Origin of the sequence: Gemella haemolysans (assembly GCF_901873445.1) — a bacterium.
In the GTDB taxonomy this organism is placed as follows: domain Bacteria; phylum Bacillota; class Bacilli; order Staphylococcales; family Gemellaceae; genus Gemella; species Gemella haemolysans_C.
Window position 1 is genome coordinate 1 of the sequence record NZ_CABFLN010000004.1, and the last position, 54,255, is coordinate 54,255.

Genomic DNA, 54,255 nt, shown 5'->3' on the forward strand with positions numbered 1-54,255 from the left:
TGAATTCACAAAGATTAACAATCATGTTTGGGATTTTCTGGGCATTTGGATATGCGATATATACATTGTTTAACTTTATATGGAGTTTAGTACTAAATCACATGGGATATTCTTCATCAATCATATTCTATTTATTAGGAAGTGTTATCTATATTATTTTTGTTTTTACATTCCCAGAAACAAGACCGAAGAAATAAAAAAGAAATCTTTAGAGGTAAAAAATATCTCTAAAGATTTTTTATTATAGAAATTATGTTAATTAAAATGTAATTATTATGAATTGATTTTGTAATTTCCATGTTAGTTATATTTTAGTTAGAAAAAATATAATGTATAGTAATGCAAAGTAGTAGGGAATATATTAATTATATGGTATATTATCCTTAAAAGTATAAAAAAAAGGAGTAATAATATGAGTAAAATAAAGAAAACAGCTCTAATAGGAGTAGTAGGAGCATCTGCTTTGACTGCAGGATATTATACGTTTGTAAAACCTAATACACAAACCTTAAATACGACTTCTATACCACAAAATACAAATCAAGATATAAAGAAAAAAGAGAATAATAAAACGAGAACTGCAAGTAATACACCAGCGGTACAAAAAGAAGCTGTAACTTATAAAGATGGTACTTATACTGGAGCAGTAACAAAAACAAATAAAGGTGATTTCCAAGTAAGTGTTGTTGTTCAAAATGGGAAAATTTCTAATGTTAATGTACTTCTTCAACCGAATGAAGAGTTTTCACAAAGTATTAATAAAATAGCTTTACCTAAGTATGTTGAAGAAGCGATAGAAGCACAGAGTAGTGATATTGCATTAGTATCAGGAGCGTCTGAAACTTTTGAAGGATTCAAAGGTTCATTACAAGATGCATTAAATAAGGCTAAATAAGATGGTTAAGTATAAAACTTATGTTTTAAAAAGAATGAATATGCCTTTTACAATTGCTTTTGTAAAGAATAATTTTGATGAAACTTTAATAGAGGCATTGAATCAAGTTATCGATGAGATTGATAAATATTTGAAAAAAGTAGAAGAAAAGTTTTCACCATTTCTGCCTGATAGTTTGGTTAGTAGGCATACAGATTTAGGTGAAGTTTTACAAGAAAATTTTTTTGATTTAGAATATCAAGAAGTTTACAGTCGTTCAATTTTAGCTAAAAAAGAGACACGAGGCTTATTTAATCCATTTTTTGAAGGAAAATATAATCCGACAGGATTTGTTAAAGGTTGGGCTATAGAAAATGCTTTTATAAAATATTTAAAGCCCCTTATTGATAATAATATAATAGAAGCAGGCGCAATTAATGGAGCTGGAGATATGCAAGTGGGAACTAATACTGAAAGTGATTTTTATTGGGAAATAGGAATAGAAAATCCTGAAGATAGAGAGAAAATAATAGCTAGATACAGCATAAAAAATGGAGCGTTGGCAACATCGGGGATTAATAAAAAAGGACAGCATATTAAAAGTGAGAATGATATTGAGCATATCCAAGTTACAGTTATTGGAAGATACTTATCAGATGTAGATGTAATGGCAACAGTGGGTATAGTATCTAATAAAAATGTTTGGAGTGAAATTGTAGAAAAAAATAAGTTATCTGGAATTTTATTAACAAAAGAAGGAATTAAAAGAGTTTTTGAGGAAGGAAAAATAATAGATGTTGAGAGAACATAAATTCATATTTAATATGACTTGGTTAATAGTATTATTAACGATACCATTACCATTGATAATAACAGTAGGAAATGCTTTACCTGAAGTATATGGAAGCAGGGTATTAGCGATTAATTTAGGAGTATTTGCATATTCATGGATGCTTTCAGCAATATTCCTGTCAACTCAACCTAAATGGTTAGACAGAATAATAGGTTTACCTGATATGTATATAATTCATGGAGTAACAGCTATTTTTGCTGTGATCTTTATGTATTTACACGATCAACTTTTAAAATCGTCAGGACTTATAAAATTCACTGGTGAATGGTCAATGAACATATTTATCGCAATAGTTGCGTATTCTCTTGTTTTCATGGCTGGGTGGTTAACTTCAAGAATTAGTATTTTGATGACAATAAAGAAAATGTTAGAAAAAATTTTTAAACATGAATTATCTATGTGGATACATAGGCTTAATTTAGTAGCTGCGTTATTAGCTTTCTTACATATTATCTTGATACCATATATTAGAAGTATAGTTCCATTTACTATTTTAGTTATTATATATACTCTTGTAGCATTTGGAGCATATGGGTACTATGCGTATAACAAATACTTAAATATTCAAGTTGGAATTTTAAAAAATGTAAGAAAAGTAGATGCTAATATTACCGAATTAACAATAACTACTAGTAAAGCTATATTGAGAAAAATAGAAGCGGGAGATTTTGCATTTATTTCTTTCCCTAATGTAAAAGGAATGAAAGAACCGCATCCATTTTCTATTTTAAATATCCCAGAACGTGATGGGTATGTTCAAATGTCGATAGAAGGAGTAGGAGATTTCACGAAAAATCTATCTAATATAGAAGTTGGAGAAAAAGTTAATTTAACTAGAGGGTATGGAGTTCTAAGTTCAATGATAGAAAAATCTGATAAGAATGAAAAATTTGTTCTTATTGGAGGAGGAATTGGTGTCGTTCCTTTATTAGGTTTAGCAGATAAGTTTAATAATAAAGATATTACATTTTTATACACTGTAAAAAAAGATAAGAAATTATTATATCAAGAAAAATTTGAATTGTGGAATGAAAGAAGTAATTTTAAATCATATTGTCAAAATGGAAGATTTACATCAGATCAATTAAGTAAATATTTACCAATCGGTGATGAATATAATTATATTATTGCAGGCCCAATGGTGATGAATATTTTATATGAAAAACTATTAAAAGAAAAAGGGATAGGAAAAAATAGAATATTTTATGAAGGATTTAATTTCTAAAGTAGAAGTTCTAAAAGATAGTGGGAGTGACTCAGAAATCGATTTTTGAGTCACTCCCATTCTTTTAACTTTATCGTCTGCGATTATTTTGATTGGTACGAGTTGAGTTACTTATATTTGATCTAGAGTTTGTTTCTGATGAAGAAGAGGTATTAGCAGAAGATTGGCTTGTAGTTCGAGAAGTAGTTGAATTAGTTAATGAATTGAATACTTGAGTTAATGCTGAGCGATTTTCACGTTGTTTTTGAGCTAATGCAGCTTGATAAACAGCATCGCGATCACTGCCAGCATACATGTAATCAGTTTCTTTATTTCTTTCTTTAGTGTATTCAACTCCGTTTTTAGTCTCTATTCCAGCAGGTTTTTCAAATGCAGCGGGAACCTTGTTATCTGAAGCTTTTTTTAGAACATTAGCCATTATAACTTGGGTTGTTTTTGCTTGATTATAGGATAATGCTTTGGCGGCTGAGTCTACTACATCAGCGCCTTGCCAGACTGCAACAGTATAATCGGTTGTATAACCGATCATCCAACTATCTTTAGTTGAATTTACAACATCAATACCGTAGTTATAATAAGCAGAATCATCAAAGGTACTTGAACCAGATTTACCAGCCATCTCAAAGTTAGGGATTTTACCGTCAGGGGAAGTCCCATTATTAGTTAAAACACCTTTTAAGACATTCGTCATAAGATAAGCTGTTTCTTCTGACATTGCTTTCACAGGTTCAGATTTAATGTTTACTAATTCTTTACCATTAGGATTGAATACTTTTACAATAGTTGATGGTTTGTTATAGTAGCCTTTATTACCGAATGAAGCGAAGGCTCCAGCCATTTGTAAAGTTGAAACTCCATCAACATTACCACCGATTGCTGTTGTAGGTTCATCTTTAGTAACTGGAATTCCTAATCTTTCAGCGAAGAGTTTAGCTCGCTCATATCCGACAGATTCGAAGGCTCGTACTGCAGGAATGTTGTAAGACCAAGCTACCGCACGAGTCATAGGTACTGTTCCATGATAAATTCTATCCCAGTTTTGAATATAAAAATCAGTTCCGGCTATTTTATATGGTGTATCAGAAAATGTTGTTTGTGGATCCCATCCATAATATTCTATACCTGGCGCATAATCAATTAGAGGTTTAATCGAAGAACCAGGTTGTACTCTAGCATCAACAGCATAGTTATAGCCACCAGCTTTATAATTTTTCCCTCCACCAATAGCTTCAATAAGTCCAGTCTTAGTATCAAGAACAGAAATAGCAGCTTGAGATGCATGCGGTGTCATTGGATAAGATTGATTGTCTAACATATCTTGGACATACATTTGCAATTCAGGATTTAAGTTAGTATAAACTTTTAATCCCATAGATAGTGGATCTTTAACATTTTCAAAGCTTTTATTTTCTTTTAATTCTTTTGTAATTTGATCTATGTAAGCAGCAAACTTAGGATTATAAGTATGTTGATTAGCTCTTTCTTCTTTTGTCTTACTTACAATACCTTCAGTAATTGGAGTATTAACCGCATTATTATATTCATCTTCTGAAATTTTCCCATTACTTAAAAGTGCATATAACACTGTATCACGGCGTTCTTTAGCTTGTTCAGGATAATCATAAGGATTATATAATATTGGCTGTTGAGGAATCCCCGTTAAAAGAGCGACTTGAGGTAAAGTTAATTGATCTAATTCTTTGTTATAGAAATATTTAGCAGCTGTTTTTACCCCATATTGACCATCAGAGTAGTATATTTTGTTCATATACATTTCCAGTATGTCTTTTTTAGAAAATTTATTCTCTAGTTTTAGAGATAAGTATGCCTCTTGAATTTTACGTTGTAATGATTTATCTGACGTAAGTAATGAATTTTTTACTACTTGCTGTGTTATTGTACTGGCACCTTGTTGAGCAGAATTAGAACGTATGTTAATAAGAACTGCTTTAATAAGACGAATAGGATCAATCCCAAGGTGAGAATAGAATCTTGTATCCTCTGTTGAAAGAACTGCATCAGTTATATTTTTAGGAATATCTTCTAATGATACATATTCTCTTTTTTCAGCTCCAACAGTAGCGATTAAATTAAGATTTTTATCATAAATTTCTGATGATAAAGGATCTTGTAAGTTAGCCTGAGTAATATCAGGAACATCTCTTAATTCACGTGCAAATAGTATCATAACAACAAAGAATAATACTAAGCAGATAGAAAAAAAGATTGAACTTATATATTTAAATAAAGTTTTCATCTGTTATTAAAACTCACTTTCATTATTTTTTATAATATTTAAATAATCTAATCTTATTTTGTAGTTGAACGATAATTCAAATGCCGATTCTTCAAATTCACTAAGTTTTATTGATTTTCTTCCTCCGCTATTAGCTCGATTATGAAAGAATATAAAATTTTTGAAAGGTAAAATAAAGGTTCTATCTATTTTTTTAAAACGAACTATGATAAAAGTTATTCCACCGTGATTTAAAATTTTTTGCATGTGTTTTATCTGATGATCATGGATATTATTTAGAGAAAATGATGTGGCTGAATTAGTTTCTTTAGCCTCAAAATCAATATATTTTCCATTCCAAAGACCGTTGTAATCCGTAGTAGAAGGTGTTTTATAGAATGCTTTGGTAATCATAGCGCTTGATCTACTAGGATAATTAACTTCAACAATTTGAATAGGAATTGGCTTTTTATGAATGACGGCTATGTCATTATTTAAATAATATTTATTCGCGAAATTTATGTCTTCTTCAAGTTCCATACCTCGATTAGAATATTTAGTTTTTTGAATAAAATTACCTTTTTTATTAGGATAATTAAACATATATCCCTCCATAAATAATTATCTTATTTATTATACTATATTATTGAAAAAAATTAAATTACTAACAACTAAAAATATGATATTTTTGAAAAAATCTTGAAAAAGAAATAACATAAGATAAAGATTAAGAAGTGTTGATAAATTAATAATAATGAAAATCGCTATTAGTGTAGTAAAAAAGTTATATAACAGTATTAAATTTATGAGTAAGTATTTAATAAAAAATTACAATAGAAAGCGAAAACAACAATAATTATGGTTTTAAACGCAATATTTTAAAATTAATAACAAAATATTATGGATAAGTAATACAGTAATATATTTATAAAAAAGTGAAATTATTTGAAAAAAATCATAAGTTTTGTGGTATAATATAAGTGATTTTAAAAATGAGAGGTGGTATTGTTATGAGACAATCAAGAACATTTATTCCAACAACAAGAGAAGTACCATCCTCTGCAGAAGCAACAAGTCACAAGTTGCTTATTAGAGCGGGGATGGTGAAGCAGGTATCTGCAGGAGTTTATACTCATCTTCCCTTAGCTACTAAAGTAATTCAAAAAATTGAAAAAGTTATAAGAGAAGAACACGAAAAAATTGGTGCTGTAGAATTATTAATGCCAATTTTACAATCAGATGAATATTGGAAAAAATCTGGTCGATGGAACAAAATGGGAGACGAGTTAATTCGTGTTACAGATAGAAAAAATGCAGGATATGCATTAAGTCCAACTGCTGAAGAAATTATATGTCAAACAGTTAGTAACATGGTAACTTCATATAAACAACTTCCAGTAAACTTATACCAAATTCAAACTAAATTCCGTGATGAAATTCGTCCACGTTTAGGTTTATTACGTTGTAAAGAGTTCATCATGAAAGATGGTTATTCTTTCCACGATACACCAGAATCTTTAAGAGAAACTTATAAAGATTATTATCAAGCCTATAGTAATATTTTTGATAGATTTGAACTTAAATATCGTGCGGTAAAAGCTGACTCTGGAAATATCGGAGGAAGCTATACTCATGAGTTCCAAGCTTTAGCAGAAGTTGGAGAAGATACTATTGTGTATACTGAAGAGAGTGATTACGCAGCAAATATTGAAACTGCAGCCGTAGTTGAACAAAACTACACTATGCCTACAGGTTTTGAGAAAAAAGAGCGTAGTTTATTAGAAACTCCAAATCAACAAACTATCGATGAAATCGCTGCATACTGTGGTGTTGAAGTAAACCGTGCTATGAAAGCATTAGCTTTAAAAGCTGATGGAGAATTCTATTTAGTTCTTATGCGTGGTAACGATCAACTTAATGATATTAAATTCATGAAAGCTACAGGAACTTCTGAAGTAGAAATGGCAACTGAGCAAGAAATTGAAGAAGTTATGGGAAGTGTAGTAGGTTACATGGGACCATTTGGCATTAAAAACTGTAAAGTAATCGGTGATAATGCTATTAAATACATGTACAACCACAGCTGTGGAGCTAACAAAAAAGGATTCCATTACATTAATGTAAATCCAGGGGATTATGAAATCGATGCTCACTACGACCTTCGTATGATTGAAGAAGGAGATTTAGCTGAAGACTTATCAGGACCAGTTAAATTCGCTAAAGGTATCGAAGTAGGACAAGTGTTCGAACTTGGTAAAGGATACTCAGAATCTATGGACATTACTTACCTAGATGCTAATGGTCGTGCAAATCACTTCTATATGGGATGTTATGGAATTGGGGTAACACGTGTTATTTCAGCAATCATTGAACAACATAGTGATGACAAAGGAATTATCTGGCCTAAAGAAGTAGCTCCATATCAAGTTCACTTAGTATGTGTAGATGTTAAGAAAGAAGAACAAGTAAAACTTAGTGAAGAATTATACGCTAAGTTAACGGCTGCTGGATATGAAGTACTTTATGATGATAGAGCAGAACGTGCTGGAGTTAAATTTAACGATGCGGATTTAATCGGTATTCCATTACAAGTAGTTGTAGGTAAAAAAGCTGGAGAAGGAATCGTGGAAGTTAAAGAAAGAAAAACTTTAGAAAAAGTTGATACAGAAGTTGCTGATGTATTAGCTAAAGTAGAATCATTCTACAAATAATAAGAAAAAGTTAAAATAGTAAATACCAATTAAAAATAAATAGTTAATAGAAAATAACCATTTGTTTTTAGTTGGTATTTTTAGTATAATTTAAATAAGTGTAAAATTATATTGTATTGATAATTTATAATAATTTATTATTGAAAAGCTAATTCATTTTGTTAAATTAGAAATAAAATGAATGGATTTTTTTCGTTTAGTCGATAATTATTATAATAATTTGTCGATTTAGTAAACTATAGGAGGAAGCATGAGTAATAAACATTTTTCTTTATTGGTTAAAACATTAGAATTAGAAGAAAGATTAGCCGGCTCAGAACTTATTAATTTTTCTTTAGATAATATAGAAAAAGATAATAAAAATAAGACATGGACATTTAATTTCAGTGGTGAAACTTTGCCATTAGTAGATGAATTAACATTACTTATACAAAAACTACGAGAAAGTTTTATGGGTGATTACATAGTTAATTATCGGTTAAAAACAACTAATGTTGCAACTGATGAACAAATAAAAGAATTTTGGAAATATATAATATTAGAAAATTTCTCGGAAATATCTCAAGTTCTATTAGAGAGTATTTTATTTAGTGAAATAGATGTAAACAACAATGTTTTAACTATGAAGATAATGGCTCCATCTATTTGGAATAATTTTATTAATGAGAGAAAACAACAGATAATAAGTAGTTATTCTAACATTGGTATTTTAATTAAAGATATAATTCCTAATTTTTCTAAAACTGATGTAGAAGCGGTGTTAGAAAGTCAGGAAGAGAAAATTTCCCAGGAAATCGTAAAACTAGAAGAAATTGATAAGAAAAATGCGGAAAGAAAACCAAAAGAACCTGAGAAAAAATTTGTTGCTTTTGGTGGAGGCGGTGGAACTCGTTATGGACAAGAAATTCGTGATGAAGATATTGTGGAGATTAAGGACGTTATTGGTTATGCTGGCGATGTAACAATAATGGCTCAAGTTTTTGGAACTGAAGAAATTGTTCATAGAAATGGTTCAAGCCAATACCGCTTAAAACTTACTGACTACAGTGATTCTATTATATTAAGACTATTTGGTAATAATCCTAATTCTAAGTTTCAAAATAAAAGAAGAAATGAACTTACCGATTTAGTAAAAGGAATAAAAAAAGGGCAATGGCTTAAGATTCATGGAAGTGTTAGTAATGATCCATATTTAAGAGATACAATTATAGAACCGAAGTCCATTGAAGTTGCTCACAAAGATGAAAAAAAAGATAATTATAGTGGTAAAAAGAGAATAGAGTTAAATACCCATACAAAAATGAGTCAACTAGAAGGTATTTCTTCTGCGAAAGAATATATAGCTAGGGCTATGGATTGGGGACACGAAGCTATTGCTTTCACTGATACATATGGAGTTCAAGCATATCCAGAAATTTGTCTAAGTTCAAAAGGGAAAGATATTAAACCTATTTATGGTCTTAATGCTTTTATTATGGATGATAGCATTACTGCTACAACTAACCCAAAGAACCTTAAATTAAAAGATGCTACTTATGTTGTATTTGACGTTGAGACTACAGGTCTTTCTGCTGAACGTGATAGATTAATAGAGATTGCTGCTGTTAAGGTGAAAAATGGAGCTGAAATAGATAGCTTTGAAAGTTACATTAATCCTCAAAGACCTATTTCAGAATTAATTACAAGATTAACTAGTATTACTAATGATGATGTTAGAGATGCTCCATTAGAAAAAGAAGTCATGACTAACTTTTATAATTGGTTAGATAAAGATGACATATTAGTAGCCCACAATGCGAAGTTTGATCTAGGCTTCTTAGATACATGTTTTGAGCGACTAGGATTAGAGAATAGAAATAATGCTAGTATAGATACGTTATTTGTCTCTCGTGCTGAAAATAAAGAAGCGAAAAGACATGGTCTTAGTAATTTAGCTAAACTATACAAAGTACGTTTAGTGCAACACCACAGAGCGATTTATGATACTAAAGCTACTGCAGAGATTTTTGTGAAAATGTTAGATCAATTGTATGAACTTGGCATTGAATATCATGATGAGATTGACGAAAAGATTGATTTAGAACTTGCACATAAACGCTCTAGAACTTTTCCATGTTCAATTTTAGTTAAGAATGCAAAAGGATTGAAAGATTTATTTAGATTAGTGTCTTATAGTTGTACTAAATATTTAAATTCAGCTAAGCCTACAATTCCACGTAGTTTATTAGAACAATATCGTGAAGATTTATTAATCGGTAGTGGTAATGGTGATAATGAAGTATTTGAAGAATTATTAAACTCAAAAGAAGCTAAGGTGGAGAATATAATTGATTTTTATGATTATATTGAGATTCAACCTAAGCATCATTATGCTAATTTCATAAGAAATGAAAGGATATCAGATAATGCAGAATTAGAAGAAATCCTGAAAAAATTAATAAAATTAGCTGATAAAAAAGAAAAAATTGTCGTAGCAACAGGGGATTGTTATTATTTAGATGAATATCAACATGTTTATCGCCAAATATTAAGGCTTACGGTGAAAAGTAATCCTGGAGCACGGGATTTAAAACCCATGGCAACATTTTTAACAACTGAAGAGATGTTAAAAGAATTTTCTTATCTTGATGAACAATTAAGAGAAGAAATAGTTATAGAAAATACTCATAAAATTAACGATATGATTGAGTTAGTAGTTCCGTTAAAAGATAAGTTATATACACCAAATATTGAAGGGGCAGCAGATGAAGTTCGTAATCTAAGTTATGATATGGCTCATAAAATATATGGGGAACAGTTGCCAGAAATAGTAGAGAAAAGATTAGAAAAAGAACTTGCATCTATTATTGGTAATGGATTCAGTGTAGTATATTTAATTTCACATAAGCTAGTTAAGAAATCACTTGATGATGGATATCTTGTAGGATCAAGGGGGTCTGTTGGTTCATCATTAGTTGCGACAATGATGGAGATTACAGAGGTTAACCCATTAGCTCCGCATTATGTTTGTCCAAAATGTAAACAAAGTGAATTTTTCCTAAATGCAGAATATGCTTCAGGATTTGACCTTCCGAATAAAAATTGTCCTCACTGTGATGTGAAGATGATTAAAGATGGTCAGGATATTCCGTTTGAGACTTTCCTAGGATTTAATGGGGATAAAGTACCCGACATAGATTTAAACTTCTCTGGAGAATATCAAGCTACGGCACATAACTTTACGAAAGAAATTTTTGGTGAGGATTACGTATATCGTGCGGGAACGATTTCGACAGTTGCTGAAAAGACGGCTTATTCATTTACTAGAGATTATTATGAGAAAAATGAAATAGAGAAGAGAAGTATAGATATAGAACGTATTGCAGCAGGATGTGAAGGCTCTAAGAGAACGACAGGTCAACACCCTGGAGGGATACTAGTTGTTCCAAATGATATGGACATTTTTGACTTTACACCGTACCAATTCCCGGCGGATGATGAAACGAGTCCATGGCGAACTACTCACTTCGATTTCCATTCTATCCATGATAATATCTTAAAATTCGATATACTTGGACACGATGATCCGACTATGATAAGAAAACTTCAAGATTTATCAGGAATAGACCCTAAGACAATTGACGTATCTGATCCTGAAGTAATGGGTATTTTTTCAACAGTTGAGGCACTAGGTGTAACTAGAGATCAAGTGGATTCAGCAAGTGGAACTTTTGGAATACCTGAATTTGGAACAAACTTTGTTATTCAAATGTTAGATGATACGAAGCCGACCACATATTCGGAGTTAGTTCAGATATCTGGATTATCTCATGGTACCGATGTTTGGTTAGGCAATGCACAAGAATTAATCAAAAATGGTACATGTGAACTTAAAGATGTAATTGGATGTCGTGATGACATCATGGTATACTTAATACATGCTGGACTAGAAGAAGGTTTATCTTTCAAAATAATGGAAAGTGTTAGGAAAGGTAAAGGTCTTACTGAAGATTTTGAAAAAGAAATGATCAATAATAATGTACCAGAATGGTATATCGATTCATGTAAAAAAATCAAATATATGTTCCCTAAGGCCCACGCCTGTGCGTACGTGTTAATGGCCTTAAGAATTGCATGGTTTAAAGTACATCAACCACTTACATACTATTGTGCTTATTACTCAGTTAGAGCAAGTGATTTCGATATTATAACGGTTGTTAAGGGAGCAGAAACATTAAAAGCAAAAATTAAAGAAATAAAAACTACAGATAAGAATGAATTATCGAATAAAGATAAAGATGCTTTAGTAAGTTATGAGATAGCTAATGAAATGATGGAACGTGGTTTTACATTCTCAAAAGTTGATTTAGAAAAATCAGCAAGCCATGATTATATCATTGAAGGAAATACTTTAATTCCACCATTTTCAATAGTGCCTGGGCTTGGAGATAACGTAGCGAATAAAATAGTTCAAGCGAGAGAAGAAAAATCGTTCCTTTCAATTGAAGACTTTTCGAAACGAGGAAGTGTTTCATCTACAGTAGTAGAGTATTTAAGAGAGATGGGAACATTAAAAGGCCTGCCTGAAAAAGCTCAATTATCTTTCTTTGATGAGTTATAATTGATAGTTTTATTCATTAGTAATGTAGTAAGGTAAATAAAGAAGTGTTATTCTACAGAATTATAAAATCATAAAAAGTATTTTTTATGAAATTATCCTTTTTTGTAGAATAACTTTTTTAGAATTAGATTTTTAAATGATAGAAGATAATAATTATTCATTTATGTAACTTAAATTAGTTTTTCATTATTTGATAATACAAACTATATTTTTTAATAAAATAAATATTAAAATAATTATTCAAACTTTATTTATTTATTAATTTGTGGTAGTATTATATGTGATATAAAATGTAAATATAGAGATGGAGGAAACAACTTGGAAAAAATAGTTGTTAAAGGTGGAACACCTTTAATAGGAGAAGTACAAGTTTCTGGTGCGAAGAATGCTGCTTTACCAATATTAGCAGCTGGATTATTAGCAACAGAGGGTACAAGTAAATTTTATAACGTTCCTAAGTTATCAGATATTAAAACAATCGGATTGTTATTTGAGAGTCTAGGAGTGAAAATAGATTATAGACCTGATGAAAATACATTGGAAATGGATGCTAGAAATCCATTATTAACAGAGGCTTCTTTTGAATTTGTTAGTAAGATGCGTGCATCATTTTTAGTTTTAGGTCCAATGTTAGCACGTGAAGGAAGTGCTAAAGTAGCAATGCCAGGAGGATGTTCAATTGGAAGTAGACCGATTGATCAACATTTAAAAGGATTTGAAGCACTAGGTGCAACAATTATTCAAGATGCAGGTTTTGTAGAAGCTCGTGCAGAAAAAGAATTAGAAGGAACAACTATCTTTTTTGATTTCCCAAGTGTAGGAGGAACTCAAAACGTAATTATGGCTAGTTGTTTAGCAAAAGGAAAAACTACAATTGTTAATGCTGCACAAGAACCAGAAATCGAAGATATGATTAACTTCTTAATTAAAATGGGAGCTAAAATCGAAGGGAAAGGAACTTCTGTTTTAGTTGTAGAAGGTGTTAATAAATTAGTAGGTACAGAATACTCAGTGATGCCAGACCGTGTAGAAGCGGCAACATACATGATTGCAGCTGCAGCAACTAAAGGAGATGTTCTTATTAAAGGAGCTCCATACAAAGATAATGTTGCTTTAGTGAGCAAAATGAGAGAAATGGGAGTTAACATTGAAATAGTAGATGAAAACTCTATGCGTGTAAGTAATAAATTAGATAGTTTAAAACCGGTAGATGTTAAAACTCTACCACATCCAGGTTTCTTAACTGATATGCAATCTATTATGTGTGTTCTAACACTTTTAGCAGATGGTACTAGTACAATTACAGAAACAGTTTTTGAAAATAGATTCATGCACGTAGAAGAACTACGTAGAATGAATGCTAAAATCAGAATAGAAGGTAGAAGTTCACTAATTGAAGGATTACCTCATTTAGAAGGAACAACTGTAAGAGCAACAGATTTACGTTCTGGAGCAGCATTAGTTATTGCGGGATTAATGGCAACAGGAACTACTAAAGTTATTGACATTTATCATATTGATAGAGGATATGTTGACATCGAAGAAAAAATGAGAAAATTAGGTGCAGATATTCAAAGAGTAGACGAGTAGGATTTCATTATGAAACTAAATGATAAGTTAAAAAGATACTTGCGTAATATAGCCTTAATGATAATTATATTTTATATTGGATTATTACTAGGCTACACAATTTTAGGTAAGGGAAGTTTATTTGACGCTTTAAGCTTAAAGCCGATAAGACATATTAAAGATATTATATACAATTAGGAGGAAATGAAGATGGCAAATGATTTATTTGTAGAACTTCAACAAAAATTAGAAGGGAAAAAAGTACGTATCGTACTTCCAGAAGCATACGATGAGCGTGTATTAGAAGCGGCTGTTAAATTAGGCGCTACTAGTTATGTTCAACCTGTGTTAGTTGGAAAAAAAGAAAAAGTAGAAGAGATTGCTAAAGGATTATCTTTAGATGTTTCTAATTTGGAAGTTATTGATCACGAAAACTACGAAAAATTAGAAGAATTAGTTGCTAAGTTTGTAGAGCGTCGTGCAGGAAAAGTAACTGAAGAAAAAGCTCGTGAATTATTAAAAGATGTTAACTACTTTGGAACTATGTTAGTATATACAGGTGAAGTTGAAGGATTAGTATCTGGAGCAATTCACTCTACTGGAGATACTGTTCGTCCAGCGTTACAAATAATAAAAACTAAACCAGGTACAAAACGTACAAGTGGTGCATTCATTATGAGTAAAGAAGACAAACGTTATGTATTTGCTGATTGTGCGATAAACCCAACATTAGATGCAGAAGGTTTAGCTGAAATCGCAATTGAAAGTGCAAGAACAGCTAAAAGCTTTAACGTTGATCCAAAAGTAGCAATGTTAAGTTTCTCTACTTTAGGTTCAGCTGTTACTGAAGATACTACGAAAGTGGCAGAAGCTACTAAATTAGTTAAACAAAATGCACCTGAATTGGCGGTAGAGGGTGAATTACAATTTGATGCTGCAGTTGTACCTTCAGTTGCTAAATTAAAAGCTCCTAATTCAAAAGTACAAGGAGATGCTAATGTATTTGTGTTCCCAAGCCTAGAAGCTGGTAATATTGGATACAAAATTGCACAACGTTTAGGTGGGTTTGAAGCTGTAGGACCAATCTTACAAGGGTTAAACGCTCCTGTGAATGACCTATCTCGTGGATGTAATGCGGAAGATGTATATAAACTTTCATTAATTACAGCTGTTCAAGCTTTAGAAAAATAAGATTTTAATAAAGAGGTTGACTTTGGTTAACCTCTTTTTCTTTATAGCATAATTTGATATTGTTTTTTTTATTTGATATAATTAAGTAAAGGATATTGGCTACATTTATTGAGATAAATACTGTTCATATGTACAAAAATAAAAGGGGAAATTAATAAAAAATAGGTTATTAAAATTTAAAAGGAGAGGTTTTAGTAGTAATTCATTTTTTAATTGTGTTAGGAATAGTATTGTGATAAAGTGGTGAAAAAGGAGATGTGAATTATGGATTTTGTAGATTTTTTTAGTAAGGCAATTTCTAGTCCGATTGCAAGTGCTATTGGCTTTGTTCTATTTTTATGTATAGTCTATGTTTCTGTAGACTTTATACGAAAAGGATTAAAAAAATAGAACAAATAATTTTAATAGATGTTAGAAATAGTAAATTCGATAAGAGTTAGAGTTTTCTATTATTCAGATGTATTTAGTTGATTTTTTGAATATATAAAAGATATGTGGGAGTAACTTTGTATTAGTGATTTTTATAGAATCATAAAATATAGGGTTACTTCCTTTTTAGTCTTTATAATTGCATTTATACCAACTTATATGGTATTATATAATGATGTATAAATATGGAGGTAAACATGGTTGCGATAGAATCAAAAGATGACTTATACGTTATAGATTTGTTAGAAGACTTTGATGAATTTTACTTAGAATTAGAAAAATTCGCTGAAGAAAATAGAGTTCCAATAATTGATAAAATAGGAATAAGATTTTTAATTCAAATGTTAAAAATAAAAAAGGCAAAGAATCTATTGGAAATTGGTACAGCAATTGGATATACATCTATTAAACTTGCTGAAACAATAGGATGTAATGTTACTACTATTGAACGTGATGATAAGATGTATAATATTGCTAAAAGTAATGTAGAAAAACGAAATCTTACTGATAAAATAACACTTCTTCATGCGGATGCCTTAGAACTACAAGATGAAGTAGTAAAAAATGCACCGTATGACATTGTTTTTATTGATGGTGCTAAAAGTCAAAGTAGAAAGTTTTTTGAACTGTATGAACCATATTTTGCTGAAGATGTTGTAGTCTTAACTGATAATGTTCTATTTAAAGGAATGGTAGCAGATCCTAGTATTATTAGACATAGTAGAGATTTAAAACAACTTTCAAGAAAGATAAATAACTATAATGAGTGGTTGTTAAACCATGAAAATTATGAGAGTGTCATTTTACCATTTGGAGATGGAATAGCAATAACAACTAGAAAATAAAGGAGTATATGTTAATGAAAAAATTTAATATTTTTATAATTGGATACTTTATCTTCTTATTTTTATTATTTATTATAAATGCTATATTAGAAGCTAGTACGGATTATGCGTTAATAATTGTATATTATCCATACTTAGACTATATAGCCGTATTATTAATTATTATAAAAGGCTGGGAAATGCTCATTAGGAGAATGAACACTTTTGGTAGTAATTCTTTAGCTTCATTATTTGGTAAATTTATTATTATAGGTATAGGTTTATTTGCTACTCTTTGGATTTTTGTAATGGTTTTATTTTTCGGAGGTTATGCTTCATCTAAAAAATATGAGGATTTAAACTTGCTAGCATATGATTCACCTAATAAGTTAAATAAGACTGAGTATATAGTAATAGAAAGAGGCGCTTTTGCAGCAACAATAAATTATTATCATGAAAGACATAATTTATTTTTAATGAAGAAAAAAGAGAGTTATTCTCATAAAATTTAATTAACGAGAGGATTTAAAATGACTGTAGAGTTAGTAGTAACACCGAAAAGTATTGATCATATTTATGAACTGATAAATGTAGGAGCTGATAGTTTCGTTATTGGTGAAGAAAAATATGGATTACGTCTTGCTGGTGAATTTAAAAGAGACGAATTAAAAAAAGCTATCGAGATTATTCACCAAGCAGGGAAAAAGGCATATGTTAGTGTAAATGCAATATTCCATAATGAGCATATAGATGACCTAGTTGATTATTTACATTATTTATCAACACTAAATGTAGATGCTCTAATATATGGAGAACCAACAATTATAACAATTTTAAGAGAAGAAAATCTTGATTTTAAACTTCAATGGGATCCACATACGCTAGCGACAAATTCATTCTCTTGTAATTACTGGGGGAAACGTGGAGCGTATAGAACTTGTCTATCAAAAGAATTAACTATTGATGAAATTCTTGAAATTACAGGAAAAAGTGAATATGAGATTGAAGTACAAGTTCAGGGGATGCTTTGTATGTTCCAATCTGTAAGAAAATTGGTGGATAACTATTTTATGTATAGTGGTAAAGAGAAGTATATTGAAGAATATAGTAATTCTAAGAAACTATTCCTATACAGTCAAGATAGAAATGAACGCTATCCAATTTTTGAGGATTCGAATGGGACGCACATCATGAGTGCAAATGATATCTGTGCTATTGAAGAATTAGATCGTCTAATCGAAGCAGGGGTAACTGCATTTAAGATTGAAGGTGTTTTAAAAGATGAAGATTACATCACAGAGGTTGTAACTATTTATCGTGATGCTATTGATCTTTATTATGAAGATAAAGAGGCATACGAAGATGAAAAACAAGATTTCTATAACGATATAGAAAGAATTAAACCAAAATATAGAGAAGTAGACTTAGGATTCTTCTATAAGAAAACTATGTACTAGTATATTCTTGAATTTTATAAAAGGATAAGGTTTCCTATGTAAAACCTAATAAAAAAGACAAGGAGGATGGGTCATACTTGAATGTGACCTAAACTTATGGCAATACCAAATATTTCAGAAATTAGAGACGGCAAGAGAGTAATAACAAAAAAACCAGAATTACTGCTTCCTGCAGGAAACTTAGAAAAATTAAAAATAGCTATTCACTACGGAGCAGATGCTGTGTTCTTAGGTGGACAGGAGTTTGGACTTCGTAGTAACGCAGATAACTTTACAATCGAAGAGATAAAAGAAGGTTGTGAATTTGCTGCAAAATATGGAGCAGATATTTATGTAACAGCGAATATTATCGCGCACGATGAAAACTTTGAAGGATTAGATGAATTTTTAATGGCACTTCAAGATGCAGGTGTTCGAGGAATAATCGTAGCGGATCCATACATTATCGAAAGATGTAAAGCTGTCGCTCCGAATGTAGAAGTCCATATCAGTACTCAACAATCTATCTCAAACTATAAAGAAGTTAGATATTGGGAAAGTGAAGGAGTACACCGTGTTGTATTAGCACGTGAAACAGGATATGAGGAAATAAAAGAAATCCGTGAAAAAACAGATGTTGAGATTGAAATGTTTGTACACGGAGCAATGTGTATAGCATATTCAGGACGTTGTACTTTAAGTAACTATATGACAGCTCGTGACAGTAACCGTGGAGGTTGTTGTCAATCATGTCGTTGGAATTATGACCTTTATGAAGAAGGAACTGATGAAGATACTAGGTTATTCGATGAAGGTGCAAATCCATATGCAATGAGCCCTAAAGATTTAACTTTAATTGAAGCAGTACCAGAAATTATTGAGTTAGGTATAGATTCATTAAAAGTTGAAGGGCGAATGAAATCTATTCACTATGTTGCGACAGTTGCAAGTGTGTATAGAAAACTAATTGACGATTATTGTGCAGATCCAGATAACTTTGAGATGACACCGGAATATAAATTAGAATTATATAAATGTGCTAACCGTGATACAGCGATGTCATTCTTCTATGAAATACCTAAGTATTCTGAACAAATGTTTGGGAATGAGGGTGGTAAGAAAACAAATTATGATTTCGTTGGACAAGTTCTTCATTATGATGAAGAAACTCAAATCGCAACAATTCAACAACGTAACTTCTTTAAAACAGGTCAAGAAGTTGAATTCTTTGGACCAGAGATTGATACGTTTAGACAAGTTATCGGTGAAATTTATGATGAAGATGGTGAATTGTTAGATGCAGCAAGACATCCACTTCAAATTATTAGAACAAAATTAGACTCTAGAGTATTTAAAAGCAATATGATGCGAAAGGAAATGGGACGATAATGACTACAAAACGACCAAAAATTATCGGTATTGTTGGAGGAAGCGGTAGTGGTAAAACTACTGTTACTAAAAGAATTATAGACGAGTTAACTCAAGATAAAGTTGCTTTAATTGAGCAAGATTATTATTATAAAGACCAAAGTCACATGACAATGGATGAGAGAGTTAAGACAAATTATGATCATCCTAGCGCTTTTGATAATGAATTACTTTATAATCATTTATTAGAATTAATTGAGGGGAAAGCAGTTGAACTTCCTGTATATGATTATGTAAATCATACTCGTAGTAAAGAACAAAAACACCAAGAACCTAAAGATGTAATTATTATTGAAGGGATGTTTGGTCTATATTCAGAAAAACTACGTGAGTTAATGGATATTAAAATTTTCGTTGACACGCCAAGTGATCTGCGTATTCTAAGACGATTATTACGTGATATTAATGAACGTGGAAGAACTGTAGAATCAGTAATTAATCAATATTTAGTGTCTGTTAGACCAATGCATGAAAAATATATTAAACCAACTAAACAATATGCAGATATTATTGTTCCTGATGGTGGATATAACGATATAGCGATTGATATTTTAATAACAAAAATTAAATCGCTACTAGCAAAATAAGAAAAAAAAAGATATAATATAGAGTAGACTAAAAAAAGGAGTACCACTATGGCTTTAGAAGAAAAATTAGAATATCAAATGACCCAAGAAGGTTATGACAAACTTGTTGAAGAATTAGAACATTATAAAAAAGTAAAACGTCCAGAAGTAATTGAAAAAATTAAAATTGCACGTAGTTTCGGGGACTTATCTGAGAACTCTGAGTACGATGCAGCAAAAGATGAACAAGGATTTATCGAACAAAGAATTCTAGAAATGGAACAAATGATTCGTTATGCTGTTATTATCGAATTAGATGAAAAATCAAGTGCAATTCGTCTTGGTAACACAGTAACTTATCAAGAATTACCAGATGGTTTAACAGAAACTTATAAAATCGTAGGTAGTGCGGAAGCTAATCCATTCGAATACAAAATTTCAAATGAATCTCCAGTAGCACAAGCTTTATTAGGAAAAGAAGTCGGAGATGTAGCAAAAGTTTCATTACCAACAGGTCCAGAAGATTCAATGGATATCAAAATTTTAGCGGTAGAATAGTACTATGATAGCATTAATCGGTGCAATGCCAGAAGAAGTGGCTATAATAAAAGAAAAGATAGAAGATTTACAAGAAAAGAAAATAGCACATGTAACATTTTATGAAGGTAAATATGAAGGGCGAAATATTGTTCTTATGTTAAGTTTACCAGGTAAGGTGAATGCTGCTATTGCTACAACTCTATTACTAGATCACTATAAACCAAAGTATGTGATTAATATAGGTACATGTGGTGCACTGCAAGGTGATATGGAAATTGGGGACATGATTGTTGCTACAGAAGTAAGACATTTTGATGTTGACGCAACAGAGTTTGGCTATGAAATTGGTCAAGTGCCACAGATGCCGGCAGCATATAAGAGCGATGAAGAGTTACAAAAACTAGCTTCAGAGATAAGCTTACCAGATCATAATATTCATTTTGGTTTAGTGGGTACATCAGATTCATTTATTTCTAATAAAGAGTTGAAAAAAGGAATATTGAAAAACTTTCCTAATATGCAAGTAGTTGAGATGGAAGCAGCAGCAATTGCTCAAACTTGTCACCAATTTGGAACAAAATTTATAGTTTGTCGTAGTGTAAGTGATAAAGCAGAAGAAGGAACAAGAGTTACTTTTGATGAATTCTTACAAATAGCTGCAGTAAATTCATCTATATTAACTACAGAACTAATAAAAAAACTTTAAAATCAATTATTAATCAGCAAAGGAGGGCAAAAAGCTTTTCTTTGCTGTAATATTTATGTGAAGTAGGAGGGAAAGTATGATAACTATATTATCGAAATTATTTTTAATATTAACATCTGAAAAACTTCCGAGTTATACTTTGAAATCAATAAAAAGTGGAGGATATACAAAAGAAGAATTAGATATAATCTGTAAAATTGTGAAAGATGATTATACAAGATATAAAAAAGGTTTTAAAGTAGCAGTAGTAATGGTATTTTTTACAACTACACTCATATTATTCCTCGGATTATATCAAAGAGCCCCTGGAGCGTTTTTAATTGAGATGTTGATTTTGTATATTGTGATATTTACATTGATGTTTATGTTGATTTATGTACAAAAAGTCAATAAAATTCGAAAAACATTTTTAAAAGCTGTGAAAAAAGGTTATCCAGAATTATATAATGAATATGAAGATAAGTTATATGAATATGTAGATTAGTGCAATACGTAGAGTATATATTTGACTTTTAAGCATTAATTGTATTGAAAAAAATGCTATAAAATGTTAATATAAAGTAGATAAATATTATTTAAGGAAAATAAAAATGAAAAATATTACAGAAAAAAAATCATTTAATTATTTGAAGAATATAATTCAAATAGTTTTAGGATTATTGATATTTTATTTAATTTTTTCCTATTTTAAAAAAGAGATTATTAGTTTAGATTTTAAAAAAATACATCATCTTACCTTGACTATAGGAGAGGTGAAATTTTTAGTAGTTTTATTATTCGGTTTATTCGGTATAAGTATTTTGTGTCTTTACGATTATTTTGTCCTTAAAGCCATCAATTTAACGAAAAATATGTCTTCATTCCGTATTTTTAAAATCAGCTTTATGACTAACACACTGAATATGGTTTTAGGTTTTGGTGGCTTTATTGGTGCTGGACTTAGATATTATATGTATAAACCTTATACAAAGAGTGGGAAAACATTAGTTACTGCAATAGGAATGATATTAATTTCTATGCTATCAGGTATTAGCTTGTTATCAATTTTTGTGGTTCTTAATGTATTTCCAGGTCAGGCATTATATGCTGATAATAAAATTTTTTATTATTCTTTAATTCTGATGTCGTTATTTCTACCTTTGTATCTATTTTTTAATTTGAGAAAACCAAGAATTAGAACGGATAGATATTTAAGTGTAAAATTGACAGTGATTTCTTTTTTAGAATGGGTGTTTGCGGCCCTTATTATACTAATAATTTTATATTTTTATACAGGTGATTTAGTTGCTGATAAGGAATTGCAAATAATGGGAGTTATAATAGTAGCATCTATAGTGGGATTACTAACTATGATTCCAGGAGGATTAGGTACATTTGATACATTGGTCCTAATTGGTCTTAAAAATTTAGGAATAAATCCTGAAATAATAGGAGCTACTATTGTAATATATAGATTAGCATATTATGTGGTTCCGTTTTCTATAGGATGCCTAATGTTTCTAAATGAGGGGATAAGAATGATAAAAATTAAATTTATGAGAGGAGAGAAGTTATGATTACAATGATAATTTACGCTATTATTGCATACCTTATAGGAAATATAATGGGTGGCAAGTTATTAGAAAAAATAAATAAAGAAGAATTTACTAATAAAGGATCAGGGAATGTTGGTGCAAGAAATGCAGGACGAGTTTTAGGTCCAAGATCGTTTTTATTTGTTTTAGCGGTAGATTTTTTTAAAGGGTTTTTTGTAGTTATTCTATTAAAAATATTAGATGTAGATCTTAAGATAATATATGTGTGTATAGTTTTAGTATTACTAGGACATATAAAACCTATTATCTTTAAGTTTAAAGGTGGAAAAGGAGTAGCTACTTTCTTTGGTTGTTTAGCAGCTCTGTCAATTAATTTATTCTTAATTATGATACTTTGTACATTAGTTATTGCAATTATTGTAAAAAGTTTAACAATCGGATTTTATTCAAGTCTTCCATTTGTGACATATATTAATTACGTAGAAAATCCATCATTTATAATTTTAGGAATATTTATGTTAGCAGTTTTATTAATAAGTGTTGTAGCTGTTAAAGATATAGAAAATTCATTTGATAAATATTTTAGTGTAAGAAAAATAAAGAAATCAGTTCGATAGTGAGCTGATTTCTTTTTTTAATTATTTAGTATTGTTATTTCGTAGTTCTTTTCTTATAAGCAGAGTACGTTTGATATTAATTACTGCATATAATAGGAGTAAGATTGCAGAAATTGAATATGCAATATATAAATATTCTACTTTTTGAATTTTCTTGATATAACTAAACATTATTGTCAAATATAATATTAGCATTGCCGTAGTATAAATAATACTTTCTAATTTTAAAAGATTCAAGATTTTATTTGTTTTTATTAATAATTTATCTTTTTCTTGATAATATTTTATAAAACTAACATAGATAAATACAGGAATAATTAAGTAGAGATAGAAAATATTTTTTGTATAAAATAATGTTGTTACTAGTATTGTTAGAATCGGAATAGAAATGATTAAGTATTTATTATATTTCATATAATAACCTCCCTTTTTTATATGAAAAGTACTTTATAAAGAATAATGGAAATAGAATTAATTAAGTTTTAAGTTTTTTATTTCAACTTCATTATAACATAGTAAACATAAGTAGGAGAATATTATCTTTCGTATTTTTGTATAATTTTCTTTTATATAATTTAGAGAAAACATATTGTGTGATTTAAATGTTAACTAAACTATAATTAAATTTCATTTTTAACTATAGTTTAAATTAGGTTTAAGTGAGTTTTAGTTTGTATCCATATAATATTATTTATCAATTATAAATTTGATATTTGATGAAAACTTTGGTTATAGATACTACTAACTATTGTAGGATATGAATAACTGGAGTAAAGTACTTGGAAATAGCTAAATAAAAATATTTAGGCAAGTAGACAAAATAAATTTGGAGGCAATGCAAATGAAGACTAAAAAATTACTTATTGGAACAAGTTTAATAACAATGTTAACAACTGGAGCAGTTGGAGCGGTAACACCGATACAAAATGCTTCAGCTCATGATATATCTGCTAATCAGTTTTCTACTCAATATACTGCGACTGATACAACTCAAACAAATAATGAAGGAGAGGTATCTACTACAGTAACTCAATTGAATGCACAAGAAACTACAAATAGTCAGGTATCTTCTTCAAGCAAAGGAGCTGCTATTTATCAAGCAGCATTAAGTCAAGTAGGTGCAATTCAAGATTGTACAATGCTAGTTACAAATGCATTAAAATCTGTAGGAATAAACTATCATGATTGGCCGGTAGGTTATATGAGTTTAGGTACAATAGTATCGGCATCTGAAGCTAAACCCGGTGATTTAATTTACTACGCCAATGGAGGTACAGGTTATGCGCATATTGCAGTCTATGCTGGTAATGGAAAAGCTGTTCATGGAGGTTGGTTAGGTAATCAAACAGTTGTTAATACAGCTAATGTGGGAAGTGAGGCTGTTTATATACGAGTTAAATAATACAATAAAACGCGTCTTGAAGTAATTCGAGGCGTATTTTTGTATTTAAATTTTAATTCTTAACATTGCATATCGAAATTAAATCTAGATATTGAATTCAACTTAAACTTTTTTGTTAACTTAAATATAATTAAATTTGAATTTTAATTATAATTTAAAGTTGATTTAATTAGTTTTAAAGTAGATAGTATATAATATATTTATCAAATAAATAATTTGAAATAAAAAGTAGGAGATGATTTATATGTCGATTAAGAAAATAGCAAAATTACTAGCGGATAAGAAAGTTAGAAAAATAGCACGGGTGATAATAAGTCATCCCAAATTCAAGAAAATATTGAAGAGTATATAGAAATAAATAATAAAGAATAAACATAGCAATCTTGGAGGTAATTAGAATGAAGAATAAAACATTACTTATATCAACAGCTTTAATTACATTATTAACAACAGGAACTTTTGGGACATTATCGTCAACTCAGAATGTATTTGCTAGCGATAATAGTTCTGCTCAAATAGTTGGTAAAGATAAACCAGGGAAACAACCACCAGCGAAACCAGGTTCAGGAGGTTTTGGAGGAAGTGGTAAAATTAATCAAGGAACTTCAGCGAATACAATAGATTCAGATGAAAATAAAAAAGATGAAACTTATACATCGACAGGTGATGATGAAAATGCATTACGTGTAAAAGGTGCAAAAGTAAGTTTAGAGGATATTGAAATAAATAAGACAGGTGGCTCTACATCAAACACAGAAGATGGTGATTTCTATGGAATGAATGCAGGATTATTGGCTACAGATAAAGCAACTGTGAATATAAAAAATGCGAAAGTGAAGACAACAGCACAAAATGGTAACGGAGTATTCAGTTATGGTGAAGGAACGATTGTAAATATTAGTGACTCTGAAATTTACACAACAAATGATAATTCTGGAGGAATTCAAACTACAGGTGGAGCAACAATGAATGCTAATAACCTAAATGTGAAAACCGAAGGAAATTCATCGGCTGCCATACGTTCAGATAGAGGTGGCGGTACAGTAAATGTTGACGGTGGAGAATATGTTTCAAAAGGTTATAATTCTCCAGCGGTATACTCGACAGCAGATATAACTGTTAAAAATGGAAATCTTAAAGCGGAAAATTCAGAGGCATTGGTAATAGAAGGGCAAAATTCTATTACATTAGAGAATACGAAAGTAGAAGGTAATATGAGTGATGATAAAGGTAGCAGCTCTGATACTAATGTGCATAATGTGATGATATATCAATCAATGTCGGGGGATGCTGAAGTAGGTAAATCGGTGTTTAATATGAAAGAAGGAACTTTGACTAATAATAATGGTGATTTAATCTATGTTACTAATACAACAAGTGAAATAACATTAGAGAATGTTAAAATAGAAAATAATGATCAAGATGGTAGATTGTTAGCAGTATTGGGAAATGATGCTTCTCATGGATGGGGGACAGCAGGTTCTAATGGAGGAAATGTAACTCTTAAAGCGAAAGACCAAAAATTAGATGGAAAAATTGAAGTAGATACTATTTCTACATTAAATTTAACATTATCGGGATCAACGGAATTTAATGGAACTGTTAATATAGTGGATAATTTAGAAAATGGTGAATCAGTTGAAAATAATGCTGAAGTTACCATTGAAGAAGATGCAGTATGGAATTTAACAGGAGATGTGAAAATTTCAAAATTAAACAACAAAGGAAAAATTAATTTCAATGGTTATAAAATTACATTAGCTGATGGAACAGTTATTAGTGAATAATTTATAAAATAATATAGGTAGATGTCTACATTAAAGTAGTATTTCTACCTATATTTAATTCCAATTCAAAATCGACCTCATTACGATTTAATGATGTGTAAATCGTAATAGTTACTTAAGACGAGATTCTATTGACTTGTTATATAAAACATAATAAAATTTAAGTATAGAATAAAATAACGGAGGCGATTAAGATGACTAAATGTGAGTGTGAACACCACTGCCACTGTCATGATGCAGTAGAAGATTGCAAATGTGGGAACTGTGTAGAAGGAACTTGTGATTGCAAAGAAGGTTGTGATTGTGGTTGCCATAACGCAAAAGAAGATTGTGAATGTGGAAACTGTAAGACAGGCGATTGTCACTGTGATAAGCACGTCGCTTAATAAAGAAAGAGATCTGAAAAACTGTCAGATCTCTTTTTTGATAGTTGGTATGATATATTTACTATTTTGAATTAGTAGTGTTTATAATATATAGTACGTCAATTTTCGGAGTAGTTTAATTTCAAGAGAAAATTTTAATAATATATGTACGTTAGTGTAATTTATATGGTACTTCATATAAATTTAAAGTTTACATATTTATTGAAAAATAATTAATTAAGTTCAATTTTTAAGCGTTTATAATTATATAAATTTTAAAGAAAACGCTTTATATTAACTTTATCTTCTGTAGTTTGATTCTTAATAAACTACATAATTTTTCAAAAAAAGTATTTGAAACATCTTTAATTTTGATATTTTCATTCTGTATCTATAGAAATTGAAAAAAAGTTTATATAAAGTATCTTACAAGAAGAAGTATAATGTATAGAAATGAATGAAACCTGTGTTACTCTGTTCACTTATATATCACTATTGTAATAATACAGAGGGGAGAAATATTACTGAGATAAATATTGTTATTTTATTGAGTTTATTAATTTGACTTTTTTTCGGAAACATTGTATATTAATAAAGTAATATATGATTAAAACATAATTTATACACATTTAATAAATATATACACAAACTTTGGAGGTTATTATGGTAAAAACATCAAAAGATTTAACTAAACAAGAGCATTTAGAAATGTATGAATTAATGCACCTTATTAGAGATTTTGATATGGAGTTAAGTAAACTATACTCTCGTGGTCTAGTTCACGGTATGACTCACTATTCAGTAGGAGAGGAAGCAGCTAACGTTGGAGCTATTTATCCATTAAGAAAAGAAGACTTAATGTACTCTAACCACCGTGGTCACGGGCAAACAATTGCTAAAGGTATTGAAATTGACCGTATGATGGCTGAAATCCTTGGTAAAGAAACAGGTCAATGTAAAGGACGTGGAGGAAGTATGCACGTTTATGACCTTGAACAAGGAAACATGGGATGTAATGGTATCGTTGGTGGAGGACACGGTTTAAGTACTGGAGCCGCTCTAGCTCAAAAAATGAAAAAAACAGGTAATGTTGTTATTTGTTGTATGGGTGACGGAGCTACTAACGAAGGAAGTTTCCACGAATGCTTAAATATGGCATCTAACTGGGATTTACCACTTATTTTTTACGTAATTAACAATAAATATGGTATCTCAATGGCTCAAGAAAGATGTATGCGTGTAGAAAAAATTACTGAGCGTGCTGCTTCATATAGAATTAAAGGAATTCATGTTGAAGACGGAAACGATGTATTAGCTGTATACGATGCAATGCAAGAAGCTATCGACCACGCTAGAAGTGGAAAAGGTCCTGTTTTAGTAGAAGCAGTATCTTACAGATGGTTTGGACACTCAGCTTCAGATGCTGGTAAATACCGTAGTCGTGAAGAAGTAGCAGAATGGAAACTTAAAGATCCTAACGTAAAATATAAAAACTACTTATTAGAAAATGGAATTGCTACAGAAGAAGAATTAAAAGAAATCGAAGATAGATCAAAAGCAACTATCGATGATGCTGTAGAATTTGCTAAAGAATCACCATTTGCTGATGGTTCAATTGCATTCCAAGATAACTACGCTGACTAATATTTTAGGTTAAAATAATTTAAATAATATTTTATATAATAGGAGATTAATAGTTATGACTAAAGAAACAAAAATTATGACAGTTCGTGAAGCCATAAAAGAAGCTATGACTCACGAAATGCGTGAAGATGAAAATGTATTTTTAATGGGTGAAGATGTTGGTATCTTCGGAGGTGACTTCGGTACTACAGTAGGAATGTTAGAAGAGTTCGGTTCTGAACGTGTTATCGATACACCTATCAGTGAAGCTGCGATCTGTGGAGCTGCTGCAGGGGCTGCTTCAGTTGGTATGCGTCCAATTATCGATGTAACATTTATGGACTTCGTAACAATTGGTATGGATGCTATTGTTAACCAAGCAGCACCAATGCGTTATATGTTAGGTGGAGAAGTACAAGTACCAGTTACATATCGTTGTGCATCTGGTGCAGGTACAGGAGCTGCTGCACAGCACTGTAAGGCTCTAGAAGCATGGTTCTGTCACATTCCTGGTCTTAAAGTAGTAGCACCAGGTACAGCAGGAGATGTTTACTCAATTTTAAGAGCTGCAATCAGAGATAACAACCCTGTTATCTACATCGAACCAAAAGCGTTATTTGGACGTAAAGGTGAAGTTGAAGTAGGTAAAGTTGGTGTAATCGGAAAAGGTGACATCAAAGTAGAAGGTACTGATGTAACATTAGTATCATGGGGAAGAATGTTAGAGCGTAGCTTAAAAGCTGCTGAAGAGTTAAAAGAAGAAGGAATTTCAGTAGAAGTAGTTGACCCAATTACATTAGTACCATTAGATACAGATTTAATCGTTAAATCTGTACAAAAAACAGGAAAATTAGTAGTTTGTCACGACTCATTCAAAACAGGTGGATTTGGTGGAGAAATCGTTGCTCGTATCGCAGAAAGTGATGCATTTGATTTCTTAGATAGCCCAATTTACCGTGTTGCAGGAGCTGACACTAACATTCCATCAGCTAAAAACTTAGAAAAATTAGTTGTACCTGATGTAGAAGACATCAAAGAAACAATTAAAAAAGCTGTAAATAAAAAATAAAAATTTAGTTAGCGAAGGATGTGAATAAAACATGGCAGTAGAGGTTATTATGCCAAAAGCCGGTAGTGAAATGGAAGAGGGCGAAATCGTACAATGGTTCAAAAATGAAGGTGACCATGTCGAAGCAGGTGAAGTCCTATTAGAAATCGTAACAGATAAAGTAAATATGGAAGTTGAAGCTGATGCAAGCGGAACTTTGTTAAAAATATTAGCACAAGCAGGGGATGTTGTACCAGTTGTTCAAACAATCGCATGGATTGGTGAAGCAGGTGAAGCAATTCCAGGTGCAAGCTCTACAGGAGAAGTAGCTCCTGCAGAAACTGTTGTTGAGAAAAAAGTTGATCATACACCAGTAAAAGAAATTGAAGTAATAGATTATTCAGGTCTTCGTGCTACACCAGCAGCAAGAGCATATGCTCGTGAAAAAGGAATCGACTTATCTAAAGTTAAAGGAACTGGTGCGAAAGGTCGTATTCACAAAGAAGACGTAATTGATTACAAACTTAACTCTAGAGTTAAAATTTCCCCACTTGCTGCACGTATTGCGCAAATTGAAGGAATTAATACAGAAAGTATCGCTGGAACAGGTCCAAATGGTAAGATTATGAAAGCTGACGTTCTTGCAGTGCTTAACGGTACTCCAAAACCAGAACCAGCTAAAAAAGAAGAAATTGCTCAACCAGGTAAAAAATCTGTTAAAGCGCCAAATGAAAATCAATGGGGAATCGTTGAAACTGTACCAATGTCACCAATGCGTAAAGTTATTTCTAAACGTATGAGTGAATCTTACTTCAGTGCGCCAACATTCGTAGTTAATGTTGAAGTTGATATGACTGAATTATTAGCATTACGTAAAAAAGTTGTTGATGCAATTATCGAAGAAACTGGTAAAAAAGCAACAGTTACAGACTTTATTTCATTAGCGGTAATTAAATCATTAATGAAACACCCATATGTAAATGCTTCATTATCAAGTGATGAAAAAGAAATGTATTTACACCACTATGTAAACTTATCAATCGCTGTTGGTATGGATAGCGGATTAGTAGTACCAGTAATTAAAGGTGCAGATAAGATGAGTCTTAAAGAGCTTGTAGTAGCTTCTAAAGAAATTACAACTAAAGCTCTTGCTGGTAAATTAAAACCAGATGAAATGGCAGATTCAACATTTACAATCAGTAACTTAGGTATGTATGGAGTTAAAAGCTTCGTGCCAATCATTAACCAACCAAATACAGCTATTTTAGGTGTAAGTGCTACTGTTCAAAAACCTGTAGTATTAAATGGTGAAGTTACTGTAAGACCAATTATGACATTAACATTAACAGCGGACCACCGTGTTGTTGACGGATTAGAAGGAGCTAAATTCATGAAGACTCTGAAAGAAGCTATCGAAAATCCACTATCATTACTAATTTAATAATGATATAATATATAGAAGAAAATAAGAGAAAAGTGTATTAAGGAGTGATTATAACATGGCAGTAGAAGTTATTATGCCAAAAGCCGGAAGTGAAATGGAAGAAGGCGAAATCGTACAATGGTTTAAGCAAGAAGGTGACGAAGTAAAAGAAGGTGAAGTCCTACTTGAAATCGTAACTGACAAAGTTAATATGGAAGTTGAAGCTGAAGCAAGTGGAACATTATTAAAAATTCTTCACCCAGCTGGATCAACTGTACCAGTAGTTCAAACAATCGCTTGGATTGGACAACCTGGTGAAGCAGTACCAGGAGCTGATGGTGCAACTGCAGCAGCTCAAGAAGTTGTTAAAGAAGTAGCAGCTGATGTTAAAGTACCTGAAACTAAAGCAGAAGAAGTATTACCAAAACGTGAACGTCGTGGAGAATATGATGTAGCAGTTATCGGTGGAGGTCCTGCTGGATACGTAGCAGCTATTAAAGCGGCTCAATTAGGAGGAAAAGTAGCATTAGTAGAAAACCGTGAACTTGGTGGAACATGTCTAAACCGTGGATGTATTCCAACAAAAACATTCTTACACAATGCAGAAATCATTAACTACATCCGTTCTGCAAAAGATCGTGGTGTCAAACTTGTAAATGATGCATTTACAGTTGATATGGAACAAACTGTAGCTGTTAAAAACAAAGTATCTAAAACTTTATCTGGTGGAGTAGCTGGATTACTTAAATCTTACGGTGTTAAAGTATTTAACGGAGTAGGAAGTCTAACAGCTGATAAGAAAATTGTTGTTGACGAAAAAGAAACTATCGATGCTGATAATGTAATTTTAGCTGGTGGTTCTAAAGTAAGTAGAATTAACATTCCAGGAATGGATAGTGATAAAGTTCTTACAAGTGATGAGTTCTTAGATATCACTGAAGTACCATCTCGTTTAGCAGTAATCGGTGGTGGAGTAATTGGTTCTGAGTTAGGGCAAGCATTCTCTACATTCGGTTCTAAAGTAACTATCGTTGAGATGGCTGATCGTCTAATCGCAAACATGGACAAAGATGCTTCTGTAGCATTAGAAAAACAATTCAGAAAACAAGGTATCAATGTTCTTACATCTACTAAACTATTAGAAATCGTTGATAAAGGTCACGAAGTAGTAGTTAAAGTAGAAGGAAAAGAAGATATCGCAGTTGACAAAGTATTATTATCTATTGGACGTGTTCCAGATAACACATGTCTTGGAGAATTAGCTGATAAATTCGAAATGGAACGTGGACGTGTTAAAGTTGACGAATACATGGAAACTTCTATTAAAGGAATTTATGCTCCTGGAGATATTAACGGAGTTAAAATGTTAGCTCACGCAGCATTTAAGATGGGAGAAATCGCAGCTGAAAATGCAATGGGTCACCACAAAAAAGTTGATCTTAAAGCTACTCCAGCGGCAATCTACACTCACCCAGAAATCGCGATGGTTGGATTAACTGAAGATCAAGCTCGTGAACAATATGATGTTAAAGTTGGTAGATTCAACTTTGGAGCTAACGGACGTTCATTAGCATCTAACCACGGTGAAGGATTCGTTAAAGTAATTATGGATACTAAGTACAGAGAAATCTTAGGTATCCACATTGTAGGACCAGTTGCAGCTGAAATTATCAATGAAGGTTCAACATTAATCCAAACAGAAATGACAATTGATGATGTTATGGATATTATTCATGGTCACCCAACATACTCAGAAGCCTTATATGAAGCAATGGCTGACTGTATCGATATGTGTATCCATGCACCTAAGAAAAAATCAAAATAATTTCAATAATGAAGAAAGCAACTAGATTACTAGTTGCTTTTTTTGTAGTGTCCAACTATAAAAATATCTCCAAGCAAAATTTGCTTGGAGATAAGTTTTAACGAGAACTTTCAGCCTCATGAACTTCTTTATGTAATGTTTTTAAATTAATATTTACATTTTTATATTCTTCACTTTTAGGTAATTCTAGTGTGAAATTTAATGGTTTAGATACTTCAATTGTAGCATCTTTAATATCGAAGTTAAAGATATGACCACCTTGAGTACGATCATCACTAATATAATGAAGATGGAATCCTCCTACACCAACTCCTTGAGTATATTTAGGAGAAAAGAAGCCAACTATTGTACCTCTACTATCTTCGTAGCTAAATATACTTTGTGTTTCTAATATTTCTAGAAGAGGAGGATAAGGTTTTTCATGTTTTTTAGGTGAGCGAGTATCAATTTTATCGAATACTCCAGTTATTTTTATAGCATAAAAATAATTCGGATTTAGATATTCACTAATATCATTGTTTAAATTTTCAAAACTTGTTGTAGTTACTTTTTTAAAGTTTGTAGAAAACTTAGTAATGTTTGAAAAAGGTGAAGTTGCTTCTTTAGGCTGTAAAGTAGAGAATCCATTACTATCAGTTTTATAAACTTCTCCATTTAGTATAATCATTTCTCCATCGACACCCTCAAAAGTACCAATACCAAAATCACCATGTTTTAGTAATTTTTCTACAGTTGTAGTTCCACTAAATGCTCCACCCATTAGTGCAGCCATAGTGCTATATTGATATAACATAATAATTCTCCTTTTATATTTTATATTTTAGAAACAAGAGAAAACTTGAATCATGTTTAATAGAAACTAGTAGCTCTTTAAAACTAGTTTAAGTAGCTATCTTGAAGAGTTTCACCAAGTTTGATGTTGTCGCTGTAATCAACAGGAACATCAATAACAACTGGGCCTTCAATTTTGAAAGCTTCTTCTAAGCATTCTGCAAATTCTTCTTTTGTAGTTGCACGCATTCCCACAGCTCCATAAGATTCTGCATGTTTTTTAATATCTACTTGACCAAGATGAACTGCAGAATCACGACCGTATTTCATTTCCTGCTGGAAGGCAACCATATTATAAGATGAGTCGTTCCATACTACGTGAACAATAGGAGATTTTAATCTAACGGCAGTTTCAAGTTCCATTGCTGAGAATAAGAATCCTCCATCACCAGAAATTGATAAAGTTTTCTTATTAGGATAAAGTAATCCAGAAGCAATCGCCCATGGTAGAGCTACTCCCAAAGTTTGCATACCGTTAGAGAATAGTAGGTGACGAGGTTCATAAGAGCGGAAGTGTCTAGCTAACCAAATTCCATGAGATCCAATATCACAAGTTACTATAGTATCGTCAGATACTGCATTTTGAGTTTGTTGAATAATTTCTAGTGGGTGAAGACGTCCTTCTATTTTTGATTTAGGGGGTTCATCACGTTTTACTATTTCTTCTTGAAGTTCTTTTAAGTATGATAGATTTTCTTCAGATATTCTTACTTTAGGATTTCCGTTATAAATACATTTTAATGTTTCAGAAATATCACCGATAAGTTCAATGTCAGGTTGATAGTCACGGTCAATAACAGCAATTGTATCATCAATGTGAACTAGAGTAGCATTTTTATTTGTATTCCAATATACCGGATCATATTCAATTGGATCATATCCGATGGAGATTATTAAATCTGCTTTATGTAATAATCTATCTCCAGGTTGATTTCTAAATAATCCAACACGACCATAGAAATGTTGAACTAAACCACGAGAAATTACTCCAGCAGCTTGGAACATTTCGACAACAGGAATACCTGTTTTAGCGACTAATAAACGAATAGCTTCTGTAGCTTCTTTAGTTGATGCATTCATTCCTAGTAAAAGAACTGGAAGCTCAGCATTTTCTATTTTTTCAACTAAGTCGCTAACGTGTTTTGGATCTGCTATCCCTAAAATTGGTTCTCTAAGTCGTTTGATAGCTTTCACAGAAGTTTTTTCATTTATAACGTCTGCAGGTAGCGATACGAATGTAGCTCCTTTTTTAGGTTCTTTAGCTTTTCTAAATGCATTAGTAATGGCTTCAGAAATACTATCTTGATGACCAACTTCAACAGCTGATTTAGTTACCGGACGAAGAAGGCTAACATTATCCATACTTTGGTGTGTTTGTTTTAATAAATCAGAACGCTTAACTTGACCTCCGATTGCGACAACAGGGTCACCTTCAGAGTTTGCAGTAATAAGTCCAGTAGCAAGGTTGCTGACACCAGGTCCTGAAGTAACTAGAGCAACGCCAGGTTTTCCAGTTAAACGCCCAACAGCTTGAGCCATAAAAGCAGCATTTTGTTCATGACGTACAACTACAAGCTCAGGTCCACGATCGACAAGTGCATCGAATACAGCATCTATCTTTGCACCTGGTATAGCAAAAACGTGTTTAACTCCTTCGTTTATTAATGTATCTACAACTAATTCCGCCCCACGGCGAGAATGTTGTTCTAAATGTTCACTCATTATTATTCCTCCTAAATCATGAGACTAAAAAATATATAATAATATTCTAACTCTATATTATAATTTTTTCAAGAATAGAATACTAATATGATTGCTATTGAAATTCAATTTTATATGTATTCTATGTAAATATTGCAAAGAATGGGGCTGACCCAAAAGTCATAAAATTTAACAAAGTGTATATGAGAACTCATAGACGCAGTGGTTTATTGATATCTAAATACGCTTTATAAAAGCTTTTTAGATATCTAATAAACTTTGCGGGGGTGACTCTACAAAATCGATTTCTTTGAAATCACGATTTTTGAGTCACTCCCATATTACCTATTATGAGGTGGTAAAAAATTGTTGTTAAAATATTCTTCTCGCAATATTCCGTATTTTACAGAATCATAGTAAACACCGTTGAAATATCTAACCTGTCTAATTCTAGCTTCACATATAAGACCAAGTTTTTCAGCTAATCTCATCATTCGAGGATTACCACTCCAAGTAGTAAGTCCAATGTGTTGGATATCAGGGAATTTATTAAAACAGATTTTAATCCACTCATTTAATGATGTATAGCCTATTCCTTTTGACCATGTGTGCTGCTCATAAATTACTATTCCAATCTCTAGCCACCGAGTAGCAAAACATTCCCAATAGTAAGTAACAATTCCTATAGGTTTATTGTTTAAAAATATTCCTAGTACACGGTCACTTAAATAATATTCATGATGATTTTTAAGTAGGAAGGTATCTAAATCAATTAACTTAAAATCATTAAAGTAGGGGGCGTTGTACTTACTCCATTCTGGAGTTTCTGATGAGTATATTACATTGTATAAATCAGTTAAATGTTTTTCTTCTATCTTTTTCAGTATAATCATAAAAATCTCCTTTTTTATATTATAACATAAGAGATATCGAAAAAAATATATATGGATTAGTTTAAGCAGTCTTATTCCTATATTAAAGGGGATTATGATATAATATATTTTATAGAAAAATTAAAGAGGTGAATGATGGAAAAATTTAGTAAGATAATATCTGATATTTTTCTTTGGATTATGAATATCGGATTATTGATTATAGGGATATTATTGTCATTTGGTTTGATAATGGAAGCTAAAGAAATATTCCACGAAGGATCAAAATTCCTTGTCGAACAGGGAAATTATCAACACTTTGTAGAAGGAATATTAGTATTTTTCTTATATTTTGAGTTTGTTGCTTTAATAGTTAAATACTTTAAAAATAATTATCATTTCCCACTTAGGTATTTTATCTATATTGGAATCACAGCAATTATAAGATTGATTATTGTTCAACATGATGATCCTAAAAGTGTTTTAATCTGGGCAGCTGCGATTTTACTATTAGTAATTAGTTTAGCTATTGCTGAAAAATTTATAAAAAAAGATTAAAAAAGACTTCGAGAAAATTTGTTCGAAGTCTTAGTTTTATTTATTTTACTGTGTATTTTCCTGTTTTGTAGTCGATAGTTACACCTTTTTGGAAGTTTGGTAAAAATACATTATATTTAACACTTTTACCGTTATCTTCAACAGACATTGCTTCCATAATTACTCCCTGTGCTACAAGGTCATCACCCTTGAATACTGGAGTTACACGGTAACGAACATGTTTTTTAGTCTTTTTAACGTAGTCAGCAACTTCATTTTCAAAAGGAATCATATTAAGGTTCATAAATCTTGTTCCTGTCATAAGGTTCTTATCATTATCATTTTCACCGGCAAGTTGGAAGGCAATAAGGTGTGATCTATCATAAACATGGGTACCACGATTACTTTGCCAACCACTTGGACGAACGTGTGCGATTTCTTCACGTTTATCAGTAGGCATCAAATCAGTGCCGATAATCCCATTAGCTTGTCCAACACGACCAAGTTTATCTAACGGACTGTAATTTTCAAAAGAACTAGTAGATAAATCTTCTTTAGCAAAATATGGATTATTGTTGTTTAATATCCTATATTTATTATTATCTGTAGCTTCACTTTCTTTTGGTGCAGTTAAAGAGTTTATTACATCATCAGGAATTTTTGAGACACTTGTAAAAGTTGTAGTATTTGTATTTTTATTTGATGATTTATTAGTATAGTAAGTAATAGTGAACGCAGTTAGAACAACTATAGCTATAGAGATGATTGAAAATAACGAAAATTGTTGTTTTTTTCTTTTTGCCATAAGACCTCCTTATTTTTATAGTAAGTTAAATAACTAAGAGGAAGAGTTAAGCTCTTCCCCAAAAAATTAATTTTATTTTTTGAAATAATTAATGCCCATTGCATCTTTTACTTCATCTAAAGTAGCAGCTGCAACTCTTTCAGCTTTTTCACTTCCAGCTTTAAGCATTCTATAAACTTCTGCTTTATCTTTTGCAAACTCTTCACGACGTTCTCTGATAGGACGTAGGTAATCTTGCATTACATCATTTAAACGACGTTTCAGTTTCATATCACCAAGACCTCCACGAGAGTAGTGTTCTTTCAGCTCCGCAACTTCATCTGTACGAGAATCGAAAATATCAAGGTACGTGAATACTACATTTCCTTCTACTTGACCAGGGTCTTCAATTTTAATGTGATTTGGATCAGTATACATTTTCATGATTTTAGCTTTAATGTTTTCTTCACTATCACCTAAGTAAATACCGTTATTTAAACTCTTACTCATCTTACCTTGTCCATCAATACCAACAAGACGAGCATGATTTTTTGGTGGTAGTACAATCTCTGGTAATACTAGAACTTCTTTATTATATGTTCTATTGAAGTCGCGAACGATTTCACGAGTTTGTTCAAGCATTGGTTTTTGATCTTCTCCTACAGGAACGTGTGTTGCTTTGAAAGCAGTAATATCAGCAGCTTGGCTTACAGGATATGTGAAGAATCCTGCAGGAATACTTTCACCGAATTTTTTGTCATTAATTTCTTGTTTAACAGTAGGGTTACGGTGTAATCTAGAAACTGATACTAAATTCATGTAGTACATGTATAATTCAGCAAGTTGTGGGATTTGTGATTGAATAAAAATAGTAGTCTTGCTAGGATCAATTCCAACAGCAAGATAATCAAGTGCAACTTCTGTAATGTTTTCAATGACTTTTCCAGGATTATCAGCATTATCAGTCAGTGCCTGTTGATCGGCAATCATAATAAATATTTCAGTATCATCTTCATTTTGTAAAGCAATACGATTTTTTAAAGAACCAACATAGTGTCCTAAGTGCAGTTTACCAGTTGGTCTATCTCCAGTTAAAATAATTTTTGTCATAAAAGGGTAACTCCTTTATAATAATTTTAATAATTCTTTATAATTATACCATAATATATGAAAAGTTTGTTTGAATTAGTATAAAAAATATCATTTCGGATAAAAATTTAGTGTTTTACTTAGCAAAAAGTGTTATAATAAGAGATAAAGAAATAGTTAATTATTAAGGAGATTAATATGATATACATAGAATCAAAAAGTAATGATCCACGCTACAATACAGCATTAGAGCTATATGCTTTTAATGAACTTGCAGAAAAAGATGATGTGTTTATGCTATGGATAAACTCACCATGTATCGTTGTTGGTAAAAACCAAAACACAACAGAAGAAGTAAACCAAAAATTCTGTGACGATAATGATATTAAAATCGTTCGCCGTGTTAGTGGTGGTGGTGCCGTTTATCACGATTTAAATAACTTAAACTATACAATTATTTCAAACGGAAGAAGCGGTGAAGAATTCGACTTCAAATCTTTCTCACAACCAGTACTGGATGCATTAGATTCATTAGGAGTTAAAGCGGAATTCACAGGCCGTAATGACCTTGAAATCGATGGTCAAAAATTCTGTGGTAACGCACAATATGTACGCAATGGGCGTATTATGCACCACGGATGCTTAATGTTTGATGTTGATACATCAGTTTTAGCGGATGCTTTAAAAGTATCTAAAGATAAAATTGAATCAAAAGGTATCAAATCAGTACGTTCACGTGTAACAAATATTAAAGATCACCTTCCAAACCAGGACATGACAGTTCAAGATTTCGTAGCTGCACTGAAAAAATATATGAGTGAAAAATACGAAATGACTGATTTTGTTGCAACTGAAGAAGATGAAGCTGCAATCTTAGCAATCCAAGAAGAAAAAAATAACTCATGGGATTGGGTATATGGTAAAAATCCTGACTTCAATATTAAACGTAATAGAAGACTTAAAACAGGTAAAATTGAAGCTAATATCATGGTAGAACAAGGTACAATAACTAGCATCAAGTTCTTTGGTGACTTCTTCGGAGTAATGGATGTAGAAGATATTGCTAAAAAATTAGTAGGTGTAAAATACCAAAAAGAAGATGTTCAAAAAGTATTAGAACAAATTGACATTAATTCATACTTCTTAGGAGCAACATTAGAAGAAGTAGTAGATATCTTAGTAGATTAATAAATAATTTTGGAGGGATGTATTATGATAATCACAACAACTAATACTGTTCCAGGAATGGAAATAGTAGAATATAAAGGATTTGCTACAGGTGAAGTAGTAGCTGGGATTAATTTCATTAAAGATATAGGAGCAGGGCTTCGAAATTTCTTTGGGGGAAGAAGCCAAGGTTATGAAGATGAAATTATTCAAGCAAGAGCGGAAGCTTTAAAAGAATTAGAAGCTCGTGCAGAAGCGATGGGTGCTAATGCGGTTATTGGAGTTAGAATTGATTTCGATGGACTTGGAAGTAACGGTAATAATATGCTTTTAGTAACAGCTACAGGAACAGCTGTAGTAGTAAGATAAAATATATAAATATTAAAAATAAAATTAATAGCAATATTTTATAAGATATTGTATAATGTTAAACAGTAATTAAAATCTAAATAGTGAGGAAAAATGTAGTGAAAAAAATATTTAATTTCAAAAAGATTTTCTCTGTTTTACTTTTAACAATCGCTCTAGTGGCATCAGCTGTATTTGTAGCTGGATGTAGTAGTGATAAAAGTTCGAGTTCTAGTTCATCGGAATCAACTTATAAAGTAAGCCAAGAAGAGAAAGATTATTTATCAAAACGTTTTTCAGATTTAACTAGGACGAATAATGAGACTGTAGGATATATTTATGTACCAGGTACAGATTTAGATGAACCTGTAGTACAAACTAATGACAATGAAACATACTTAGATAAAACTTTTGAAGGTGGATATGTTCCTTACCTTGGTACTGTATTTATGGATATGGACAATAAGAAAGACTTTCATGATAGATTAACTTGGTTATTCGGACATGCTCGTGGAAGTAAAGTAGGAGATCACCGTATGTTTAATGATGTTAACTATTATGACAAACAAGAATATATGGACAATCATAAATATGTAGTAATTGAAACTCCAGAGAGAAAATATTACTATGAAGTAGCATTCCTAACAATCGTACCAGAAACAACTTCATTCTATCGTTTAGATTTTGAAAGTGATGAAGATTTCTTGAGCCAATTAACTAATGTTAAAAAAGACGCAACAACTAAGAATGATAGTGTTCAACTTAAAGCAACAGACAAATATTTAGTATTATCTACTTGCCGTGAAGAAGATGAGACAATCAGATCTAATCTATACCTACGTCAAATCCCAGACAGTGAAATGAACGATTTCTTAGCTAAACATAAAGATGAATTAAAATATGTAGCTAAAAGATAATAAATAATAAAAAGCAATCCAGTGATTTTAATCACTAGATTGCTTTTTTCTATGTAGTAACATTATGTTTAGGCATCATTTTAAATTCTCTAATCAAAAAGAATAGTGAAACTGAAATTGCACAAAGGTCTGTTACTGGAGTGGCATAGATTATTCCATCAATTCCAAAGAAATGAGAAAGAACAAATAACATTGGTATTAGCACTATAAGTTGTTTAGTTAGAGCTATAGCAACACCAATTTTTGGTTTTCCTATTGCAGAGAAGAATGTTGAACTTGAAATGTGTACACCATTTATAAATGTAAATAGCAAGAAGAATCTCATATATTTAACTGCAAATTCAAAGTAAAGTGCATCACCATTTCCAAATAGACTAACAATTTGTTTAGGGAAAATCTCAAAGATTAAGAAGAATGTTATCGAAATAATCATCGCGTATTTCATAGTATATCTCATTGTAGTACGAACACGTTCATATTTTTGTGCACCGTAATTGTACCCAAAAATAGGTTGAGCCCCTTGAATTAGCCCGATAATTATTGCAATAAATATGATATTAATTTTTGCTACAATACCAGCAACTGCAATGGGAATATCGTTGCCGTATACAGAATTAGTACCGTGAATATTTAATAGGTTGTTTGTTACGATTTGTGCAATCATATTAGATCCTTGGAAAACAAACGAAGGCATACCAAATCCAGCTGCAACTTTTAATAAAGGTAGCTTAGGTATGAAATCTTGTTTATTAAATTTAACACTTTTAAATCTCGGGAAATAAAATACAAGAATCATCGCGGATAAGAATTGACTTATTACTGTAGCCCAAGCTGAACCAGCAATTCCCCAACCGAATCCAAAAATAAAGATTGGATTAAGAATAGTGTTAAGAACAGCACCAAAAATAATAGCCAACATCGAATATTTTGGACTATTATCTGAACGAACAATTGGATTAGTACTAATAGAAATTAGTAAGAATGGAATACCTAAAGAAGTAATTCCAGCGAATGTCATCGCATATTCTAAAATTTCATCAGTAGATCCAAATGCATACATAAGTGGCTTTAAGAAAATATGTACTAAAATTGTAATAATAATACCTATAATAAATAATGACGATACTGCAGTACCAACTACAGATTTCGCTTTTTCAGGATTACCACGACCTAGTTCCAGATTAAAGTTAGAAGCGGCACCGATTCCTATCATTAAACCTATAGCTAAGCAAATAGTTGTAAGAGGAAAGGCGACATTTGTTGCTGCATTACCTAAGTAACCAACACCTTGCCCAATAAAAATTTGGTCGATTACACTATACATTGCATTAATAATATTAGCTGTAATAGCGGGCCATGCAAATGATATAAGTAGTCTTTTTATAGGTTTTGTACCTAGTGGATTTTCTATATAATTTTGTGTTTTTTCCATATAAGTTCCTCCTTAAGTTATTTTATTCAATAGTATGAAGAAAGTAGAAATTTCTTCTTCAGTCAAGTTTTTAAGAACTTCTTTTTCAGCTGTGTTTAGTAGATTAGAGTAAGTTGATAAAACCTCTTTACCTATTTCAGTTAAATGTAGTGTAAAAGAACGTCTATCTTTCACCCCGCGCTTTCTAATAACATAATTTTGTTTTTCTAGTGCATCAATATTACGTCCAACAATATTTCTATCTTTTCTATGTATCTCAGCAAGTTGCGCTTGAGTAACACCTTCATTTTCCGAAACGTAAATAAGAGTAATGAAATGTCCGTGTGTAATACCAATCTCAGATAAAGGTTGTTTGGTATAACTTCTCATATTCTCTAATAGCGTAATAAGCTTATAACCCAATGCATCTTTTAACATAAATTCACCACCTAAAATAATATAGCTTATATATTATATACTTAGTATACTATTTTGTCAATATAAAAAAGAAAACACTGAAAATAATATGTTTCATACTCTCTTTTCAGTGTTTTCTTGTTATTATTGAAAATTAAATTCTGTTTGAGCTACTATAAATACATAGAGATAATTAATGCTCTAAACCACCTGTTACTTTTGTATCTTCTTTATCAAAGTAATTTACAGCAGTTTTTATTATTAATTCTAAAGCAATAATAATATCCTCTTTTTTCATAAAAGGCATATTAGGTTTATCTTTAACTTGTTCTTCAATATAAGGGATATGAATAAATCCAGCTTTAATATTTGGATATTTTTTTGAAGTTAGGTATAAAGATTCATACATAATATGATTGCAAACAAAAGTACCAGCAGTATTAGAAATAGCAGAAGGGATATTATTTTTATTTAATTCATCAACAATTGCTTTTATTGGCAGTGTAGAAAAATATGCATTTTCACCATCTTTTCTTATGGTTTCATCAATAGGGCTATTTCCAATATTATCTGGGATTCTAGCATCATCAATATTAATAGCGATACGTTCTGGTGTAATCTTACTTCTTCCACCAGCTTGACCGACACATATAACGATGTTGGGAGAAAATGATTTTATATTTTCTTCTAAGACATGTGAGCTGTCATTGAAGACTGTTGGTAAAGTGATTTTCTTAATTTCTATATTATCAATATTGTCTGGTAAGCTATTAACACATAAACTAGAAGGATTAATACTCTCGCCACCAAATTTATCAAAACCAGTTATTAATACTCTCATAATGCACCTCGTAATATTTATAAAAAATATATTGTAATAATTAACTTAATAATATTCCATGGTAATTATCACATCTCAATTAATTAAATTTTTAAATTATAATAATTATAAAACAGTTTGGATAATTTTAAAATAGTATTCTTATAATTTTAGGAGATAAATTGTAATTGATTATTAAAAGTGATATTATTAAAACATAAGGGGTGAGAATTTTGTCTAGAGAAGAGAAATTAAGAACAATTATTAGTACGATAGATAATTCTGAATATAGTGCTACTAAGAAAAATGTTACTAATAAGTGTATGATGAGAACATTTAAAGAAGCTAACGACACTTGGTTAGCAGAAGCTTATTCTAAGAAAAAATATGCTGATTATAAACCATTTCAATTCGTTGATGGAGAGGGAGTAAGGTGTTCAATATATTTAAGTGGTTGCTTATTTGCTTGTAAAGAATGTTTTAACGAAAGTATTCAAAACTTTAATGCTGGACAATTATACACAAAAGAAGTAGAAGATCAAATAATACAAGATTTAAGTAATTCATATGTACAAGGACTAACAATTTTAGGAGGAGAGCCGTTCCTTAATACTCAGGTAGCTAGAACGTTAGCTAAAAGAGTTAGAGATGAGTTCGGTACAACAAAAGATATCTGGGTATACAGTGGTTATACATATGAACAACTCTTAAATGCTAGTGAGGATAAAAAAGAATTATTAAATCTATGTGATGTATTGGTAGATGGACCGTTCATGATTTATTTGAAAGATCTAAGTTTAAGATTTAGAGGGAGTAGTAACCAAAGAATTATAGATTTAAAAAATTCGAGTAAGGATAATGTAGTGTTATATTTAGAATAGTAATACTAGAAATGAAATTACTTTTAATAGAAAGTTTTTCATGATATAATATTTAAGTTAATAATTAGGGATATATAATATCTCTAATTATTTTTGTTAATTAATTTATAGAGAGGAGATTAAAAGTTGAAAAATATTATTGAAATTTTTCGAAAGGATATAAAAGAAGTATTTAGAAAAACTAATACGTGGATAATTATAGTAGGATTAATATTTTTACCATCGATGTATGCATGGCCGAATATACTATCATCATGGGATCCTTATGGACATACTAACAATATAAAGGTTGCTGTTACATCTGAAGATAATGGTGCTACTGTCGATGGTAAAGAGTTAAACTTAGGTAATAGTTTAGTTGAGGGATTAAAAAGTAATAAGAGCTTAGATTGGCAGTTTGTATCTAATAAACAAGAAGCTGAGGACGGAGTAAGAATAGGTGATTATTATGCTAGTATAGTAGTTCCGAAAAACTTTAGTAAAGATATGACTTCTGTTAGTAGAACAGAACCTCAAAGGGCGACAATTGAGTATACGGTAAATGAGAAGATTAATGCTATTAGTCCTAAAATAACTAATAGTGGAGCTTCAGCAATTGCAAATAATATTAGTAAGAGTTTCGTTGAAACGGCAAATGGAGTAATTTTTGAAAAACTGCATGAAGCCGGTATTAAATTTGAAGAAAATTTACCATCAATAGAAAAAGCTAAACAAGAAATTTTCAAATTGAATGAAAACTTTTCTACGTATGAAGCGAGTTTAAGTGAATTAATAGGAAAAGTAGAACATGGTTATAATATATTAAATACAGTTCAAAATACTTTACCTGAAATAGATAGAGCAGCGACTAATAGTATTATGCTAGCTGATAAAGCAGGTGTAACAATTAACAATATTCAAGGATTTAATGATAGAATGTTACCTATTATTAGCAATCATTTGAGTGTAGTTGAAGAAGTCTCTAAAGAAGCACATATTATAGCAAAAGAAATTCAACAAAAACCAGATAGAACAGAAGAAATTAAAGCTAGACAAAAAGCTTTAGATAGCAGACTTCAAGCTAGTGGAGAAAGACTCCAGCTTGTAAAGAATATTTTCGAATATTTTAATAACCTATCTAATGAAAAATTATTTAATAATCAATTATCAAAAGTGACAACTCTAGAAAATGATATTAATAAAGTAAAAGAGATTAATATTAATATTTATAATAAGATGAATCACTATGATGAAATTACAGATACTTTGAAAGAAGAGTTTGTAAATAAATCAGCTAGAATAAACGAACTTTCAACAGATATGAATACTAAGTTAAATGATGAAGTTTCTCCATTAATATCACAGGTTCTTAGTAGGGCAGATGTTAATATTGGTAAAGTGAGTGGAATAATAGCCCAAGCTCAAGGAGAACTTCCAGCCGTAGAAAGAAAATTATCAGAAACTGAAGCGAAAATAAGTAATGCACATGGTAAATTATTAACATTACAAGCTCATATGCCATCAGCAAAAAGTAAAATTCAAAAACTAACAGATGAAATAAAAAAAGCTGATGGAGAAGTAGATAAAAACCAACTGTTTAATTTATTAAAAGTCGATTATAAGAAACAAGCTGAATTTTTCGCAAATCCAGTAAAACTTCAAGAGAATAAACTTTATCATATAGAAAACTACGGATCAGCGATGACTCCATTTTATACAGTTTTATCTATTTGGGTTGGATCATTATTAATGTCTTCGTTATTAACTACTAAGGTAGAAGATGAAGAAAATAAATATAAACCATATCAAAAATACTTTGGAAGAGGATTATTGTTTGTAATAATTTCTTTATTCCAGACATTAATTATAACTTTAGGTGATATGTATGTTCTAGGTACTCAGGCGACATCACCATTTAGATTTGTTATATTTGCATTATTAATATCTTTACTATTTTCATCAATTATTTATACAATAGTATGTATTCTAGGAAATGTAGGGAAAGCAGTTTGTATTATATTATTAGTACTGCAATTAGGAAGCTCAGGTGGAACATTCCCGATTCAGATGACTTCAAAATTCTTCCAAACATTATATCCAAAAGTACCATTCACTTATTCAATAGGATTACTACGTGAAGCGGTAGGTGGTGTATATGCTCCAGCTGTGCACCGTGATATAAAAATATTATTTATATATCTAATTATCGTTCTTGTAGGTGGAGCGATTCTAGTTAGTCTAAAAGCACGCTCTGCTAAATTAAGTAGAGAAAGAGAACGTTCTAAGTTATTCTTATAAGATTTATATTTTTTAAATTTTAATAAAGTGATTCAAAGGGATTGATTAATGCAGTCAAAACTTTTGAGTCACTTCTTTTGTTTGTTTTCTCATACTAAATGAAAAAACTTAGTATTTATGATATAATTAAAAGATAAAACCTTAAAATATAGAGGATAGATTATGGTTAGAACATTAGATAGAACAAAAGATATCTTTTTAGATACAATGCTTTTGGGAAATGAAATTTTAATAAAAAAAATAAAAACAACGAATAAAACGAAAATTACTGTAGTTATAGCAGCATATAGAAGTGTGAAAAGATTACAGGAAATAATTAATGATTTATTTAATCAAAGCTTCCAAGATTTTGAAGTGATAGTAGTTGATGATCTTTCTAGTTCAGAAATAGAAGAAGCGGTTGCTGCAGTCGACAGTAGTAAAATAAATTATATAAAAAAACAACTAGGATCTAATTCGTCAGCGAAAAATTGTGCATTAGATTTTGCTAAAGGAGAATATGTTGTTTTTGTAGAAGAAAATTCAAAATTAAAACAAAATTACTTAGAGATTTTATATAATGAGATTTCTAAAAATAATCTTGATATTGTAATGTTAACTAGAGATGGATATCCTAGTATATTAGATGAAAAGATTTCATCTGGTCAAGAGTATTTAGTAGAAGAAATTAAAAGATTGAAAAGTGATTTAAACTATAACATTACTTCATGCATGTTTAAAAGAAAATTTTTAGATATCTATAATTTAAGATTTCAAGAAGACATGCTTGCTTTAGAGAACTTATATTTTAAATTAAAAACTTTTGATATAGCAGGAAAGGTTAGTCAAATTGGAAAAGTTGGATATAAAGACTTATTAGAAAAAAAATCAGTGAGAAACAATGCAATGATAGATGCTTCAACTAGAAGAATAATGATTGCAGTAAATAAAATAGAAGAGTTTAAACAAAACAAAAAATATGAAGAAAGTTTAAATCTTCTATGCGGATACTTACTTTTTGATGTGTTGAGAATGCATGAAAATATGTCCGAGGAAATAGAAATTTTAGAATTGATAAAATCAAGAAAAAATTATTTTGAAAGTGATACATTTGTTAACAAAACAATGATAGCAATGTCTCCGATAATGTTTGCTAATCATCTTAACAGAAAGGATAGGAGATAAATATGAGGCGAATACTTCATAATGTATTTTCATATGCGTTTATAGCGCTTTTCACAGTTGCTTTAACTTGGGCTTATGTAGCACCGTTTGTATATGAACGAATATTGAATCCACTTGCGTTACTTTTAGGAGTTCCTGTTGTATTCATATTATTTATTTATGCAGTAAAGAAAATTTTAGCAACTGATGAAGTAGGATTAAAAAAATATAATAGAATTATAATATTAGTATACTTAGTATTTCAGGCAATAATATTATCGATGGATACCTTAAACTTTTCAGATGGTGCAGAGATAGAAAATGAAGCACACTATATGTTAAACTATGGGAAATTTTCAGGTGAGAGATACTTTTTAGTTTATCCTAATAATATTACACCTACTATTATCCTTTATTGGATATATCGTATAGCAGCATTTCTACATGTTTCTGAAGTTTGGATGTTGCATATATTCTGTTTCTTAGTAACAACGGCAACAATATTCTTAACGTATAAAACTGCTGGAAAATTACTAACAAAACAAAAACAAACAATAATTCTTGGTTTAATGATCTTATACATACCATTTCAAATGTACAGTTTATTCTACTATTCTGATACTTTGATGGTAATCATGGTAGCTTTAATAATATATGTACTTATCCCGTCGGATGGGAGTTTTATCTTTAGAACCAAGCATATTGTAGCTGTGGCAATATTAGTAGCATTTGCTTGGAATCTTAGATCAAATATTATTATTATTTTACCAGCATTAATTGTGTACTTACTATTTTTTAAATGGTACAAAAATTTGGTATTATTACTAGTAACCTTCGGAATTGCATTTATCTTCTTTGGCAAAGGATTCGATATGCTTTGGGCACACTATGGATTCTGGAAAGATGATGGTTATAGATTTCCTATGTTACACTGGGTAATGATGGGAATGAGTATTCAAGGTGGAAGTTATAACTGGCAAGATTTCCAATTTACATATCTTAGTCAAAATAAAATGACTGATGACCTCGGCTTATTCTTTAATAGGGTGACTCATAGACCATTTTTCCTTAATTTACTTATGATAGTTCTTAAAATAAGAGGTAATTGGAGTGACGGTACTATAAACTACACGAATGGTACTCGTGCATTAAGAGATGGAGATGGATTCTTATGGCAACTGTTCTATGGAAGTGACAATAGCTTCTTTATCTATATTTCTCAAATGATGTATGTAGTAATCTTATTTGGAATGGTTTATTACATTTATAAACGTAGAAAAGAGTATATAACATCTTGTTTCTTATTCCAAATTATTATTTTTGGAGTATTTATGTTCCATTTAATTTGGGAAGCAAAACCTAGATATGTTTATGCATGGATGCCAATAATTTTTATTTTAGGAGCAAAAGGTTTAATTTTATTTGCTGAAAGATATGAGGCTATAATATTTGATAAATACAAGAAAAAACTTTATATTGCTTTTGGAATAGTTTTTGCACTTCAGGTAGGAAGTGATAGTTTTTTAAGACCATCGTATTCAATGAACTTAGACTATGATTCACGTGTAATTAATGGTATTAGTATATATGCAACAGATAATTATCTGCGTGATGGAATAGTTAGAGTTAATAAAGATACTGAAGTAGAACAAACGTTTAAAGCGAATCGAAGTTTTAATTATGTTCGTGGATATATTTCATCTTATGATGAGAAGAATAATTCGAAATACAAAGTAGAAATTATTGATAAAAAAGATAATAAAGTTGTAAGGGAACATGAATTTGTATATCGTGAATTGTATTGGGAAATTCCTCTGCAAACATATACATTACGTTGGTACTTTGATGATCTTCCAGCCGGAGATTACAGTGTGAAATTCTCACAAATAGAAAGTGATAATAATGGTAGCATAGTAATTTCAAGTGTACCAAATGAAATGGTAGATATGTATGAAGCAGGAAAACTATATATTAATGGAGCAGATCAAAATAAAAAAGATCTATCATTACAAATTGGACATAGATACAAAAAACTTTGGTGGTATTAGGGATATAGAATTTAAAATAAGTATAATAAGGTTAACTAAAAAGATTTTTAAAAAAAGTTTATATGATAACTCATATACTTAGTGGTTTGTTGATATCTAAATTCGCTGTATAATAGCTTTTTGATATCTAATAAACTTTGCGGGGGTGACTCTACAAAATCTTGTTTCTTAAGAAATCATGATTTTTGAGTCACTCCCTTTTTATATAATGAAAGGTGCTGACTTAAAAAATCTAAATTTTAACAAAGTGTATGCAGTAGTTAGTTTTATATTCAATAGTGTGCATTATTATTTATAATTTTATTTATTTATCAAAAATGAATTTATGATACAAATATAATAATATTGCGACTTTGAACAAAGAAAATATTTATTGTAAATTCTTGACAAATAAATATTAAAACTCTAAAATAGAACTTGAAGGAAATAGACTATTTAACTGTAAAAAGAATATATACTAGTTAATAAAAGGATTATATATTTTTGTTGTTAGTATTTTTATTGATTTTAAGTTTTTTAGTAGAAGTTTAATAGGAAAATAATTATTAAGGCAATGACTTTTAAGGTTAGATATTTTTAAAATAAGGATACTTAACGGGTTTTATCATAATTTAGAAATAATAAGATTTATAATGTGAAATATTTTATGAAATTTATAAGCTTATTTTAGAAAATTTCACTTTAATGTTTAGTGAAAAATTTTTCATATATACATTTAAAATTTTTTGTATCTTTTAGGTAGTTGTAAAATAATGAGATTATAGATTAGATTTTGTATGCTTATCTTTCAATTTTGTGTAACATTTAATATATAGTAAGGAGTTCCAATGGAAAATAGAGATAAAAATAAGGTGTTGAAATATTCAATAAAAAAATTCAGTGTAGGAACATTTTCAGTATTAGTAGGAGCTTTTATATTTTTAGCAACACCAGCTTTAGCAAGCGAAACCAACTCTGAAAATATACATAAAGAAAATAGCACTATTATAGAAAAGGAAAAACCTAAAGAAAATTATAAAAATGAAGTAAATATAGCAAATGAAACAAGTAATGTGGAAAAAAATGTTTCAAATAATGCTAAAGAAAATAATTCGCCAGAAAAGCAAAGTAATCTAATAGAAGAAAAAAATTCTATAGATGCAGCTGGATTAGAAAGTGGAGAAAAAAATTATTCAACAGAAAAGAACGCTGACTCAATAGATGAAAAGAGTTCTATGGACAAGACTGTTGCTGGAAAACCGAAATCTCGTGGGAAAAGATCTATAGATTCAGAAAGAGAATCTGCAAAACGATTTGCAACTGATGATGATTTCGAGAAAATTTCAAAAGGTTTGATAACAACAGAAGATGGTAAAATTGATAATTTACTTTTTGGAAAAACACCATTAAAAGCAAATGAAGATAAGGATGGAGATACTGCAAAGAATGGTAGAGAGATTTATATTTATGAAAAAGATGGAAAAACTTACTATGGTTACTATGGGCATCCATTTTTAAAAGATACGGATGGTGATGGATTGATAGACCATGATCAAAGTGATTTAAGTAAATCAGGGGATGATGATAATTTCAAGTGGTATGTGACCGATCGTGATATGGCTATGTTTATGAAATTGGCATATCGTGATGATGAGTATATTAAAAAAGTTTTAAATAAAGACTATAAGTGGACTGCTGCCGATAATAATGTAAAAGATGATGAAAAAGCTAAAAATGTGTATGAGCTTATGCATAATGAGCTTGCTGGTTATTGGGAAATTGATAAAACTTATCATAATGCTAGCGGACTCGATGCAGTATTATTTAAGACAAAAAGTGTATTGCCAATTTTACCAGACGGTTTAGTTCATGTTCTTGCAATAAGAGGAACAAAAGGTGGTGCGGATGTTACTAATGATGGGGTTATTGCAGCAGGGCAAGATCCGAAGCAAGGTAAAGAAATTGAAGAAATAATAAAAGAGATAGGTATAAGAGAAGACATAAAGAATTTTTATATTACGGGACATTCTTTAGGAGGATATCTGACTCAACGCGCTGTAGTTAAGTTAAATAGGTTGGCTAATGAGGAAAATGGGTATTGGATTGATTCTGCGGCTAAAAAATATAGAAACTTTTACAATAATGTTTTTAAAAAGGCTACAACGTTTAATGCTCCGAAAATCAATGCTTCGAGAACAAATGGTGATTTATATAAGAAAAGTATTTTAAGTAAGGAATTAGCAAAACAAGGGAAAATTAAACACTATGGAATGAGGGGAGATAGCTTCGTAGGATTATTATATAATGATAAAGATGTTATGACCTACATAGAGGGAGGAGAGCATAGTTCTAATGCCTATTTCTCAGCAATGTTGAATGATGATGATAATTTTAATATAGGTGAAAGAACTGGAGTTAGCGGTAAAGGGAAAGAAAATCTAATACTGAAAAACTTAAAAATAGTAGAACCAACGGATGAAGAAGTAAGAAAAATAGTAAATGAGAATATAAAAATTTCATTGAAAGATCAAAATCCAGTAGAAATATTAGCGTTAAATAAAATATCAAGAGAAGAAGTATTAAAAAAATTAAATTTAGATAATTTACCTAATACAGCAACATTGAATATAAATATTCCTAATGAAATTCAACCAACAGCGGTAAATTATGTTTTACCAGTAACAATAAGTTATCTAGGAAAAACGGTAAATCCTAATATAAATGTAGTAGTAAAAGTGTTACCAAATTTTGAGGAGTTGAAAGTTGTTAAACAGAAAGCATCTGATGAAAAAGAGAAGAAAGTAGACACAGAGCATAAAACTACGGAAACAAAAAATCGTTACGATGCAAAAAAAGTAGAATTAGACACTAAACTACAAAAAGTAGAAGAATTGTTAAAAAATAGTACTGCCAAACAATCAGATATAAAAGCTTTAACTCAAGAATTAGAAAGATTGTTAGAAGAATATAAGACTTCGGTTAGTGATTTAAAACTTGATAAAACTTTATTGACAGATGAGATAGCAAGAGTAACTAATAGTTTGGAAACATTCGAAAATACTAATACTACATTAAAACCGTCAGAAGTAGTAACTGAGTTTAATAGTCAAAAAAATGAATTGTTAAATAAGTATAATAGTCTTTTAAAAGAAGTTAAGGGGAATTTAGACGGAATAGAAACTTACGATAAATTAGTGGAAGAAAAAAATAAATTTGCTAATTTGGAAAAAGAAATAAGTAAAGCTTCATCTATTTTAAATAAAACCCAAAAAGATTATTATGAACCAACTAAGAAATCTTATGAGCTATATGAAGGAGACGAAGCTAACGCGGAATTATCTATTGAGAAAAATAATCTACCTATAAAAAATATTATATGGGAAACTGAACCAAATACTTCAAGTTCTGGAAATAAAGAGGGAAGAGCAAAAGTAGTATATAATGATGATAGTTTTGATTTAATAGATGTAAATGTGAATGTTAAAGCATTGTATGGAGAAATAGTAACGACAACTGAAGAAGAAAAACTACCATTAAAAGTAACTTACACTGGTGATGATACAAAAGATTATGGTTATATTAGTGAAACTACAGGAAAAGATGGTAAAGTTGTTACAACTATAAAATCAAGATTAAATAAAAAGACGAATACTGTAGAAGAAATAAATAGAATTTCAGCAAGAACAGAAGCTGTAAATACAGTTATAACAAAAGGGATTAAGACAAAAATAAAAGAAACTACAATTCCAAGGGAAGTTGTTTATGAAGAAGATGCTTCAGTAGAAAAAGGAAAAGATGTTGTAAAACGAGAAGGAGAAGATGGTAAAAATATTACGACAACGACGTATATTTTAAATAGTAAAACGGGAGAAATTACAGAAAAAGTAACTGTAGAGAAGAAAGAGAAAACAGATAAAATTATAGCAAGAGGGACAAAAGAAGTAGCTAGTGAGCCGGAAATTATAGAGGTGCCGGCAGATCCTAAGATTAATCCTAATGAGGATAGTACTTCGGTGGAGCCAGAGGAAACAGGAAATCAAGGTAATTCAACAAAACCTGTAGAGGAAAAACCAAAAGAAGAAACACCGGCAGATTCAGAAAAACCAGAGCGACCAGTGAAGCCAGTTCAACCAGGAGAATCAGGAAATCAAGGTAATTCAACAAAACCTGTAGAGGAAAAACCAAAAGAAGAAACACCGGCAGATTCAGAAAAACCAGAG

General features: G+C 30.6%; 46 protein-coding genes and 1 pseudogene. 36 read left to right on the plus strand and 11 right to left on the minus strand.

The annotated features are described in order from the left end of the window. From JX287_RS00585 to JX287_RS00600, 4 genes and pseudogenes are all read left to right on the plus strand, one after another. Positions 1-197: pseudogene (locus tag JX287_RS00585) on the plus strand (MFS transporter); the annotation flags it as partial. Between the two features lie 215 nt (positions 198-412). Then, positions 413-895, plus strand: a complete 483-nt coding sequence (locus tag JX287_RS00590) for an FMN-binding protein (RefSeq protein WP_204641301.1) — start codon at positions 413-415, stop codon at positions 893-895. 1 nt (position 896) lies between these two features. Next, positions 897-1,685, plus strand: a complete 789-nt coding sequence (locus JX287_RS00595) for an FAD:protein FMN transferase (RefSeq protein ID WP_204641302.1) — start codon at positions 897-899, stop codon at positions 1,683-1,685. 13 nt (positions 1,686-1,698) lie between these two features. Then, positions 1,699-2,952, plus strand: a complete 1,254-nt coding sequence (locus JX287_RS00600) for an iron reductase (protein WP_239650294.1) — start codon at positions 1,699-1,701, stop codon at positions 2,950-2,952. A 70-nt stretch (positions 2,953-3,022) separates the two neighbouring features. Here JX287_RS00600 and JX287_RS00605 read toward each other — a convergent pair whose 3' ends face one another. Both JX287_RS00605 and recU read right to left on the minus strand, forming a co-directional pair. Next, on the minus strand, positions 3,023-5,209 hold the full coding sequence (locus JX287_RS00605; protein WP_204641304.1) for a transglycosylase domain-containing protein: 2,187 nt from the start codon (positions 5,207-5,209) through the stop codon (positions 3,023-3,025). 6 nt (positions 5,210-5,215) lie between these two features. Beyond that, on the minus strand, positions 5,216-5,791 hold the full coding sequence (gene recU / locus JX287_RS00610; protein ID WP_204641305.1) for a Holliday junction resolvase RecU: 576 nt from the start codon (positions 5,789-5,791) through the stop codon (positions 5,216-5,218). Positions 5,792-6,198: 407 nt separating this feature from the next. Between recU and JX287_RS00615 the strand changes: the two genes are divergently transcribed. The 16 genes from JX287_RS00615 (at position 6,199) to JX287_RS00685 (ending at position 23,340) form a co-directional block, all read left to right on the plus strand. After that, positions 6,199-7,899: a proline--tRNA ligase gene (locus tag JX287_RS00615; RefSeq protein WP_204641306.1), complete on the plus strand. Its 1,701-nt coding sequence runs from the start codon at positions 6,199-6,201 to the stop codon at positions 7,897-7,899. 250 nt (positions 7,900-8,149) lie between these two features. After that, positions 8,150-12,499, plus strand: a complete 4,350-nt coding sequence (locus JX287_RS00620) for a PolC-type DNA polymerase III (protein ID WP_204641307.1) — start codon at positions 8,150-8,152, stop codon at positions 12,497-12,499. A gap of 318 nt (positions 12,500-12,817) precedes the next feature. Continuing rightward, complete coding sequence (gene murA, locus JX287_RS00625) at positions 12,818-14,089, plus strand: UDP-N-acetylglucosamine 1-carboxyvinyltransferase (protein ID WP_204641308.1); 1,272 nt, start codon at positions 12,818-12,820, stop codon at positions 14,087-14,089. Positions 14,090-14,146: 57 nt separating this feature from the next. Continuing rightward, positions 14,147-14,266 (plus strand): DNA-directed RNA polymerase subunit beta, encoded by a 120-nt coding sequence (locus tag JX287_RS00630; RefSeq protein WP_224207478.1) that lies wholly within the window; start codon positions 14,147-14,149, stop codon positions 14,264-14,266. 12 nt (positions 14,267-14,278) lie between these two features. After that, a complete protein-coding gene (pta, locus tag JX287_RS00635) occupies positions 14,279-15,259 on the plus strand; it encodes a phosphate acetyltransferase (protein WP_204641310.1) in 981 nt (326 codons plus the stop codon). Positions 15,260-15,523: 264 nt separating this feature from the next. Then, the gene (locus JX287_RS09015; RefSeq protein WP_275576614.1) at positions 15,524-15,649 is read left to right on the plus strand and encodes a hypothetical protein; all 126 of its coding nucleotides are present in this window, start codon (positions 15,524-15,526) and stop codon (positions 15,647-15,649) included. 236 nt (positions 15,650-15,885) lie between these two features. Further along, complete coding sequence (locus tag JX287_RS00640) at positions 15,886-16,533, plus strand: O-methyltransferase (protein ID WP_204641311.1); 648 nt, start codon at positions 15,886-15,888, stop codon at positions 16,531-16,533. Positions 16,534-16,547: 14 nt separating this feature from the next. Beyond that, a complete protein-coding gene (locus JX287_RS00645) occupies positions 16,548-17,024 on the plus strand; it encodes a hypothetical protein (protein ID WP_204641312.1) in 477 nt (158 codons plus the stop codon). 18 nt (positions 17,025-17,042) lie between these two features. Next, positions 17,043-17,969: a peptidase U32 family protein gene (locus JX287_RS00650; RefSeq protein ID WP_204641313.1), complete on the plus strand. Its 927-nt coding sequence runs from the start codon at positions 17,043-17,045 to the stop codon at positions 17,967-17,969. A gap of 96 nt (positions 17,970-18,065) precedes the next feature. Then, on the plus strand, positions 18,066-19,337 hold the full coding sequence (locus tag JX287_RS00655) for a peptidase U32 family protein (RefSeq protein ID WP_204641314.1): 1,272 nt from the start codon (positions 18,066-18,068) through the stop codon (positions 19,335-19,337). After that, the gene (gene udk, locus JX287_RS00660) at positions 19,337-19,963 is read left to right on the plus strand and encodes a uridine kinase (RefSeq protein ID WP_003146783.1); all 627 of its coding nucleotides are present in this window, start codon (positions 19,337-19,339) and stop codon (positions 19,961-19,963) included. Before JX287_RS00655 ends, udk begins: the two co-directional genes overlap by 1 nt. Before the next feature lie 48 nt (positions 19,964-20,011). Then, the gene (gene greA / locus JX287_RS00665) at positions 20,012-20,500 is read left to right on the plus strand and encodes a transcription elongation factor GreA (protein WP_048802056.1); all 489 of its coding nucleotides are present in this window, start codon (positions 20,012-20,014) and stop codon (positions 20,498-20,500) included. A 4-nt stretch (positions 20,501-20,504) separates the two neighbouring features. Beyond that, the gene (gene mtnN / locus JX287_RS00670; protein WP_204641315.1) at positions 20,505-21,188 is read left to right on the plus strand and encodes a 5'-methylthioadenosine/S-adenosylhomocysteine nucleosidase; all 684 of its coding nucleotides are present in this window, start codon (positions 20,505-20,507) and stop codon (positions 21,186-21,188) included. Positions 21,189-21,264: 76 nt separating this feature from the next. Then, on the plus strand, positions 21,265-21,672 hold the full coding sequence (locus JX287_RS00675) for a hypothetical protein (protein WP_204641316.1): 408 nt from the start codon (positions 21,265-21,267) through the stop codon (positions 21,670-21,672). Positions 21,673-21,778: 106 nt separating this feature from the next. Continuing rightward, positions 21,779-22,744, plus strand: coding sequence for a lysylphosphatidylglycerol synthase domain-containing protein (locus JX287_RS00680; protein WP_204641317.1), 966 nt, complete (start codon positions 21,779-21,781; stop codon positions 22,742-22,744). Continuing rightward, positions 22,741-23,340 carry a glycerol-3-phosphate acyltransferase gene (locus JX287_RS00685; RefSeq protein WP_204641318.1) on the plus strand — a complete coding sequence of 200 codons (600 nt, stop codon included), beginning with the start codon at positions 22,741-22,743 and terminating at the stop codon, positions 23,338-23,340. The genes JX287_RS00680 and JX287_RS00685 overlap by 4 nt, the downstream gene beginning before the upstream one ends. Positions 23,341-23,361: 21 nt before the next feature. Here the strand turns inward: JX287_RS00685 and JX287_RS00690 are convergent, their stop codons facing one another. Further along, positions 23,362-23,754 (minus strand): hypothetical protein, encoded by a 393-nt coding sequence (locus JX287_RS00690; protein ID WP_204641319.1) that lies wholly within the window; start codon positions 23,752-23,754, stop codon positions 23,362-23,364. 427 nt (positions 23,755-24,181) lie between these two features. On the opposite strand from JX287_RS00690, the gene JX287_RS00695 reads away from it, so the two are divergent. From JX287_RS00695 to lpdA, 7 genes are all read left to right on the plus strand, one after another. After that, on the plus strand, positions 24,182-24,742 hold the full coding sequence (locus JX287_RS00695; RefSeq protein ID WP_204641320.1) for an NlpC/P60 family protein: 561 nt from the start codon (positions 24,182-24,184) through the stop codon (positions 24,740-24,742). Positions 24,743-25,140: 398 nt separating this feature from the next. Then, on the plus strand, positions 25,141-26,529 hold the full coding sequence (locus tag JX287_RS00700) for a hypothetical protein (RefSeq protein ID WP_204641321.1): 1,389 nt from the start codon (positions 25,141-25,143) through the stop codon (positions 26,527-26,529). Between the two features lie 194 nt (positions 26,530-26,723). After that, positions 26,724-26,915 (plus strand): hypothetical protein, encoded by a 192-nt coding sequence (locus JX287_RS00705; protein ID WP_204641322.1) that lies wholly within the window; start codon positions 26,724-26,726, stop codon positions 26,913-26,915. A gap of 642 nt (positions 26,916-27,557) precedes the next feature. Further along, positions 27,558-28,538, plus strand: a complete 981-nt coding sequence (locus JX287_RS00710; RefSeq protein ID WP_204641323.1) for a thiamine pyrophosphate-dependent dehydrogenase E1 component subunit alpha — start codon at positions 27,558-27,560, stop codon at positions 28,536-28,538. 55 nt (positions 28,539-28,593) lie between these two features. Continuing rightward, on the plus strand, positions 28,594-29,586 hold the full coding sequence (locus JX287_RS00715) for an alpha-ketoacid dehydrogenase subunit beta (RefSeq protein WP_204641324.1): 993 nt from the start codon (positions 28,594-28,596) through the stop codon (positions 29,584-29,586). Between the two features lie 31 nt (positions 29,587-29,617). Continuing rightward, positions 29,618-31,006: a dihydrolipoamide acetyltransferase gene (locus tag JX287_RS00720; RefSeq protein ID WP_204641325.1), complete on the plus strand. Its 1,389-nt coding sequence runs from the start codon at positions 29,618-29,620 to the stop codon at positions 31,004-31,006. 58 nt (positions 31,007-31,064) lie between these two features. Continuing rightward, positions 31,065-32,813 (plus strand): dihydrolipoyl dehydrogenase, encoded by a 1,749-nt coding sequence (gene lpdA / locus JX287_RS00725; RefSeq protein ID WP_204641326.1) that lies wholly within the window; start codon positions 31,065-31,067, stop codon positions 32,811-32,813. Positions 32,814-32,910: 97 nt separating this feature from the next. Here lpdA and budA read toward each other — a convergent pair whose 3' ends face one another. The 3 genes from budA to JX287_RS00740 all read right to left on the minus strand — a co-directional run bounded on the left by budA (position 32,911) and on the right by JX287_RS00740 (position 36,238). Further along, positions 32,911-33,606, minus strand: a complete 696-nt coding sequence (budA, locus tag JX287_RS00730) for an acetolactate decarboxylase (protein WP_204641327.1) — start codon at positions 33,604-33,606, stop codon at positions 32,911-32,913. Between the two features lie 83 nt (positions 33,607-33,689). Further along, on the minus strand, positions 33,690-35,366 hold the full coding sequence (gene alsS / locus JX287_RS00735) for an acetolactate synthase AlsS (RefSeq protein WP_204641328.1): 1,677 nt from the start codon (positions 35,364-35,366) through the stop codon (positions 33,690-33,692). Between the two features lie 320 nt (positions 35,367-35,686). Next, positions 35,687-36,238, minus strand: a complete 552-nt coding sequence (locus tag JX287_RS00740; protein ID WP_204641329.1) for a GNAT family N-acetyltransferase — start codon at positions 36,236-36,238, stop codon at positions 35,687-35,689. Between the two features lie 135 nt (positions 36,239-36,373). Here JX287_RS00740 and psiE point away from each other — a divergent pair, with 135 nt between their 5' ends. After that, a complete protein-coding gene (gene psiE / locus JX287_RS00745) occupies positions 36,374-36,775 on the plus strand; it encodes a phosphate-starvation-inducible protein PsiE (protein ID WP_204641330.1) in 402 nt (133 codons plus the stop codon). Positions 36,776-36,815: 40 nt separating this feature from the next. Here the strand turns inward: psiE and JX287_RS00750 are convergent, their stop codons facing one another. Together JX287_RS00750 and trpS are read right to left on the minus strand one after the other, a co-directional pair. Then, entirely contained in the window at positions 36,816-37,559 is a 744-nt protein-coding gene (locus tag JX287_RS00750; RefSeq protein WP_204641331.1) for a DNA/RNA non-specific endonuclease, read from the minus strand. Positions 37,560-37,631: 72 nt separating this feature from the next. Next, positions 37,632-38,648 carry a tryptophan--tRNA ligase gene (gene trpS / locus JX287_RS00755; protein WP_204641332.1) on the minus strand — a complete coding sequence of 339 codons (1,017 nt, stop codon included), beginning with the start codon at positions 38,646-38,648 and terminating at the stop codon, positions 37,632-37,634. A gap of 177 nt (positions 38,649-38,825) precedes the next feature. On the opposite strand from trpS, the gene JX287_RS00760 reads away from it, so the two are divergent. From JX287_RS00760 to srtB, 3 genes are all read left to right on the plus strand, one after another. Next, positions 38,826-39,815, plus strand: coding sequence for a lipoate--protein ligase (locus JX287_RS00760; RefSeq protein WP_204641333.1), 990 nt, complete (start codon positions 38,826-38,828; stop codon positions 39,813-39,815). 24 nt (positions 39,816-39,839) lie between these two features. Further along, positions 39,840-40,163: a heavy metal-binding domain-containing protein gene (locus JX287_RS00765; RefSeq protein WP_204641334.1), complete on the plus strand. Its 324-nt coding sequence runs from the start codon at positions 39,840-39,842 to the stop codon at positions 40,161-40,163. A 98-nt stretch (positions 40,164-40,261) separates the two neighbouring features. Then, positions 40,262-41,059, plus strand: a complete 798-nt coding sequence (gene srtB / locus JX287_RS00770) for a class B sortase, LPKTxAVK-specific (protein ID WP_204641335.1) — start codon at positions 40,262-40,264, stop codon at positions 41,057-41,059. 49 nt (positions 41,060-41,108) lie between these two features. Here the strand turns inward: srtB and JX287_RS00775 are convergent, their stop codons facing one another. The 3 genes from JX287_RS00775 to pcp all read right to left on the minus strand — a co-directional run bounded on the left by JX287_RS00775 (position 41,109) and on the right by pcp (position 43,728). Beyond that, entirely contained in the window at positions 41,109-42,491 is a 1,383-nt protein-coding gene (locus JX287_RS00775; RefSeq protein ID WP_204641336.1) for an MATE family efflux transporter, read from the minus strand. A 12-nt stretch (positions 42,492-42,503) separates the two neighbouring features. Next, the gene (locus JX287_RS00780; RefSeq protein WP_204641337.1) at positions 42,504-42,908 is read right to left on the minus strand and encodes a MarR family winged helix-turn-helix transcriptional regulator; all 405 of its coding nucleotides are present in this window, start codon (positions 42,906-42,908) and stop codon (positions 42,504-42,506) included. A gap of 172 nt (positions 42,909-43,080) precedes the next feature. Beyond that, positions 43,081-43,728: a pyroglutamyl-peptidase I gene (gene pcp, locus JX287_RS00785; RefSeq protein WP_204641338.1), complete on the minus strand. Its 648-nt coding sequence runs from the start codon at positions 43,726-43,728 to the stop codon at positions 43,081-43,083. 212 nt (positions 43,729-43,940) lie between these two features. On the opposite strand from pcp, the gene nrdG reads away from it, so the two are divergent. The 5 genes from nrdG to JX287_RS00810 form a co-directional block, all read left to right on the plus strand. Next, positions 43,941-44,588 (plus strand): anaerobic ribonucleoside-triphosphate reductase activating protein, encoded by a 648-nt coding sequence (nrdG, locus tag JX287_RS00790; protein ID WP_204641339.1) that lies wholly within the window; start codon positions 43,941-43,943, stop codon positions 44,586-44,588. 126 nt (positions 44,589-44,714) lie between these two features. After that, positions 44,715-46,865 carry a YhgE/Pip domain-containing protein gene (locus tag JX287_RS00795; protein WP_204641340.1) on the plus strand — a complete coding sequence of 717 codons (2,151 nt, stop codon included), beginning with the start codon at positions 44,715-44,717 and terminating at the stop codon, positions 46,863-46,865. 162 nt (positions 46,866-47,027) lie between these two features. After that, positions 47,028-48,029: a glycosyltransferase family 2 protein gene (locus JX287_RS00800; RefSeq protein WP_204641341.1), complete on the plus strand. Its 1,002-nt coding sequence runs from the start codon at positions 47,028-47,030 to the stop codon at positions 48,027-48,029. 2 nt (positions 48,030-48,031) lie between these two features. After that, the gene (locus JX287_RS00805) at positions 48,032-50,056 is read left to right on the plus strand and encodes a glycosyltransferase family 39 protein (protein ID WP_204641342.1); all 2,025 of its coding nucleotides are present in this window, start codon (positions 48,032-48,034) and stop codon (positions 50,054-50,056) included. 827 nt (positions 50,057-50,883) lie between these two features. Next, positions 50,884-54,255: YSIRK-type signal peptide-containing protein (locus JX287_RS00810; RefSeq protein ID WP_204641343.1), on the plus strand; the 3,372-nt coding region annotated here is incomplete at its 3' end.

Bases quoted from the DNA above. Each gene is read 5' to 3' on its own strand.
- JX287_RS00590 (WP_204641301.1), top strand. From the start codon at position 413: ATGAGTAAAATAAAGAAAACAGCTCTAATAGGAGTAGTAGGAGCATCT.
- JX287_RS00595 (WP_204641302.1), top strand. From the start codon at position 897: ATGGTTAAGTATAAAACTTATGTTTTAAAAAGAATGAATATGCCTTTT.
- JX287_RS00600 (WP_239650294.1), top strand. From the start codon at position 1,699: ATGACTTGGTTAATAGTATTATTAACGATACCATTACCATTGATAATA.
- JX287_RS00605 (WP_204641304.1), bottom strand. From the start codon at position 5,209: ATGAAAACTTTATTTAAATATATAAGTTCAATCTTTTTTTCTATCTGC.
- recU (WP_204641305.1), bottom strand. From the start codon at position 5,791: ATGTTTAATTATCCTAATAAAAAAGGTAATTTTATTCAAAAAACTAAA.
- JX287_RS00615 (WP_204641306.1), top strand. From the start codon at position 6,199: ATGAGACAATCAAGAACATTTATTCCAACAACAAGAGAAGTACCATCC.
- JX287_RS00620 (WP_204641307.1), top strand. From the start codon at position 8,150: ATGAGTAATAAACATTTTTCTTTATTGGTTAAAACATTAGAATTAGAA.
- JX287_RS00630 (WP_224207478.1), top strand. From the start codon at position 14,147: ATGATAATTATATTTTATATTGGATTATTACTAGGCTACACAATTTTA.
- pta (WP_204641310.1), top strand. From the start codon at position 14,279: ATGGCAAATGATTTATTTGTAGAACTTCAACAAAAATTAGAAGGGAAA.
- JX287_RS09015 (WP_275576614.1), top strand. From the start codon at position 15,524: ATGGATTTTGTAGATTTTTTTAGTAAGGCAATTTCTAGTCCGATTGCA.
- JX287_RS00640 (WP_204641311.1), top strand. From the start codon at position 15,886: ATGGTTGCGATAGAATCAAAAGATGACTTATACGTTATAGATTTGTTA.
- JX287_RS00645 (WP_204641312.1), top strand. From the start codon at position 16,548: ATGAAAAAATTTAATATTTTTATAATTGGATACTTTATCTTCTTATTT.
- JX287_RS00650 (WP_204641313.1), top strand. From the start codon at position 17,043: ATGACTGTAGAGTTAGTAGTAACACCGAAAAGTATTGATCATATTTAT.
- JX287_RS00655 (WP_204641314.1), top strand. From the start codon at position 18,066: ATGGCAATACCAAATATTTCAGAAATTAGAGACGGCAAGAGAGTAATA.
- udk (WP_003146783.1), top strand. From the start codon at position 19,337: ATGACTACAAAACGACCAAAAATTATCGGTATTGTTGGAGGAAGCGGT.
- greA (WP_048802056.1), top strand. From the start codon at position 20,012: ATGGCTTTAGAAGAAAAATTAGAATATCAAATGACCCAAGAAGGTTAT.
- mtnN (WP_204641315.1), top strand. From the start codon at position 20,505: ATGATAGCATTAATCGGTGCAATGCCAGAAGAAGTGGCTATAATAAAA.
- JX287_RS00675 (WP_204641316.1), top strand. From the start codon at position 21,265: ATGATAACTATATTATCGAAATTATTTTTAATATTAACATCTGAAAAA.
- JX287_RS00680 (WP_204641317.1), top strand. From the start codon at position 21,779: ATGAAAAATATTACAGAAAAAAAATCATTTAATTATTTGAAGAATATA.
- JX287_RS00685 (WP_204641318.1), top strand. From the start codon at position 22,741: ATGATTACAATGATAATTTACGCTATTATTGCATACCTTATAGGAAAT.
- JX287_RS00690 (WP_204641319.1), bottom strand. From the start codon at position 23,754: ATGAAATATAATAAATACTTAATCATTTCTATTCCGATTCTAACAATA.
- JX287_RS00695 (WP_204641320.1), top strand. From the start codon at position 24,182: ATGAAGACTAAAAAATTACTTATTGGAACAAGTTTAATAACAATGTTA.
- JX287_RS00700 (WP_204641321.1), top strand. From the start codon at position 25,141: ATGAAGAATAAAACATTACTTATATCAACAGCTTTAATTACATTATTA.
- JX287_RS00705 (WP_204641322.1), top strand. From the start codon at position 26,724: ATGACTAAATGTGAGTGTGAACACCACTGCCACTGTCATGATGCAGTA.
- JX287_RS00710 (WP_204641323.1), top strand. From the start codon at position 27,558: ATGGTAAAAACATCAAAAGATTTAACTAAACAAGAGCATTTAGAAATG.
- JX287_RS00715 (WP_204641324.1), top strand. From the start codon at position 28,594: ATGACTAAAGAAACAAAAATTATGACAGTTCGTGAAGCCATAAAAGAA.
- JX287_RS00720 (WP_204641325.1), top strand. From the start codon at position 29,618: ATGGCAGTAGAGGTTATTATGCCAAAAGCCGGTAGTGAAATGGAAGAG.
- lpdA (WP_204641326.1), top strand. From the start codon at position 31,065: ATGGCAGTAGAAGTTATTATGCCAAAAGCCGGAAGTGAAATGGAAGAA.
- budA (WP_204641327.1), bottom strand. From the start codon at position 33,606: ATGTTATATCAATATAGCACTATGGCTGCACTAATGGGTGGAGCATTT.
- alsS (WP_204641328.1), bottom strand. From the start codon at position 35,366: ATGAGTGAACATTTAGAACAACATTCTCGCCGTGGGGCGGAATTAGTT.
- JX287_RS00740 (WP_204641329.1), bottom strand. From the start codon at position 36,238: ATGATTATACTGAAAAAGATAGAAGAAAAACATTTAACTGATTTATAC.
- psiE (WP_204641330.1), top strand. From the start codon at position 36,374: ATGGAAAAATTTAGTAAGATAATATCTGATATTTTTCTTTGGATTATG.
- JX287_RS00750 (WP_204641331.1), bottom strand. From the start codon at position 37,559: ATGGCAAAAAGAAAAAAACAACAATTTTCGTTATTTTCAATCATCTCT.
- trpS (WP_204641332.1), bottom strand. From the start codon at position 38,648: ATGACAAAAATTATTTTAACTGGAGATAGACCAACTGGTAAACTGCAC.
- JX287_RS00760 (WP_204641333.1), top strand. From the start codon at position 38,826: ATGATATACATAGAATCAAAAAGTAATGATCCACGCTACAATACAGCA.
- JX287_RS00765 (WP_204641334.1), top strand. From the start codon at position 39,840: ATGATAATCACAACAACTAATACTGTTCCAGGAATGGAAATAGTAGAA.
- JX287_RS00775 (WP_204641336.1), bottom strand. From the start codon at position 42,491: ATGGAAAAAACACAAAATTATATAGAAAATCCACTAGGTACAAAACCT.
- JX287_RS00780 (WP_204641337.1), bottom strand. From the start codon at position 42,908: ATGTTAAAAGATGCATTGGGTTATAAGCTTATTACGCTATTAGAGAAT.
- pcp (WP_204641338.1), bottom strand. From the start codon at position 43,728: ATGAGAGTATTAATAACTGGTTTTGATAAATTTGGTGGCGAGAGTATT.
- JX287_RS00800 (WP_204641341.1), top strand. From the start codon at position 47,028: ATGGTTAGAACATTAGATAGAACAAAAGATATCTTTTTAGATACAATG.
- JX287_RS00805 (WP_204641342.1), top strand. From the start codon at position 48,032: ATGAGGCGAATACTTCATAATGTATTTTCATATGCGTTTATAGCGCTT.